At 53.0% G+C, this 57,671-nt stretch carries 47 protein-coding genes (2 of these 47 only partly in view); 27 read left to right on the top strand and 20 right to left on the bottom strand.

The features are described from left to right. Positions 1–867 carry the 5' portion of a helix-turn-helix domain-containing protein gene (locus tag JFL75_RS18350; protein WP_215628122.1) on the bottom strand. It extends 2,340 nt beyond the left edge of the window, so the window shows 867 of its 3,207 coding nt (coding positions 1–867); it begins with the start codon at positions 865–867; its stop codon lies off the left edge, out of view. A gap of 159 nt (positions 868–1,026) precedes the next feature. Here JFL75_RS18350 and JFL75_RS18355 point away from each other — a divergent pair, with 159 nt between their 5' ends. From JFL75_RS18355 to uxaC, 3 genes are read left to right on the top strand one after another with little or no spacing between them, the layout of a single operon-like run. Continuing rightward, a complete protein-coding gene (locus tag JFL75_RS18355; RefSeq protein WP_215628123.1) occupies positions 1,027–2,523 on the top strand; it encodes a tagaturonate reductase in 1,497 nt (498 codons plus the stop codon). 2 nt (positions 2,524–2,525) lie between these two features. Continuing rightward, positions 2,526–4,037, top strand: a complete 1,512-nt coding sequence (locus JFL75_RS18360) for a UxaA family hydrolase (RefSeq protein WP_215628124.1) — start codon at positions 2,526–2,528, stop codon at positions 4,035–4,037. Then, positions 4,034–5,443: a glucuronate isomerase gene (uxaC, locus tag JFL75_RS18365; RefSeq protein WP_215628125.1), complete on the top strand. Its 1,410-nt coding sequence runs from the start codon at positions 4,034–4,036 to the stop codon at positions 5,441–5,443. The genes JFL75_RS18360 and uxaC overlap by 4 nt, the downstream gene beginning before the upstream one ends. 123 nt (positions 5,444–5,566) lie before the next feature. Here the strand turns inward: uxaC and JFL75_RS18370 are convergent, their stop codons facing one another. Beyond that, positions 5,567–6,916 carry a glycoside hydrolase family 28 protein gene (locus JFL75_RS18370; RefSeq protein WP_215628126.1) on the bottom strand — a complete coding sequence of 450 codons (1,350 nt, stop codon included), beginning with the start codon at positions 6,914–6,916 and terminating at the stop codon, positions 5,567–5,569. Positions 6,917–6,992: 76 nt separating this feature from the next. Between JFL75_RS18370 and JFL75_RS18375 the strand changes: the two genes are divergently transcribed. Further along, positions 6,993–7,847 carry a sugar phosphate isomerase/epimerase family protein gene (locus tag JFL75_RS18375; RefSeq protein ID WP_215628127.1) on the top strand — a complete coding sequence of 285 codons (855 nt, stop codon included), beginning with the start codon at positions 6,993–6,995 and terminating at the stop codon, positions 7,845–7,847. A 104-nt stretch (positions 7,848–7,951) separates the two neighbouring features. Here the strand turns inward: JFL75_RS18375 and JFL75_RS18380 are convergent, their stop codons facing one another. Further along, the gene (locus tag JFL75_RS18380; protein WP_215628128.1) at positions 7,952–8,770 is read right to left on the bottom strand and encodes a helix-turn-helix transcriptional regulator; all 819 of its coding nucleotides are present in this window, start codon (positions 8,768–8,770) and stop codon (positions 7,952–7,954) included. Positions 8,771–8,884: 114 nt separating this feature from the next. Here JFL75_RS18380 and JFL75_RS18385 point away from each other — a divergent pair, with 114 nt between their 5' ends. From JFL75_RS18385 to araD, 10 genes are all read left to right on the top strand, one after another. Continuing rightward, the gene (locus JFL75_RS18385) at positions 8,885–10,288 is read left to right on the top strand and encodes an MATE family efflux transporter (RefSeq protein WP_215628129.1); all 1,404 of its coding nucleotides are present in this window, start codon (positions 8,885–8,887) and stop codon (positions 10,286–10,288) included. Between the two features lie 145 nt (positions 10,289–10,433). Continuing rightward, on the top strand, positions 10,434–12,215 hold the full coding sequence (locus JFL75_RS18390) for a sensor histidine kinase (RefSeq protein ID WP_215628130.1): 1,782 nt from the start codon (positions 10,434–10,436) through the stop codon (positions 12,213–12,215). Beyond that, on the top strand, positions 12,212–13,792 hold the full coding sequence (locus tag JFL75_RS18395) for a response regulator transcription factor (protein WP_215628131.1): 1,581 nt from the start codon (positions 12,212–12,214) through the stop codon (positions 13,790–13,792). Before JFL75_RS18390 ends, JFL75_RS18395 begins: the two co-directional genes overlap by 4 nt. A gap of 217 nt (positions 13,793–14,009) precedes the next feature. After that, positions 14,010–15,284, top strand: a complete 1,275-nt coding sequence (locus JFL75_RS18400) for a sugar ABC transporter substrate-binding protein (protein WP_215628132.1) — start codon at positions 14,010–14,012, stop codon at positions 15,282–15,284. A 114-nt stretch (positions 15,285–15,398) separates the two neighbouring features. After that, positions 15,399–16,301: a carbohydrate ABC transporter permease gene (locus JFL75_RS18405; protein ID WP_215628133.1), complete on the top strand. Its 903-nt coding sequence runs from the start codon at positions 15,399–15,401 to the stop codon at positions 16,299–16,301. Between the two features lies 1 nt (position 16,302). After that, complete coding sequence (locus JFL75_RS18410; protein WP_215628134.1) at positions 16,303–17,130, top strand: carbohydrate ABC transporter permease; 828 nt, start codon at positions 16,303–16,305, stop codon at positions 17,128–17,130. A 95-nt stretch (positions 17,131–17,225) separates the two neighbouring features. Next, positions 17,226–18,086, top strand: coding sequence for a hypothetical protein (locus JFL75_RS18415; RefSeq protein ID WP_215628135.1), 861 nt, complete (start codon positions 17,226–17,228; stop codon positions 18,084–18,086). Between the two features lie 265 nt (positions 18,087–18,351). Continuing rightward, positions 18,352–19,938, top strand: coding sequence for a xylulokinase (locus JFL75_RS18420; protein WP_223292701.1), 1,587 nt, complete (start codon positions 18,352–18,354; stop codon positions 19,936–19,938). Between the two features lie 68 nt (positions 19,939–20,006). Then, positions 20,007–21,506 carry an L-arabinose isomerase gene (araA, locus tag JFL75_RS18425; RefSeq protein ID WP_215628137.1) on the top strand — a complete coding sequence of 500 codons (1,500 nt, stop codon included), beginning with the start codon at positions 20,007–20,009 and terminating at the stop codon, positions 21,504–21,506. 7 nt (positions 21,507–21,513) lie between these two features. Next, on the top strand, positions 21,514–22,242 hold the full coding sequence (gene araD / locus JFL75_RS18430) for an L-ribulose-5-phosphate 4-epimerase AraD (RefSeq protein ID WP_215628138.1): 729 nt from the start codon (positions 21,514–21,516) through the stop codon (positions 22,240–22,242). Positions 22,243–22,369: 127 nt separating this feature from the next. Here the strand turns inward: araD and JFL75_RS18435 are convergent, their stop codons facing one another. The 4 genes from JFL75_RS18435 to JFL75_RS18450 all read right to left on the bottom strand — a co-directional run bounded on the left by JFL75_RS18435 (position 22,370) and on the right by JFL75_RS18450 (position 27,832). Next, positions 22,370–24,379, bottom strand: coding sequence for an InlB B-repeat-containing protein (locus tag JFL75_RS18435; RefSeq protein ID WP_215628139.1), 2,010 nt, complete (start codon positions 24,377–24,379; stop codon positions 22,370–22,372). Positions 24,380–24,392: 13 nt separating this feature from the next. Further along, positions 24,393–25,301, bottom strand: coding sequence for an SGBP N-terminal domain-containing protein (locus tag JFL75_RS18440; RefSeq protein WP_215628140.1), 909 nt, complete (start codon positions 25,299–25,301; stop codon positions 24,393–24,395). Beyond that, positions 25,298–26,839 (bottom strand): bifunctional UDP-sugar hydrolase/5'-nucleotidase, encoded by a 1,542-nt coding sequence (locus JFL75_RS18445; RefSeq protein ID WP_215628141.1) that lies wholly within the window; start codon positions 26,837–26,839, stop codon positions 25,298–25,300. The genes JFL75_RS18440 and JFL75_RS18445 overlap by 4 nt, the downstream gene beginning before the upstream one ends. 183 nt (positions 26,840–27,022) lie before the next feature. Continuing rightward, positions 27,023–27,832 carry a GntR family transcriptional regulator gene (locus JFL75_RS18450; protein WP_215628142.1) on the bottom strand — a complete coding sequence of 270 codons (810 nt, stop codon included), beginning with the start codon at positions 27,830–27,832 and terminating at the stop codon, positions 27,023–27,025. Positions 27,833–28,003: 171 nt separating this feature from the next. Between JFL75_RS18450 and deoC the strand changes: the two genes are divergently transcribed. Both deoC and JFL75_RS18460 read left to right on the top strand, forming a co-directional pair. Continuing rightward, positions 28,004–28,738, top strand: a complete 735-nt coding sequence (gene deoC, locus JFL75_RS18455) for a deoxyribose-phosphate aldolase (RefSeq protein WP_215628143.1) — start codon at positions 28,004–28,006, stop codon at positions 28,736–28,738. A 324-nt stretch (positions 28,739–29,062) separates the two neighbouring features. Beyond that, positions 29,063–29,386, top strand: coding sequence for a helix-turn-helix domain-containing protein (locus tag JFL75_RS18460; RefSeq protein ID WP_215628144.1), 324 nt, complete (start codon positions 29,063–29,065; stop codon positions 29,384–29,386). A gap of 82 nt (positions 29,387–29,468) precedes the next feature. On the opposite strand, the gene JFL75_RS18465 is transcribed toward JFL75_RS18460, so the two are convergent. The 4 genes from JFL75_RS18465 to JFL75_RS18480 all read right to left on the bottom strand — a co-directional run bounded on the left by JFL75_RS18465 (position 29,469) and on the right by JFL75_RS18480 (position 33,944). After that, a complete protein-coding gene (locus JFL75_RS18465; protein WP_215628145.1) occupies positions 29,469–30,755 on the bottom strand; it encodes a glycosyltransferase in 1,287 nt (428 codons plus the stop codon). Then, positions 30,752–31,963, bottom strand: coding sequence for a radical SAM protein (locus JFL75_RS18470; RefSeq protein WP_223292702.1), 1,212 nt, complete (start codon positions 31,961–31,963; stop codon positions 30,752–30,754). Before JFL75_RS18470 ends, JFL75_RS18465 begins: the two co-directional genes overlap by 4 nt. A gap of 709 nt (positions 31,964–32,672) precedes the next feature. After that, positions 32,673–32,852, bottom strand: a complete 180-nt coding sequence (locus JFL75_RS18475; protein ID WP_215628146.1) for a hypothetical protein — start codon at positions 32,850–32,852, stop codon at positions 32,673–32,675. A gap of 33 nt (positions 32,853–32,885) precedes the next feature. Beyond that, on the bottom strand, positions 32,886–33,944 hold the full coding sequence (locus tag JFL75_RS18480) for a DUF7064 domain-containing protein (protein ID WP_215628147.1): 1,059 nt from the start codon (positions 33,942–33,944) through the stop codon (positions 32,886–32,888). A gap of 243 nt (positions 33,945–34,187) precedes the next feature. Between JFL75_RS18480 and JFL75_RS18485 the strand changes: the two genes are divergently transcribed. From JFL75_RS18485 to JFL75_RS18495, 3 genes are all read left to right on the top strand, one after another. Then, positions 34,188–35,462, top strand: coding sequence for an ABC transporter substrate-binding protein (locus tag JFL75_RS18485; protein WP_223292703.1), 1,275 nt, complete (start codon positions 34,188–34,190; stop codon positions 35,460–35,462). A 69-nt stretch (positions 35,463–35,531) separates the two neighbouring features. Further along, a complete protein-coding gene (locus tag JFL75_RS18490) occupies positions 35,532–36,452 on the top strand; it encodes a carbohydrate ABC transporter permease (protein ID WP_215628148.1) in 921 nt (306 codons plus the stop codon). 17 nt (positions 36,453–36,469) lie between these two features. Next, positions 36,470–37,300 (top strand): carbohydrate ABC transporter permease, encoded by an 831-nt coding sequence (locus JFL75_RS18495; RefSeq protein WP_215628149.1) that lies wholly within the window; start codon positions 36,470–36,472, stop codon positions 37,298–37,300. On the opposite strand, the gene JFL75_RS18500 is transcribed toward JFL75_RS18495, so the two are convergent. Continuing rightward, entirely contained in the window at positions 37,290–38,597 is a 1,308-nt protein-coding gene (locus JFL75_RS18500) for an ABC transporter substrate-binding protein (RefSeq protein WP_223292704.1), read from the bottom strand. The genes JFL75_RS18495 and JFL75_RS18500 overlap by 11 nt on opposite strands. 111 nt (positions 38,598–38,708) lie before the next feature. Here JFL75_RS18500 and JFL75_RS18505 point away from each other — a divergent pair, with 111 nt between their 5' ends. The 4 genes from JFL75_RS18505 to JFL75_RS18520 are packed head-to-tail and all read left to right on the top strand — an operon-like array spanning position 38,709 to position 45,819. Continuing rightward, positions 38,709–40,457: a sensor histidine kinase gene (locus JFL75_RS18505; protein WP_215628150.1), complete on the top strand. Its 1,749-nt coding sequence runs from the start codon at positions 38,709–38,711 to the stop codon at positions 40,455–40,457. Further along, a complete protein-coding gene (locus JFL75_RS18510) occupies positions 40,458–42,095 on the top strand; it encodes a response regulator transcription factor (RefSeq protein WP_215628151.1) in 1,638 nt (545 codons plus the stop codon). Positions 42,096–42,123: 28 nt separating this feature from the next. Beyond that, complete coding sequence (locus tag JFL75_RS18515; protein ID WP_215628152.1) at positions 42,124–43,956, top strand: heparinase II/III family protein; 1,833 nt, start codon at positions 42,124–42,126, stop codon at positions 43,954–43,956. Positions 43,957–43,968: 12 nt separating this feature from the next. Then, positions 43,969–45,819: a DUF2264 domain-containing protein gene (locus tag JFL75_RS18520; protein WP_215628153.1), complete on the top strand. Its 1,851-nt coding sequence runs from the start codon at positions 43,969–43,971 to the stop codon at positions 45,817–45,819. A 14-nt stretch (positions 45,820–45,833) separates the two neighbouring features. On the opposite strand, the gene JFL75_RS18525 is transcribed toward JFL75_RS18520, so the two are convergent. The 8 genes from JFL75_RS18525 to JFL75_RS18560 form a co-directional block, all read right to left on the bottom strand. Continuing rightward, positions 45,834–46,469 (bottom strand): lactate utilization protein, encoded by a 636-nt coding sequence (locus JFL75_RS18525; protein ID WP_215628154.1) that lies wholly within the window; start codon positions 46,467–46,469, stop codon positions 45,834–45,836. Positions 46,470–46,478: 9 nt separating this feature from the next. After that, positions 46,479–47,648, bottom strand: coding sequence for a glycoside hydrolase family 88 protein (locus JFL75_RS18530; RefSeq protein WP_215628155.1), 1,170 nt, complete (start codon positions 47,646–47,648; stop codon positions 46,479–46,481). 19 nt (positions 47,649–47,667) lie between these two features. Continuing rightward, on the bottom strand, positions 47,668–48,435 hold the full coding sequence (gene kduD, locus JFL75_RS18535) for a 2-dehydro-3-deoxy-D-gluconate 5-dehydrogenase KduD (protein ID WP_215628156.1): 768 nt from the start codon (positions 48,433–48,435) through the stop codon (positions 47,668–47,670). A gap of 41 nt (positions 48,436–48,476) precedes the next feature. Beyond that, the gene (kduI, locus tag JFL75_RS18540; RefSeq protein ID WP_215628157.1) at positions 48,477–49,310 is read right to left on the bottom strand and encodes a 5-dehydro-4-deoxy-D-glucuronate isomerase; all 834 of its coding nucleotides are present in this window, start codon (positions 49,308–49,310) and stop codon (positions 48,477–48,479) included. A 55-nt stretch (positions 49,311–49,365) separates the two neighbouring features. Beyond that, a complete protein-coding gene (locus JFL75_RS18545; protein WP_215628158.1) occupies positions 49,366–50,079 on the bottom strand; it encodes a GntR family transcriptional regulator in 714 nt (237 codons plus the stop codon). 205 nt (positions 50,080–50,284) lie between these two features. Continuing rightward, the gene (locus JFL75_RS18550) at positions 50,285–51,541 is read right to left on the bottom strand and encodes a Glu/Leu/Phe/Val family dehydrogenase (RefSeq protein ID WP_215628159.1); all 1,257 of its coding nucleotides are present in this window, start codon (positions 51,539–51,541) and stop codon (positions 50,285–50,287) included. A gap of 151 nt (positions 51,542–51,692) precedes the next feature. Next, positions 51,693–53,096: a phospholipase D-like domain-containing protein gene (locus JFL75_RS18555; protein ID WP_215628160.1), complete on the bottom strand. Its 1,404-nt coding sequence runs from the start codon at positions 53,094–53,096 to the stop codon at positions 51,693–51,695. A gap of 199 nt (positions 53,097–53,295) precedes the next feature. Then, complete coding sequence (locus tag JFL75_RS18560; protein ID WP_215628161.1) at positions 53,296–54,450, bottom strand: aldo/keto reductase; 1,155 nt, start codon at positions 54,448–54,450, stop codon at positions 53,296–53,298. Positions 54,451–54,627: 177 nt separating this feature from the next. Here JFL75_RS18560 and JFL75_RS18565 point away from each other — a divergent pair, with 177 nt between their 5' ends. The 4 genes from JFL75_RS18565 to JFL75_RS18580 form a co-directional block, all read left to right on the top strand. Continuing rightward, the gene (locus JFL75_RS18565) at positions 54,628–54,954 is read left to right on the top strand and encodes a DUF4491 family protein (RefSeq protein ID WP_215628162.1); all 327 of its coding nucleotides are present in this window, start codon (positions 54,628–54,630) and stop codon (positions 54,952–54,954) included. A 134-nt stretch (positions 54,955–55,088) separates the two neighbouring features. Continuing rightward, on the top strand, positions 55,089–55,601 hold the full coding sequence (locus JFL75_RS18570; protein ID WP_215628163.1) for a DUF2007 domain-containing protein: 513 nt from the start codon (positions 55,089–55,091) through the stop codon (positions 55,599–55,601). A 90-nt stretch (positions 55,602–55,691) separates the two neighbouring features. Further along, positions 55,692–55,997: a phasin family protein gene (locus JFL75_RS18575; RefSeq protein WP_215628164.1), complete on the top strand. Its 306-nt coding sequence runs from the start codon at positions 55,692–55,694 to the stop codon at positions 55,995–55,997. Between the two features lie 9 nt (positions 55,998–56,006). Continuing rightward, positions 56,007–57,671: the 5' portion of an ABC1 kinase family protein gene (locus JFL75_RS18580; RefSeq protein ID WP_215628165.1), read on the top strand. Its footprint extends 21 nt past the window's final position; only the first 1,665 of its 1,686 coding nucleotides appear in the window; it begins with the start codon at positions 56,007–56,009; its stop codon lies beyond the right edge, outside the window.

Genomic DNA, 57,671 nt, shown 5'->3' on the forward strand with positions numbered 1-57,671 from the left:
CCGGATAATTACTTCCATGGGGAGGACCACATCGCCGTGTTTGCTTTTTTCAGTCCCCTTTGCCAAAAGCTGGTGCAGCATCGCAAAAGACTCGCTGCTTAGTTCGTTGTAGGGCATATGAACCGTGGAGAGCCGGCTTTGGGGAATTCTGCTTTCGGCGGAATTGTTGAAACCCCCGGCCAGGTAATCATCGGGAACCCGGAACCCTTTTTTCTGAAAATACTGGATTGCCGCTAAAACCATTAAATCGCTGGCGCCTGCCAGGGCGTCAAAGTCCCTGCCCGGAACGAGTCCCCGGGTTTCGAAGAGCTGGGCCGCCGCGGCGTCCCCGGAATTCCAGTCAAAGGGATCGGTGATAAGCGCGCTGTTTTCTTCTACGGAAATTTTGTTATCCCCCAGAGCGTCGCAGTACCCCCTGAGGCGGTCGGCCGTGGACTGGTGGTAGAGGGGACCCCGCAGAAAAGCGATCCGTTTTACACCGTGTTTTCTTATCAGATGGTTAACCAGGCCCTTAATGCCATTGTAGGCATCAAAGTATACGCAGGGATGGCCTTCCGCCTTCCATGAAATAGTAACCAGCGGCAGCGGTTCGAATCCCTTATGGAAACGCTGGAATTCCTCTTCGGGGACCGTATAGCCGATGGTTGAACTCCAGCTGATAATCCCATCCAGGTTTTCCGGATTAACCAAAGAATAAACCGAATTACGCAGATAGTCTGAATCCAGGGGCGAATTGAGTCTGCCCCCGGGGAAGATGAAAAAATTGATATCCTCCGCGGCGGCCTGTCTGGCAAAGGTTTCCCACACATTCAGGGCGGTTCCCTTATGGATGGAAGCCAAAAGAAGACCAATGCGTTTTTTTGCCATAATACTTTATTATCCCACGGCTCGGGCAATTTTGCAAACAACGTTTTATTGCAAAACCTGCCAGGAAAAATCCAATTTGTTTAAAAAAGATCTGTGGTACACTATGAAGGGATAATATCTGGTACGGATGTTTTCCGCGTTTACCATGAGGAGCATTGTATGAAACTGATAACCGATGAGTTCAAGCCGGTTTCACGGCCCGAGAAAATTCTGCAGTACGGGGAGGGGAATTTCCTCAGGGCCTTCGTTGACTGGATGGTGGATATAGCCAATGAAAAAACCGGCTTCAACGGCAGCGCCGTTCTGGTTCAGCCCATAGATAAAGGCTTGGCGGAAATGATTAACGGCCAGAAGGGCATGTATACCACCATTTTGCGGGGAGTGCAGGAGGGAAAAACCGTTGAGGAAATCCGGCGGATTACTTCGGTGAGCCGCTGCATCAATCCCTACAGTCAGTTTGATGATTATGCTGCCTGCGCCGCGAACCCGGATCTTCGGTTCATCATCTCAAATACCACCGAAGCGGGAATCAGCTACAGTCCCGGTGAAACTCTGGACGCAAAACCCCAGGGGGCTTTTCCCGCCAAGGTCTGCGCATTCCTGCACAAACGATGGCAGAATTTCAAAGGTGACAGTTCCAAGGGCCTCGTCTTTATTCCCTGTGAATTAATCGATAAAAACGGTGATAAGTTAAAGGAAATCGTTCTGCGGTACGCGGATGAATGGAATCTGGAAAAGGATTTTATCAGCTGGGTGAACAATGCCTGTGATTTCTGCAACAGCCTGGTGGACCGGATCGTCACCGGATACCCCAGGGATGAAGCCGATACCCTGACGGAGAAAATCGGCTACAGGGATGATCTCCTGGATACGGCGGAAATATTCCACCTCTGGGTTATTGAATGCAGAAAGGATTATTCAAAAGAACTGCCCCTGGAGGAAGCGGGCCTCAACGTCATCTGGACAGACGATATGAGTTTCTACCGCACCAGAAAAGTCCGGATCCTCAACGGCGCCCATACTATGACGGTTCCCGGCGCCTTTCTGTACGGTCTGGATACGGTGGAAGAATGTATCAAGGACGACCTCATCATCAGTTTTATGAAAAAGGGAATTTTCGGGGAAATCATTCCTTCCATGGATGGGGACAAAGAACAGCTCGAACAGTACGCCAGGGATGTGCTGGAACGGTTCGCCAATCCTTACATAAAACACATGCTGCTTTCTATCACATTGAATTCAATTTCAAAATACAAAACCAGGGTCCTGCCGTCCCTGCTGGGTTATATCCGTAAAAATGGAAGCCTGCCCAAAGCGTTAACCTTTTCCATGGCAGCGCTGATCGCGTTTTACCAGGGGAAAAATCTTTCCAACGGTGAACTCACCGGAACGCGGGGCAATGAAACATACCCCATAAAGGACGATCTTCCGATTTTACAGAAGTTTGAAAAGCTATTCCAGGATTTTGACCGGTCTCCGGAAAACATGGAAGATAAATGTTCGGCCCTGGTAAAAGCGGTGCTTTCGGCGGAAGCGTGGTGGGGCGAAGACCTTACCAAGCATGCGGAACTTCCCGGGGGCGTGGCGGAATATTTTGTGATGATCCAGACCTCGGGAATCAAAGCCGCCATTGAAGATGTTCTCCTGGAGTCCTGAACATGGAAGCACAGAAGAAGATTATCAAAATCAATCCCGATGATTCCGTGGCGGTGGCGCTGGAGAAACTGAGCAAAGGCGATACGGTCCTTGTTGGCGGCGCCGAAATCACCCTGCGGGACGATATTCCGCCGGGCCACAAAGCTGCCCTGCGGGATATAACGGAAAACGAAAAAATCATAAAGTACGGGTATGCCATCGGCGCCGCCTCAAAGCCAATTCCCATGGGCAGCCACGTGCATACCCATAATGTTAAAACCCTGCTGAACGAGAATCCGGTTTATCATTACGATCCTTCGCAGGTGAAACATCCTGCTCCCGAGCCCGGCGGCCCGGTCCCGGAAATACAGGCTTTTAAGCGGAGTGACGGGCAAATCGGTATCCGCAATGAACTATGGATCGTTCCGACCGTGGGCTGCGTAAACAGAAGCGCGGAAAAACTGGCCCGCTGGGCCAACGAGGAATTCGGAGGGAAAAAAGGCAGTATTGACGGTGTGTACGCCTGGACCCATCCCTACGGCTGTTCCCAGATGGGGGACGACCACGAGACGACCAGGGTTATCCTGGCCGACCTGGTCCGCCATCCGAACGCCGGGGCAGTCCTGGTAATGGGACTGGGCTGCGAAAACAATTCCGTGGATGACCTCAAAAAATTTTTTTCCGATACGGACCAGCACAGAATCAGGTACCTGGTAACCCAGGAATCGGGGGATGAGATCGCGGAGGGGAAAAGACTCCTCACCGAGCTGGCCGAATTTGCGGCCCCATTTAAACGGGAAGCCGTAAAGGTATCGGAGCTGATTATCGGCATGAAGTGCGGCGGTTCGGACGGTTTTTCCGGAATCACCGCCAACGCCCTGGTGGGCCGGGTCTGCGATACAATCACCTCATTGGGCGGTTCCGCTGTTCTGACGGAAGTTCCGGAAATGTTCGGGGCGGAACAGATGCTCATGGACCGGGCCGAGAACGAAGCGGTCTACCGTAAAATCGTAGATCTCATTAACGGGTTTAAACAGTATTACATCTCCCACAACCAGGTGGTGTACGAAAACCCGTCCCCGGGAAACAAGGACGGCGGAATCACTACCCTGGAGGATAAATCCTGCGGCTGTGTCCAGAAGAGCGGAACAGCGATTGTCCATGATGTGTACAAATACGGCGGGCGGGTAACGTCCCGGGGGCTTCTTCTGCTGGAGGGCCCGGGGAACGATATCGTTTCCTGTACCGTCATGACCGCCGCGGGAGTACATCTTATTTTATTCACCACCGGCAGGGGCACCCCCCTGGGCGCGCCCGTTCCAACTCTGAAAATTTCCAGCAATACCGCGCTGGCGGAGCATAAACCCAACTGGATAGATTTCGACGCGGGCAGAATGCTGTACGAAGACCCCGCAATTGTCCTTCAGGATTTGCTGAAGCTTATGTACAGTATCGCGTCGGGAACAGCCAGAACCCGGAACGAAGAAAATGATTACCGGGAAATCGCCATATTAAAAGACGGAGTTACCTTATGAAACCATTTATGGATGAGGATTTTATCCTCGGCACTTCCTGCGCCAGGGAGTTGTTCCACGGTACGGCGAAGCATGAACCCATCTACGACTTCCACTGCCATCTCATCCCGTCTCAAATTGCGGAGAATAAAAAGTTTTCCAACATTACCGAGATTTGGCTCGGCGGCGACCATTACAAATGGCGGATGATGCGGACCATGGGGATCGATGAAACATACATCACCGGCAATGCCGATCCCTACGAAAAATTCCTTGCCTGGACCAGGACCGTGGAAAACCTGATCGGCAATCCTCTGTACCACTGGACCCATCTGGAGCTCCAGCGGTATTTTGATATCCATGAACCCCTGACGATTCAATCCGCCCGGGATATCTGGGACAGGGCCAACAAAAAACTCCAGTCCGGTGAGCTTTCGGTGAAGGGTATTTTCGAGAAATTCAACGTGTACGCCGTGGGTACCACCGATGATCCCGCCGATACCCTGGAATACCACCGGGCCATCGCGGCGGGGACCGCTCCCATCGGTACCATCGGTACCAGAGTTATACCGTCGTTCAGGCCCGACAAAGCGCTGAATATCGATCTTCCTTCCTTTAAAGAGTATACTGGCCAGCTTTCCGCGGCATCGGGAATCACCATCAATTCCTTTGATTCGGTAAAACAGGCTATTGAAAACCGGCTCATGTATTTTATCGAACACGGCTGCCGGGCATCGGACCACGCGCTGGAGTATCCGCCCTTCCAAGCCGTATCGGATACGGAAGTGGATACAATCGTAAAGAAAGCCCTGAAGGGCGAAGCAATTTCTCCAAAAGAAAGCGACGCGTATAAAACCAGTATGATGGTTTTCCTGGCCGGTCTGTATACGAAACACGATATTGTCATGCAGCTCCACATGGCGTCAATCAGGAACAACAACGCCAGGATGTTCAAAATCCTCGGACCCGATACGGGCTACGACGCTTCCCATGACCATCAGATGAGCCGCGGACTCTCGCTGCTTCTCAACGAAATGGACGTCCGGAACAATCTGCCGAAAACTATTTTGTATACCCTTAACCCGAAGGATTATTATCCCATGGCCACCCTCATGGGCTGCTTCCAGGGGCAGGGTGTGTCCGGGAAAATCCAGCTGGGTTCCGCCTGGTGGTTCTGCGACCACCGGGACGGTATGGAAGAGCAGATGCGTATCCTGGGAAATGTGGGAATGCTTTCCGCCTTTGTCGGTATGCTCACGGATTCCCGGAGTTTCCTGTCCTATCCCCGGCATGAGTATTTCAGGCGTATCCTCTGCAATATGATCGGCGGCTGGGTTGAGAACGGCGAGTTCCCCAACGACATGGAAAAACTTTCCGGGATAGTCCGGAACATTTCCTTCGGAAACGCCAGGGAATATTTTAAGTAAGAATGAGGCAACGCTGTGCCGTAAAGGCACGGCGTTTTTTTAAAGAACCGCTCAATTTAAAATTCATTATTCGTGCAGATCAGCGCCCATGTACAGCTGCTATTTATTCTGGTTTATTGTTTCCTACACATACAAAAACGGCTCCGCCGGACCTTCTACCGTTGTATTAATAAAGTTCAAATTCTTCGCGTTGATAATCCTGAAACTCTTTTCCCGGACCGGCGGGATGCCGAGCGCCATATCCGAATCATCGGGGCTGACCGTGCTTTCTTCATTGGTTGAAAAAATGCAATCCCTGACTGTAATGTTTTCCGCCGGAGATTCCGGGAGGCCGGCGATAAAACCAGCTGAGGCCAGACAGCCGGTAGCTTTGATATTGACCAGTTCCACATTTTTTACCGAGGGGGTTGTATTGTCGACGGGCTGAGCATCGAGGCTGAAATATCCGTCTTCCAATGAGGCGCCGCAGCGGTAATACATGTTAATCACGAAGGGGCAGAGGTTTTCGGTCAGGACCAGGTTTCTGAACCGCAGGTTTTCGATGGCTCCGCCCCGGCTCCTCCTGGTTTTTATCCTGATCCCCCGGTCGGTCCCGCTGAAGGTACAATCCTCCGCCAGCACGTCGAAAATTCCGCCGGCGGTTTCGCTGCCGATGACGATCCCCCCATGGCCGTCCCCGACGGTGCAGTTTTTTACATGCACTTTCCTGGTGGGCCGGTTCACCCTGATTCCGTCCTTTCCGGAGCCGGACTTTAAAACAATGCCGTCATCGCCCACACCGATATCGCAGTTGATAATGGTAACATCAGTACAGGAGTCGATGTCGATACCATCGGTATTCGGTGAATTATGGGGATTGGTGATTTTTATCCCGTCAATGACGATATTGTCGCAGTACACCGGGTGGACCGTCCAGAACGGCGAGTTCGATACATGGAATGTTTCAAGCCGGATTTTTTTGCAGCTAAAAAACTGGATCGCCGGCGGCCGCAGGAATTGGATTTCCCTGCCGCCGCCGCCGCCGGGCTGTTCCGTATACCCGGGATTGAGGGAGGCAATTTTCTTTTCAATGGGATCGACGGGTTCCTTCTGTCCGCTCCGGCGTTTCCGGTCCAGGATTTCCCACCAGACCTGGCCGCCGCAGTCGAAACGGCCGCCGCGGATGGTAATATTTTCCTGGCCGGATGCAAAAACACAGGGATGCATGCCGTAGCATTCTATGCCTTCCCACCGGGTAAGGACGGGCTGGTACAGTTCCGGCTCGGGAATGAACCGGACCAGCGCCTTTTCATCAAGTTCCAACGTGGTGTTTGAAAACAATTCGACGGGACCGGTCATCCAGGTTCCGGGTCCCACGGTGAGGACACCGCCGCCGGCGTCCCGCAGAGCCTCCAGGGCATTTTTAAACGCGGCGGAATTATCGGTTTTACCGTCAGGCACACCGCTATACTGATTAAGATCGATACTCTTCACAACCGGCTCCTTGTCATTTCATAAAAACACATTCCGTAAATTGACTTTACGGATAACCAATTTTATACTGAAGGCTATGGTACAGATTGGCCTGCGGGCCCACGATTTCGGAAAAACCACACCGGAACTTCTGGCAGAGTCCCTGGTATCCTTCAGGCCTGCCTCTATCCAGCTGGCCTTTGCCAAGGCATTGGTTAACCCGCCGCAGGTTCCCGGAGGCTTAAGCCACGGGTACGCCAACTACATCCGGTCTGTTTTCGAAAAACAGAATATCAGGATTGCCGTCCTGGGATGCTATATAAATCCGGTCCATCCCGATGCGGATATCCGGAACAGAATGCTGTTGTCCTTTGAGGAACACCTCCGTTTCGCCAGGGATTTTAACTGTCCCCTGGTGGGAACGGAAACGGGGTCATGCAATCCCGACTGCTCCTGGCATCCCGATACTGAAAAACCGGCGACCTTCGATCTCTTCTGCAGATCCATCGAACGGCTCCTTACTGCCGCGGAAAAATGCGGTTCCATTGTCGGGGTGGAAGCCGTCGCCGGCCAGCACACCATTTCTTCCGTCGAGCTTATGGAAAAGCTGATCGAAAAAATGGCATCCCCGGCACTTAAGGTTATTTACGATCCAGTCAACCTTATCCCGGAAACGGGCCTCGCCGAATCCCAGGAGGCCTTTTTTTCCAAAGCCTTTTCCGCCTTCGGAAAACACATAACCGCAATCCATTCAAAGGATTTCCGGATGGAAAAGGGCCGAAAAACCGGAACCTTTCCCACGGGTACGGGCCAGATGGATTATAAATCGTTCCTTAAAATCCTCCTTCAGCAGAAGCCCGGGATAGACATTCTCCTGGAAAACAGTTCCCCCGCGGCGGCGGCGGAGTCTATGCGGTTTCTCAGGGAGACCGAAGCTCAAGTCCTATTGTAAAAGCAACGGCCGATTCTTCAATGGCTTAAAAAGGGTAGTTTTTGAACTATTCTGTCCATGGGAAACGGAAACAATCTAAAAAGTCCAAGGCTGCCGGAAAAATCCTACAAACGTCCCTTTCCCTTCCGGTACGCAAGGGGCGCCTGGCCCGTAATCTTCCTGAAACAGCGTCCGAACTGGGTAATGCTTCCGAATCCGCATTCTTCCGCAATGTCCGACACCTGCCGGCTGCCTTCGGAAAGCAGCCGGCAGGCCTCCCTGACCCTGAGGGCGTTAAGGTATTCAATAAAAGTATAATGGGTGTACCAGGTAAAGATCCTGCTGATATAGGATTCGGAAAAAAGGAATTCCCTGGACAGGATTTTCAGGGACAGAGGGGTTCTGAAGTTACGGTTTACGTAATCTATTATTCTGGTGATTTCCCGGTTTTTCTCACCCGCAGCCTTTAGGGGACTTGCCGCCGGCGACAGCCGGAAAAGCTCAACCAGTGTATTTGTGAGAATCGCCGAAACCATGGGAACGAAGTGGGCCGGCTGGCCTTCAATTTCCGCGGCCGCGGAAACCAGCGTACCGGTGATCCGGTCCCGGTCGAATTCGGGCACCGAAATAAGCGGCAGGTCCCGGCGGCTCCAATCCTCCAGCACCGGCCGGAGCGCGGCGAAAAGGTTTGTGCCGGTATTATCAAAATAAACATTTATTATGTCGCATTCTTCATTGTATTTATGCAGGGCCCTGTGCAGAATGCCGGGACCTATGCAGATAAAATCCCCGCCCTTCAATGTTACCGTGCGGTTGGCGTAAAAAAATGTCCTGGTCCCGGAAACGATATACATCAATTCCCAGGAAAGATGAAAATGCCTGCTCGGGTTTGTGGACGCCCTGGTCTTCCGTACCAGGGTTATTCCCAGTTCAGAATTGTTCAAACGGAAATCTTTATTACCGGCCATGACATATTATGCACAGAATTTGCGGAAAAAAGCAATTTATGTACAGATTATTTATTAGAAATCGGCGATATATACTTACAGGAAGTCCCAATGCAGGTACAAGCGGCCAAAAAAGATGAAGAACGGCGTGATTTTATCCTCCGCGGCAGTATGTGGAAGGTGCTTATATCCATTTCCCTGCCCCTGGTTTTATACAACGGCATAAACCACCTGTTTGCCTTTCTGGATACGGTGATCGCCTCCAATATAAGTTCCCAGGTGGTATCCACGGTTTCCTTTGTTTCCCAGATCCATTTGATGTTTACCGCCGTAGGAAGCGGTTTATCCATCGGCGGCGGCATTCTTATTGCCCGGTATTTCGGCGCGGGGGATATGGTTAACGTAAAGAAACATATCAGCACGGTTCTTTTTCTGGCGTTGATCATCAGCGGTATCCTGCTCCTTGTTTTTATTCCCCTGGCTGTCCCGTTCCTGCGGCTGCTCCGGATACCCGAAGAGCTCGTGGCCGACGGGGCCTGGTATTTTACCATTCAGCTGAGCAGTCTGGTCTGTATATTTATTAACACCATCTTTTTTTCCACAGAAAAATCAAAGGGCAATACAAAAATAATTTTATACCTCAATATTATGGTCCTTTCGATAAAACTGCTTCTGACACTGTTTTTTGTATATGTCCTGAAAACGGGAATGCTTATGCTGGCGGTGGCTTCCCTCATAGCTCATACCAGCGTGACAATTATTGCGGTCATCAGGCTGACCCGGAAAAGCAATCCCTTCAGTTTTTCCGTGAAGGCCGTGGACCTGTCCCCCAAGGTTATAAAGCCCATTCTTTTCCTGTCCCTTCCGGTATTCACGGAAAAATTCGCCTTTAGTTTTGGAAAGGTGATTGTGAATTCCATGAGCGCCGCCTATGGCAGTATTGCGGTCGGCGCCCTGGGGGTTTCGAATAAAATTTCCGCCCTGTCCACCAGCCCGCCCGATGGTGTGCAGGAGGCGGAGACCTCCATCATCAGCCAGAATCTGGGGAATAACAATGTTCCCCGGGCGATAGCTTTCTTCAAAAAAACGCTGACCTTTAACCTGATTTTCGGCATTGCCCTTTTTATTTTGATGACGGTTTTTAAGGACGCGGTCATCGGCCTTTTTGCCCGGGGCGATCCCGTTTTTGCCGCTGAAATAGAAAAAATCTACCGGTATGAACGGTATGCCGCCGTTTTTCTTGCCGTCAACACCTCCGTGATGGGGTTTCTGTACGGATTCGGATTAACCCAGGTGGCCATGGTTATCAACATTGCCAGGCTGTTCCTTTTTCGTATCCCTCCGCTGTGGATAATCCAGCGGTACACAGCCCTGGACAGCAGCGGCGTCGGTCTGGCAATGTTTATCAGCAATGCATTAACCGGAATTACGGCAATTACCGTGTGTTTTTTTGTTATCAGAAAAATGAAGAAGCAGCAGGCAGCATCCGCGGAATTCGTGATGGGGCAGGTCTAAATCACCCATTAAAACGGACAAAAACCGCTGGAAACCATACTTTTCCTCTCCCGGAGCCCCTTAGAAATAAAGATATTGGTTATATTAATTATTTTGCATATATGCATTTCCGTGGTACAATATACTTCCTTGGAGCTGAAGTGCCATGAAAATCAAGATGCAGCACAAGATGAATCTCTATTTTCTCATTCTGATCATTCTGCCTATTGGTCTGCTTTCCATTATGCTCTTTGACTATTACGTTAAAATTCTCGAAGAAAAAATAAACGGTATGACGAAGCAGGTGCTGGCGCAGACCGCGGGCAGCATAAAAATAATCATGGACAACGCTGTTATGGCTTCCAATATTCTGTGCGTGGATTCCCAGTTCGCCGACAGCCTTTTTAACGCGGTTAACCAGGAAAACCGGTGGGAACAGTATACCAACGCCATGTATGTGCATAACCAGATCAAGGATATACAGAACGCTGTTCTTTTTAACTACAATGAGGCGAAAATTTTCGTTATTGATACGGAAGGAACCGTTTATTCCGATATGTCAATCGCCAATACTCCCGGTGAATATGAAACGATACAGCGCAGTCCATGGTATAGAAAAACCGTCGAAAAAAACGGATTTATCCACTGGACCTCGCTGGATCAATCCGAAAACATCTTTCAGAACAAAGAGGCGGTCGCCATTTCCCAGCTGATCAAGGGGAATAAAACATCACGGAATTTCGGGGTGGTGCTTATCCTGTTTCCGAAAAGCACATTCAACAGAATCCTCTCCAAGGAGGATGAAAACCGGGAAGACAAAACCATAACGGTTCTGATGGACAGCAATTATTCCGTATTAGCGTACCAATCGGAGTCATACGAAAAGGAAACTGTTATGGGGATGAATTATCCTTCCCTGATAAACCATGAAAAAGCCGGCCATATTGTCAGCGGCGGGGCTCTGGGTGAACTATTTGTCAATTACGAGGAAATTCCCGGAACCGGTATGACCTTGGTAAACATAATCAATTACGACGCCATGATGTCGGAAGTGTATGCCCTGCGGAACAATACGTATCTCGTTTCCATTATTATTTTTATTTTAATGATTTTTCTGGCCGTGTATTTATCCTGGAACGTAACATCCCCGGTTAAGAAACTGGAAAAAGCGATGATGCGGATTCAGGGCAGTGATTTTTCCGCCAGGGTTGCTATTGGCGGGTGTCTTGAAATTGAAAGTCTGGGAAAAAGTTTTAACATGATGGCAGGCCAGATGGATACGCTGATTCATCAGGTTGCGGAAGAAACCCGGCTCCGGCAGGAGGCCCGGCTTGAGGCGCTGCAGGCGCAGATAAATCCGCATTTTCTGATTAATACCTTAAACAGTATCCGGTGGATGGCGGCTATCAGCGGCAATGAAAACGTGTCGGACATGATTTCCAATCTGGGATTGATTCTGGAGGGCAGTATCTATAACAGCCAGGAAGAAATTCCCCTGAGAGAAGAACTGCGCTGTTTATATTCATATATTGAACTGCAGAAAATGCGGTTCGGAAATCAGTTTGAACTGGTGACGGAACTGCCTGACGCGCTGCTGGACTGCCGGCTTCCCCGTTTTATCCTCCAGCCAATTGTGGAAAATTCTATCCTCCACGGGATTGCCAGCAGCATGAGCGGTATAATAACAATTACCGGAAAAATTGACGGCCCAGTGGTTTCGCTGGAGGTCCGCGACAATGGCGTGGGCATTCCGCCGGAAAAAATCGCCGGCATTTTAAGCGGCGAACATGAACGGAAGGGAAAATTATCAAACATCGGATTATCCAATGTCCAGCAGCGGATTAAACTCAATTACGGCGAAGCATACGGTCTTGTCATCACATCGGAAAACAGCGGCGGAACATCGGTAATAATTACACTTCCCTTATCCCCGGAGGCAGATCTGTGACTAAGGTACTGATTGTTGATGATGAAATCCTTGTCCATGTCGGTCTCAGTTCCGCCATTGACTGGAACGCCCATGGATTCACCCTTCTCGCAGGAGCCCGTGACGGGCTCGAAGCCTTGGACATCGCCCGCAGGGAACGCCCAGAATTTATTCTTACGGATATTAAAATGCCGCGGATGAACGGGCTGGAACTCATTAAGGCTGTAAAGGACGAGAAACTGCCGAGCCACATTCTGGTGCTGAGCTGTTACGACGATTTTGAGACCGTCAAGGAAGCGATGAAGCTGGGCGCCATAGACTACATTCATAAGCTTTCTATGAAGCCCGATGATTTTCTGGGAGTCGTCAAGGAAATGAAAGAAAAACTTATTTCCGCGGAGCATGAAAAAGAAGACGGTATCAATGAGCATAAACATGGAGAGGAAAAAAATAAACTTACGGAGTGGCTTATCGGCGATAGGACGGAAATTACCGGCATCGAGGCGGACAGCTTTACAGTCGATTGGAACTCCGCCGCTCCGATAAGCATCGTTCTGGATACTGTCCCCGCCGGGGAGTACCACGCCGGCAGTTTGAATTCAACACTTAACTCGCTGCGGATTCTCTGTGAGCAGATTATTAAAACGCAGAACATACAGTGCGAAGTCTTTGGGATCGATACGGATGAATTGCTGATAATTATTTCCTCGGACAAAAACAATACCGAGCGTCTGCCCGCAATACTGAAGCGTGAGATTCTGCGGAATATTAACGTATCGGTTTCGGCAGCGTTGGGGCCGGTGTTCTCGGGAATTGAGAATTTAAAACCGGCGTTTTTGGTGTCCCGGGATATCCGCTGTCTGAGATTTTTTAAAGGTCCCGGCTGTGTCTGCCAGCTAACGGAAAAACTGCACTTTATAAAAAACGCCGATACACCGGGAACAATGTCTCTGCTTCCGTTGATCCATGAACTTGAGAAACTCCAGGAGGACAGTGTCCTGCTGCTCCTGCGTGAAATCTTCAGGGAAGTAAGAACCATTGAATATCTGCACCCCGATAAAGTCAGGAAGCTGGGGCTCGATATTCTGGGTATATTCTCCCTGGTGTCAATAAAATTCGGGTTTGAGAACAGCGGTTTCGGCCAGGAATCTGCGGGGCAGCTTTACCAGGGGGTCCTCGCCGCCGGCTTTATTGACGGGCTCGAATCGATGCTGGCTGAATACGCCCGGAAATTTATCAGCGACGTATCGGGTTTTACCGAAAAAAAATATTCCCATCTGGTCAAACAATCGATCAGCTATATCCATGGCCATATTAATGAAAACATCACCCTGAATAAAGCGGCGAAAGCCGTGAACGCGAATCCTTCATACCTCAGCGCGCTGTTTTCGAGAGAACTGGGAAAAAGTTTTGTTTCCTACGTAACCGAATTAAAAATAGAAGCGGCAAAGGATTTGCTCGCGAGGAACATGCTGGTATATGAAGTTTCCGACAATCTCGGCTTTGAGGACAGCAATTACTTTTCGAAGGTTTTTAAAAAATATACCGGTGTAACCGCGGAGTCTTACCGTTCGCATTTCATAAAGCACAATAAATAATTATATCGCCGTGGGAATTTTTTATGCTGTCTCAGGGTTCCGCTGGGCTCTGTTTTTGAAAGTAAAAATAATCCCCATCATATAAAAATATTCCTTATCAAAAACGGCTAATTGGTTTTCATAAAAAAATAGTCCCGAAACACCACAAAAATCTATCTTTCGGGCTGAAAAATTCAGTGGTATAGTGCGGTACACAAAATTAAGTAAGGAGATGACTATGCAGGGGAAGAAATTATCAGGTTCGATATTGCTGCTTTTTGCGGCGCTGAGTTTTTTCATTGGCTGCAGCAAATCAAATGAGGCTGGAGCCGCCGCGTCCGGAAAAGAAACGGGTGAGATAACGTTAATGATTATCAATTCATTCACGAAAACACCCGAAGATCCCATCTATAAAGCGGCGGAGGATTACTATAACCGGACAGGGGTGAAGGTCACCATCGAGGCTGTCCCTTCAACGAATATCAAGGATAAATTTACCACCGCTGCGCTGGCCGGATCAGGGCCGGACATTGTAACCCTCGACAACGCGGGATGGACCGCGGATCTCGCCGCCATTGGGCTGCTTGCCCCGATTGATAATAAGCTCAGCGAAATCAGATCGGAACTGCTGCCGGATGCCCTGGCTACCAATGTGTACAAGGGCGTTACCTACGGTGTGCCCTGGTACGTAAACAATATGGTGATGTATTACAATAAGGCGATGTTCGCGAAAGCGGGGATCACTGCCCCTCCCGCGAACTGGCAGCAGCTTGAAGACGCGGTCCGGAAACTGAAAGCCATCGGGAAATACGGCCTTAACTTCCCGATAGGCTCTCCCGGCGGATATACGGTCTGCGCGTTCCTGATGCAGAACGGGAATGAAATCATTGATACTTCCGGAAGCGAACCGAAGGTGGTTTTTAATTCCAGATCCGGCGTTGAGGCGTTAACCTTCATCACCGACTTATATACAAAGTACAAAGGTATGCCGGAGTCGGTAAAATCAACCCTGTCCTGGGACCAGGTATTCGCTCCCTTCATACAGGAGGACGCGGGAATCGTATTTTCAGGGGACTGGGCAATTGCCGCGATTAAAGCCGGAAACCCGAACCTTGACTACGGAATCGCGCCCCTGCCGGTTGGCAGAGAAGCGGCGAGTATCCTCGGCGGATACAACCTGGCAATCAATAAAAACAGCAAAAAGCCGGATCTGGCGTGGGATTTTATCAAATGGCTCAGCGAGTCGGAGCAATCGAAACTGCTCGCGGAGTATAACCGTATTTCCGCCAGGAGAGATACGGTCGAGTCCGACTTCGTTAAGGAGAATCCGATATATTCCGTTTTTGTCCAGGAAACGGTAAACAGCAAATCGCGGCCGGTGGTTACCCAGTGGCAGCAGATCCAGACCTATCTCGGCGATGCCTTTGCGTCGGTTATTCTCGGTGAATATTCCCCGCAGCAGGCCCTCGATAAATACGCCAAATTATCCGAAGAGCTCATAGCAAATCAGTAATGAAACCGGCCGCGGGGGTACGCAGAATCTCCTGCGGCGGTTTCTGTCTTTGGTAGCCCATGTTTTATACAGGTGCTTGGTACCGAAATATTCCGATACAAGGGGTGTGGATTCTTGAACGGCATTTTCAGCGACATAAGAAAAAATAAAATCGGTTATCTGCTTATAGCTCCAGCGATTATCTGCATGCTGATGATGTCGGTATACCCCTTGATTTCGGGTATCGTCATGAGTTTCCAGAACAATAATATGATACAGGCCTCATCCGGAAACATCGGTAAATTTATCGGTTTTAGGAATTACGGCAAACTGTTTAAAAATGATGAAATGTTTTTTAAGAGCCTCATCAATACTGGAGTCTGGGTTTTTTTCAATTTTATTTTTCAGATGTTTCTCGGTACAACCGCCGCGCTGCTGCTGAACTCAAAGTTTAAGCTGCGTCCTGTCTACCGTACTTTTGTGCTCATTCCATGGATCGTTCCTTCCGTTGTAGCGGCGTTAAATTGGCGGTGGATGTATGATTCAAAAAACGGAATCATTAATATCCTGCTCCAGCGAATGGGTTTTATTGATGAAGGGATCACCTGGCTGGGAGAAATATCCACCGCCATGCCCGCTGTAATTGTCGAAAGCATCTGGAAAGGCACGCCCTTTGTTATGCTGCTTATTCTTGCCGGGCTCCAGACTATTCCCAAGGATATGGACGAGGCGGCGTACATAGACGGCGCCGGAAGGTTCAGGACTCTTATATCGGTAACCCTGCCATATATTAAGGAATCCATTCTTATCGCCGGTATTTTAACGATCATCCATACGATTAATAATTTTAACGCTATATGGCTTATGACAGCGGGGGGGCCTCTGGGTTCCACGGAAATATTGTTTACCTACGCGTACCGCAAAGCCTTTATGCAGTATGACTTCGGTGTGTCCGCTTCTATTTCAACAATTATATTTTCCATTGTCGCGGTGCTCACGTTTTTTTACATCAGGATCATGAAGTGGGGGAAGGAGTAGCATGAAGGAACCTGCCGCCTTACGGGTTGTTAAGTTCTCGGTGATAACGGTGATTGCGCTGTTCTGCGCGCTTCCCTTTGTGTGGGTCGTTATTACTGCGTTCAAATCACCCCAGGATTTTTTTACCGCCGGGAGAATTCTTCCTTCTTCTTTCTATTTCGGAAATTTTAAAGATGTATGGGTAAACGCGCGGTTCTTTAAATATTTTCTCAACAGCGCTTTTCTTTCTACGGGAACAACCGCGGTATGTGTTGTGCTTTCAATTATGGCCTGTTACGGTTTCTGCCGTTTTAAAATCATCGGTAAGAATTTCATACTCCTGGCGATTCTGTTTACCCAGATGTTTCCCTCTGTTTTATTGGCCCTTCCGTATTACAGGACTCTTCAGTCGGTAAAACTGATCGATACTCTGCTTGGTCTGGGCATTACCTATACATCATTTACACTGCCTTTCTGTATCTGGACCATGATGGGGTACTTCAATAATCTTCCCTGGGAACTCGCGGAGGCCGCCGCGATTGACGGGTGTACCCGCTTCCAGACGGTGTATAAAATTATCATTCCTATCGCGGCTCCGGGCATTGCCGCCACCGGCCTGTATGCTTTCATAAAAGCCTGGGACGAATTTATGTACGCGAATATTTTTATCAACACCACATCAAAACGTACACTGCAGATCGGAATACATTCTCTCATTGGTGAATATACCACCGACTGGGGGATGCTTATGGCGGGCGCGGTTATCAGCTGTATACCGGTAATAATTTTGTTTTCATTTATTCAGAAAAATCTCGTGCAGGGACTGGCCGCGGGTTCGGTGAAAGGTTAGGCGCCATTGCTGTACAGCCCGATGAGAAAAACGTATGGGTATTTCCAAAGCCATACCAATGGAGTTGGCTTACTTCAGTATGAGAGGCAGTGATTATGAATACGGCTACATTAACGGAAATTGTGAAGAATGAAGTCCGGCAGCGGGGGGCAAAGGAAGTGGGGATCGCCTCTATTGACCGCTTCGAAGGCGCGCCGAAGGGCCACCATCCCTGTGATTATATCCCCGGAGCGAAGTCGGTGATTGTGGCGCTGATGCCGATCGCAAGCGGACTTATGGGATGGAACTCTTTTATGGCGGATTCGGAAATGGTTCCGGAGCACGAGATTTACAGTCGCCCCGACGGGAAAGAACAGCCCTGGAGTCCGCGGACTACCCTGCGCAAACATATCGAACGCCGCTGTTCCTATGAGGTGGTCAACATGGATCTGCAGTCCATAAGCATGCATACGGCGATCCTCCTGGAAGACTTCGGCTACCGGTCCGTGTATCTTCCCACCACCTACGGCATGACCCTTTCCTGGCCGGGGAATTTTATTTGGGATTTCCCGAAAATGAAAAGCGCGGGCGGTCCCTTTTCACACAGACACGCCGCGGTCGCCGCGGGGCTGGGACAGCTTGGCCGGAATAATCTTTTCATGACCGAGAAACACGGTCCCCGGGTCCGGCTCGTTTCCATCATAACGGAAGCGGAACTCGAACCGGATCCCCAGATCACAAAACCAATCTGCCTCGGAGAAAAATGCAATATCTGCGTAAAGTCGTGCCCTTCAAAAGCTTTTTCAAGCGAAAATATCCTGAAGTACAATGTCGGCGAGACCCGGATTGAAGTCTGTACAATGAACAAGGAGAACTGCCGCAACTTTTATAAAGACAGTTCCTACGGCGAACAGTGCGGACGGGAATGCATGACCAGCTGCCCCCTCAGCCGGAAACTCAGGAAGCCGGAACTGTAAGCCCGGCGGTAACCCGGTATATGTGCCGTGTCCTTCACAATATAAAACTCCATGGCTGCCGGAGAAACTGCCGGCCGGTTCATACTGGAGATTCAATAAAACATTGACAATGTAAAAATTCAATTGTAAACTCACATAAGTGTGTGTACGTTAACGCATTGTTCAGTGCAGACTAATCAAAGGCATTACGTTCCCCGCCGCGGCGGCTTTTGGTTGGTGTTTTACACCAGAAAAATAAAATAATGCGGCGGGAATGGATTCGTTTATGATAAAGACAATAGATGAAGGCCCTACGTTTCTCGGTATCGAATTAGGTTCTACCCGGATAAAATCGGTCCTCATCGGTGAAGACCACCATCCCCTGGCATCCGGTTCCCACGATTGGGAGAACCGGTTTGAAGATGGGCTGTGGACCTATCATATTGAGGATGTCCACGCGGGAATCCAGGAAAGTTTCGGGGCGGTGCGGAATGACGTTCTGTCCCAATACGGTACACCTCTGGCATCCCCCGACGCCCTGGGGGTTTCCGCCATGATGCACGGCTATCTTGCCTTTGATAAAGAGGGACGGCTCCTGGCCCCCTTCAGGACCTGGCGCAATACTACCACCGAACAGGCCGCCGCGGAACTAACGGACCTGTTTGGTTTCAATATTCCCCATCGGTGGAGTATCGCCCATGTTTACCAGGCCATACTGAACGGAGAATCCCACGTCCGGGATATCGCTTTTATTACCTCCCTGGCTGGGTATGTTCACTGGCGGCTCACGGGAAAAAAAGTCCTCGGCATCGGCGATGCTTCGGGGGTGCTCCCCGTTGACAGCGTGACAAAGAACTACGATACCGTGATGGCGGAAAAATTCAACAAATTAATCGAAGCAAAAAGAATCCCCTGGAAAGTGGAGGATATTCTGCCGGAAGTGCTGAACGCCGGTGAGGAGGCGGGAAGACTTACCCCGGAAGGGGCGGCGCTGCTCGATCCGTCGGGCTCCCTGTCTCCGGGGATTCCCTTCTGCCCGCCGGAGGGAGATGCGGAAACAGGCATGGTGGCGACCAACAGTGTGGCGGAACGGACCGGGAATATTTCGGCCGGTACTTCCATATTCGCCATGGTGGTGCTGGAAAAACCCCTCTCCAGGGTATATCCGGAAATTGACATAGTCACCACTCCCACGGGAAAGCCCGTGGCCATGGCCCACTGCAACAACTGCACCACCGATCTTGACGCGTGGATAAAACTGTTCCAGGAGATTATCGGGCTGTCCGGAGCGCGGATCAGCAAAAGCGATCTCTACGATATCCTGTACGGCCAGGCCCTTAAGGGCGAACCCAGCTGCGGGGGCCTGCTCTCGTACAACTATTACAGCGGCGAACCCATAACCGGCCTTGCCGAAGGCCGCCCTCTTTTTGTGCGCACCCCGGACAGCCGGTTCACCCTTGCCAATACCATGCGGAGCCTCCTTTTTTCGGCCATGGCCACATTAAAGATCGGCATGGACATTTTGACGCAGAAGGAACAGGTAAAACTTGACCGGCTCCTGGGCCACGGCGGTCTTTTTAAAACCAAAACAGTCGGACAGCGCCTCATGGCGGCTGCCCTGAATGTCCCCGTGGCGGTGATGGATTCCGCCGCGGAAGGGGGTGCCTGGGGAATCGCGGTACTGGCGGCATATATGATGCAGAAACAGCCCGGGGAATCCCTGGAGTCGTACCTCACCGATAAAGTATTTTCCGGAAATACCGGAAGCCGGATTGAGCCTGACCCGGCGGATGTTTCCGGATTTGAATCGTACATGAAGCGGTATGCCGCAGGCCTGTCCGTGGAACGGGCCGCGGCTGAGTATATTATATAACAGCTGTGTTCTGCGCTGCGGAACGGATCTGCAACACCGGCGGCTGAGCCGGCGGTAAAGGAGTTTTTATGTTTGATCTTAAGAAATATGAATTCTGGTTCATTGTGGGAAGCCAGGATCTCTACGGAGAGGAAACCTTAAAACAGGTGGAAGCTAACGTCAGAATCATGGCTCAGGATTTTGCCGGGGACCCGCTCCTGCCCGGTACGGTGGTGCTGAAGCCCGTCGCCATAACTCCCCAGGTGATTAAGCGCCTGTTCGCGGAAGCCAACGCCAGTGAAAACTGCGCCGGCATCATTACCTGGATGCACACGTTCTCGCCTTCAAAAATGTGGATCCAGGGACTCGCGCTGAACCACAAACCAATACTCCATCTCCATACCCAGTTCAACCGGGAAATACCCTGGGACAGTATTGATATGGATTTTATGAACCTGAACCAGGCTGCCCACGGCGACCGGGAGCACGGCCACATCTATGCCCGGATGCGGCTTAACCGCAAGATCGTCGCCGGGTTCTGGAAGGACAGCGATGTCCGCCGGAGAATCGGCGTATGGATGCGCGCCGCCGCGGCCCGTCTCGATGGAACCAATTCCGTGGTAGTCCGCCTGGGCGACAACATGCGGGAAGTGGCGGTAACCGAAGGCGACAAGGTTGAGGCCCAGATCAAATTCGGCTGGCAGGTAAATACCTGGGGCATAGGGGATTTGGTTGAACGGTATAAGTCCGTCAGCGACGGCGCCGCGGAAAACCTGGTGAAGGAATTCGCGGACCGGTATGCTTTTTCCCCGGATGTGCAGCAGGGCGGCAAAAGCCGGCAGGCCCTTCTGGAACAGGTTAAAATAGAAATTGCCCTGAAGGCGCTCCTTGAGGCCGAACACGCGGGGGCGTTCACCACCAACTTCCAGGATCTGCACGGTCTTCCCCAGCTGCCGGGTTTTGCCGCGCAGCGGCTTATGGAACAGGGGTACGGTTTCGGCGGAGAAGGGGACTGGAAGCAGTCCATGCTTCTCCACGTGGCAAAGGTAATGGCTTCGGGCCTTCCCGGCGGGGTTTCTTTTATGGAGGATTATACCTATCATTTCGCCCCCGGAGAAGAAGCCGCCCTGGGCGCCCACATGCTGGAGGTGTGTCCCTCCATCGCCGGCGAAAAACCCCGGATTGAAGTTCATCCCCTGGGAATCGGCGGCAAGGCGCCGCCGGCGCGGCTGGTCTTTGACGCGGTTCCGGGTGCCGCGGTGCTGGCTACAATAATTGATATGGGAAACCGCTTCCGTATGATCATTAACGAAGTGGAAGGAATAAAGATCAGCCATGAAATGCCCCGGCTTCCGGTTGCACGGGCCCTCTGGAAACCCTATCCCAGCCTCACCGGTGCCGCGGAATCCTGGATCCTTGCGGGAGGAACCCACCATTCGGTTTATTCCACCGCGCTGACCAGCGAGTATTTCCGGGACTGGGCGGAAATGATGGACATTGAATGCGTGCTCATCGGCAGAGAAACGAACCCGGACCGCCTCCGGGAGGAGCTCCGCTGGGGCGAATCCTACTGGAATTCCCGGATCTGAGGCTGGTATGGATATGTATAAAACCCTGCGGGAAGAAGCCTGGGAAGCCAATATGGAGATCCCCCGCCGGAAACTCGCGATTTATACCTGGGGCAATGTTTCCGCCTTTGATCCGGCATTGGGGGTGTTCGCCATTAAGCCCTCGGGCGTACCCTACGATGCGTTAACCCCGGAATCCATGGTGGTGGTTGACCTTGACGGCGCAGTGGCCGCGGGAAAACTGAATCCTTCCTCGGATACGGAAACCCACCGGGTGCTGTACCGCGAATTTGTCCGTCTCGCCGGCGGGGCGCCGGTTCCCGTAAAGGGTATAACCCACACCCATTCACCCTATGCCGTAGCCTTCGCCCAGGCCCGGCGGCCTGTGCCGGTCTACGGGACTACCCACGCGGACCATGGGGCCGGGGAGATTCCCTGTACGGAGTATATGGATGAAGAATCGGTAAAGAACGACTATGAACTTGAGACCGGGAACCTTATCGCGGAGACCTTCAGAAAACAGGGCGTGAATCCCTTTGATATACAGATGGTCCTGGTTGCCGGCCACGGCCCGTTTACATGGGGGAAAGATGCCGCCCAGTCCGTATACCACGCGGCGGTGCTTGAGGAGGTCTGCAAAATGGCCCATATTACACTGACCCTGAACCCGGAGCAGAAACCCCTGCCTGATTACATAATCAGAAAGCACTGGGAACGGAAACACGGCGACGGCGCGTATTACGGCCAGAAAAACTGACCCGCCGGAGGATTGTCTGTACTACCCGTCCGTACTGTTCATATACTTATCCGGTGTTCAAATTTCTGTTTCAGGTGATAATAAAAAGGGGTTGTCCTGTTTTCAGGAGAGCCCCTCTTATAAAGCACTAAAAATACCGGACCGGAAGTATGGGTAGGATGCTATTTATTGGAGTATAATAGATAAGACCGCTATCTATAGTTACTGCATATATAGAACCTCCATTAAGTATAGAAGAAGTCCAGTAGTTGCCTGAAGTAAAACTGGTTATTCCTCTTTTTTGGAGGTTTTCAGATATCCAGTAAAGTTCGACGAAGCTTGGGAGAAACCAGTCGCTGTATCCCCCCAGACTATAACTCCTTGCGGTGTGAGCGGCGGTTCCAGTAAAGTTGGCAATAATGAGTTCCGTATTAGATTTTCCGTATCCAGGTTCTATACCTGTTCCGGCTATATACTCTGCTCCCCATTGTACATTATCAATGGGGTTAACCGCACATTCCATATACCGCCAGCCGCCGTCATAGTTTTCCTTATCATAGAATACCCAGCCTCCGGCCGGCCCTTTGCCGCCGACGGTTGTACATGAAACCCATTTCGCGTACAACGTGACTGGACTGTCCGCGGTATATGTGCCGGACAGGGCATAGTCAGTTCCGGAACCATTCGGCTGGGTATTCCATCCGGCAAATCTGTATACGGAACCCTCCTGCCGCAGATCGGAAGAAGTTCCCAGCGTCAGATTAACCCCATGGGTCTTTGTCTGGGCAGCCGGAACCGTACCGTGGGTCGCCCCGTTTTTATTGTATGTCACCGTATAGGTAATAAGGCCAAATGCGGCGGATACGGCAACGTCCCCCGCGGGCATGGTGAAGGTGTAGGGGCCGCTTCCGGTAACCGGAATACTGGTAATCCCCTGCTTCACGGAAAGGCTTTCGCTCTGCAGTACGTAATTGGTTATGGCCGTGACCGCCAGGGTCACGGTATCTCCCTGCAGCGCCATGGTCCGATCAGGCTGCACCGCGTTGTTCAAACTATCGGTATACCCGGAAATTGAATACACCCTGATGGTATCCAGGGCTATGTCTTCCTTCCCGGCCGCAGGCACCGCCCTGGCCGTACCTTCTTTCCATACCATACGGGGATTTGATCCCGCATCTATCAGGGTTTTGAAATATACCGTTCCCTGTGATGAAGGAATATGCATGCGCCAATTAACCGGATTCGCGGCGGGATTGGCAATTTCGGCTTCGGCGATTTTATATGTATCCCCGCAGGATGCATCGCTGTAGGCAATGACCGTCACCTTCGAGAGGCCCGGCGGCAGGGTGTCCCCGGAACCGGGCTTGACCGATATTGTCCCGGCCAGAGGTACCAGCGCCGAGAAATCATTCTCAGTAAAACTGTACGCCGTTCCGTCCGTGGTAAGCCCGGCGTAAATATGCACCACCTCGGTTACCCCGGCGGTCAGCCGGGCAGCGGTGTTTTCCAGAACAATAGTCATGAGATAGTACCCGGGAGTAAGCGCCTGGGTTCCCGATGATTTTGACTGTCCCGCGTTGTAAACAGAAAGCAAATCAATCTGTGTATCCGTTCCGGAATAGCCGTCCAGCGGGGACAGGGTAAGGGAGGCCGCGGTGGTCTTATCCTTCGGAAACGAGACGCCATAGGCGAAGGTGCCGGTGTCGCCGCTCCCCGGCAGTATGGTATCAATGGTTATCGGCACGGATATGGTATTGTCCGCGATGACCGTGATTGTTTTGCTGCCCGAGCCGGAGGCTGTTTCCCCGGCATATGCCGTGGCGGTTACGGTCCATACTCCCGGCGTAAGCTCTATGGTGCGGGAATTCGCTCCGCCGTTAAGCTGGACAGGATCAGGAACCGAGACCCCCGCCGTATCACTGCTGAAACCAAGGATGTATTTTGTAAATCCGCCGGAGGGAAGCAGTGTGCGTACACCGGAGTCCGTTTCACCATATATGCCATGAACAGTAACCGTTATCCGGCCTTGGCCGGCTTCAGGCAGAATCTCCCCGGTATTTTTACTGAGGGGGTGAGTACATCCTCCGGCAAATACGACGGCAATTATTGCAGATGCGGTAATCAGGGTTTTATAAAAAAATCGTTTTACTTTTATCATTGTACCGCGCTCCTTATTCCGCCACCGTAAAGGGTATGGTATTCGAATACGGAATACTGCCCATCGTAACCATAACGGTTATGGTGTGCCGGCGAATCGCGTATTCCGCCGAATTTACCGTGACCGTATTGCCGGTCCCGTTTTTTTCTTCGCCGTTGATAAACCACCTGCAGGATGTATACGTATTACTGACGGATACAGTCAATGTTTTCGGCAGGCTGCTTTTTCCGCTTCTGGACAATACAATCCCGTTCTCCGGAATTCCGGAGAAAATAATATCCTCGTCCTTCGGGCCGGTAATGGTAATTGACGCCTGACTCCGGATAGTAACGGTTACAGTGTATTGCTGTTCTCCGCCGTCTTCGGCAGTAACCGTATATACCACGGGACTTGAAAAATCCTGGGACGCTTCAGGCCCGGGGCTCACCGACGCGCCGTCGGACACGGTTATTTCCGGTGTCAGGGACGTGATAACCGTGTTAAAAGGTACCGCCGCACTGACCGTCTTTCCCGCATGGTCTATCGTGACAGCGGCTTCAATATTTTTAAACCTGAATGCCAGTATCCGCGCTCCGATTAATGCTTCCCGTACAACTACGGTAAAATCCGCGGTTTTCCCGTTTACCCCCACGGTAACAATCTGCTCCCCGCAGGATGTATTATCGAAACCCGATATATGTTCCGATTTGATTTCCAGCGTCCGATCATTTCCGTCGGAATACCTGCCTTTTACGTGCAGCCCGGTGAGGTCGATATCTTCGCCCAATAGGTATTCTGTTTTCGCGGGGAGCGAATGTATTTCAATTCCATGCAGTACGGGATCGCTTTTCAGTTCACTGTAATTGAACATATCACATCCCGAAAAGATGGAAACCAGTATACCGGTTAATACCAGCAGTCTTATTCCGCCATTCGTTCTCATATGGTTCCCCTGTTTTTTTCTTTGGTAAGGAAAAATGAATAGCCTATGGAAGGCGATATCCGTATGCGCCGTCCGATATGTACCGTTTGCCCGTTAAATGTATAGCTGTTTTCAAGCAGCTCCGCGGAGACCCGTAAACCCCCGGTAATCTGTCCCGGCCCAAGGGGATACCCGTATTCCGCGAGAATAACGGCTCCCAGATTCATCGGCGGTTTAAGGAAGTGGTCTTTGCTGTCCAGTATATCATCGGTATAGTTCTGACCGGAGGGAATCAGCAGCCACTCAATTCCGCCGCCGGCCGACAGAACGCCTTTTCCCGGATAAAAGCGGTATTTCACCAGCGCGGACAGCCGCATCTGGGTAAAGACCAGTTCCGCATCGCCGTTTGAATACAATCCGTTCCCTGATGTCCCGAAGCGGAATCCCGTATAGGCCAGTGCCGCGTCAGCCTGGATCCGGATACGGTTCGTTATTCTGAAAGCGGCAAATAATGCGCCGCCGCCTCCGGCAGACAATTTATGGGAAGAAATTTCTGCGCCCCCGATACCAAACCCCAGGTCAAAAAGACCGTAGATACCGATTTCAGCAAAGGGATCCTCCGCGGCTTCTGTTTCGCCGATGCTTTCCCTGAAATTCGCCTCAGCCATGGTGATGTAGGGTTTCATGAGTTCCCGCATAACCTGCGCATCCGGGGGATACCCGTCAATGCGTACGGGCTGCCAGTCAAAACCGGCCAGTTTCCCTTCAGCGATGATCAGTGTTCCCTGGCCCGCGTATCTGCCCCATTCATCCGCGGATACAATAAACGTGTTCCCCGCCTTTTGGGATGCCGAAGGGAAGGGCTGGAAACTGCCGTCAATAATAATATCAATACCGCGGACAGCCTCTGCCAGATCCCGGGACGTGATACCCCGGTTACCGGTGGGTATGTTTCCGGTATTGGTAATTGCTATGATAATATCCACCCGGGAGGCAAGAATTTCCACCATTTCCAGGGAAGCGTCAATTTCATCTATAAATATATAGTTGTCCGTATCATACGAAACGGGGGCAATGATTCCGAAGAGGCCTACCTTGATTCCGCCAAACTGCTTAATGATATATGGGGAATTTCCCAAAAAACTGCCGTCCATCGTTTTGATATTCGCGCACAGGAATGGAAAATTTGCCGCCGGTGACTGGACCGCCGCCGGCGGCAAAGCGGCGGATCCATGGTAATCAAATATGGCCGCGTCATATCCCATCATATTGTACGCGGTAATATCAGCTCCCGGGACGGATCTATCCGGGTAAACCGTTCCGGCATCCACCAGAAGCACATTGCGGCTGGTTTCCCGTACTGATTTGATAAACGTGGCCCGTTCCGCAAGACCTTTGGCTTCCGCATCCGGCAGGACTGAACTGCGCCGGTCGTTGGTATGCAGCAGCACCAGTTCCAGATTTTTTTTCGTATCCCGGCGAGGCCCTGCCCAAACAGGAGAGATCAATAAAAAAAACACCGCAGCCATCGGAATAATCCATGTAATACGGTTCTTCATAAAAACCACCATAAGAATTAGTCTTGCGGCAAAGGTGAAACAACATGATGAGAAAGAAGTAGAATAGTATAACCTGAATTCTTTACTTTGTCTTCTTTATACTAAATGATATATCTCATGGTAATGTATTTTCATGATATTATGGAAAATAGTTCTGATTTTGTAATATGCCCGGTTGTTTCTTCACAAAAATATCCGGCGCTCGAATTCCACGGGGTTTCGGTTGGCCGGGCTGTTTTGGTACAGATCGATACGGAAGACACATTTATCCGCCCGGGTGACCGAAGTGGTATATTCAAAAACATAGCCGTTTTCCAGATGCCCGGTCCGCTCGATGCTGTAACCGGGCATTTTTTTTCCGCACCGCAAATGGGCGGCAGCTTCGGTATCGATGAGAACCGCCGCTAAGGTTTCGGCGGCATGGTAAATTTTAAGGTCGTACTGGTTTGTGAGCACCGTGTACAGAGACGCTTCGGTAAAATCCGTCCGCTCAATTCCCCGGCACAAAAAGTAGGGTATATAGGTGGTTTCCAGCAGAATAGGATTGCCGTCGGCGCACCGCACCCGCCGCAGTTTAAATACTTCGGAGTCCGCGTCAGCCATCCGCAGTTTTTCGGTTATCTGCCGGCTGGACCGTATCGCTTCTGCTTCCAGCACGATAGAACCCGGCGTGTGGCCCATATCACGCATGTTTTTTGAGAAACTGTACAGATGGTTAATGCTGCGGCGCATTTTTTCTTCAGCCACAAAAGAACCTTTGCCCCGGTAGCGAACGATGAGACCGTCCTCCATGAGGCTGTCCATGGCCTGCCGGACGGTGGTCCTGCTTATTCCCAGCGCGCCGCATATATCGGTTTCGGGTATCAGCCTGTCCCCCGGCTTAAGCGCCCCCGACTGTATCTGGTGTTTAAAATAATCCGAAAGCTGGATGTACAGCGGTGTATCGGTCATCAGATTAAAAGTGAAGGTTTTTTTGAATTCATCCCGGTGCATATACAGCTCCTTAAAAAGATTTTCCTCTTAATATACCATACAAATAACAGCATTGTATCAATTGTATGAAACATACCATACGGATTGACACTATTTCGGCAGCGGTCTAAAATGTATCATACAAATGGTACATATAGCCATTGGTGAATAACCGCTATACAGGGGGATGTTATGAAACCCGGAAAAAAAGCCAGTGAGATGACCGCCGCGGAACTGGCCGCGTATATTGACCAGTCTGTTTTAAAGCCGGAATTTACCCGGGAGGAAATCCGCCGGTATATACAGGAAGGTATCGGTTACGGATGCAAGACGGTTTGTATCAACCCCGCCTCCCTTGAAATTGCCAGGGAGATGTGCGCCGGGACCAATACGGGTATATGCGTGGTCTGCGATTTTCCCTTCGGACAGTCGAGTACTGTATCCAAGGCTGCCCAGGCTGAAGTTATACTCAAAGGCGGCATGGTGGACGACCTGGATATCGTGGCGAATTACGGCTGGATACGGAGCGGCCTGTGGCCGGAGGTTGAAGCCGATATCAGGGCTGTGGCGGATGTCTGCCATAGCTATAACGCTATTGTGAAGGTGATATTCGAAACCGACGCCCTTACCGCGGACCAGGTCGCCAAGGCCACGGATATTGCCTGCGCCGCCGGGGCCGACTTCGTAAAAACTTCCACGGGATTTTATACCGGCGGGGAGAGCCGGGGAGCAACCCCGGAGATAATCGCGGTCATGATGGACGCCGCCCGGGGCCGCTGCAAGGTTAAAGGATCAGGCGGCATCCGTGACCGGGACCATTTCCTCAAACTCATTGATATGGGGATCGACCGCATGGGAATCGGTTACCGCTCAACCCCGGTGGTGCTGGGCGCGGATAACCGGCAGCAGGCAGGGGTTCTCCGGTAAAACCGGGGAGCCAGAGAGTGTACCGGGAAGACCCTTCGCCGGAGATTGACTTCCAGTGGAATTTCACTGTAAAACCCCTGTTATTTCCGGCATAAAAGCAATGCTAAAAGCTAATAAAATAATTCATTGAAAGAAAAATTTTTTCCTGAAGCCTGACCTTGGCCGAGCCTCTGATTTTTTTTTCGGAAAAACAGTAGAATTATCTCTCATAATAGAGATTTTACATATATTTATTTGCATAAATATATTAACTATGATATAATTCAGTACTACAATTAATAATAATAAAAATAAAGATATACCATTATTTATATAAACATGAGTTTGGAACGCCTTGTCATAGATAACATCAAACAAATCCGGAAGGCCAAGGGTATATCGCAGGAAAAGCTGGCGGAAGCCTGCAATACTGCGACCAGTTACATTGGCCTGATGGAGATCTATCGGAATGTTCCAAAGTTGTCGACAATTGAACGCATTGCCGGTGCTTTGGACGTTGATCCCCTGGTCTTTTTTAAGAAGACCTACCGGCTGCCGGAAGAACAGGAAATTATGCTCAGCGATTTGAAGTGCGATATTTTATCCTGTTTTGAAAAAGACCTCGACGCGGTGCTGCGGAAATATTTGAATTCGATAGAAATCGAATAACCGATCCGCCGGCTCGATATTGATTCTCCGTGATGGGATACTGAATCCTTTCGGATGCAGTATCCCGTATTCTAAAAGACGGTTACCCTACCTGTTCTTCTCCGATAGTTTTATCCGCGTATTTGCGGGAAAGAGTTTCCTGATGTACCCGGACAATATGGCTGCAGAGAGCCTGGACACCGTGCTCGCCTCTTATTTTTTCCTGCAGGTCCGCGGCGTTTTTCCGGTATGCGGAATTTTCTATAAGGTCGTTTACCTTTGTTTCCAGCTGCGCTCTCGTTATCCGGGACACGTTGCCGTACCTGGGGCCAATACCGAGATCGTGCACCCGTTTGCCCCAGTAATGCTGGTCCACAAAGAGAGGCATCACCATCTGGGGTTTGCCCGCCCGGCTTGCGCTGTGGGTCGTTCCGCATCCTCCGTGATGGATTATCACGTCAAAGAGCGGGAATATTCTGCAGTGGGGAATAAGGCCGTCCAGCAGATACATATCCTGGTTTTTCGCGTTTTCCGCCAGGGTCGCACCGGTCTGCCACCAGCCGGACCCGACCACGAATTTGTATCCCCGTTTTGAGCAGATATCCAGCAGCCATTCGCAGAGAAGATCCTTCTTTTTCGTCTTGCAGCTCCCCAGGGTAAAGAAGAGCGTGGGTTTGCTGTCCTTGTTTACGAAATCGGCAAGCTTGTCGAATTCCTCCTGCTCAAAGGGCAGCATATCGTTGAAGCAGTACCCGCCGATATCCCAGGTGTATTTCCACGCGGGGTCGGTATTGCCCAGGGAAGGGCTGTACATCAGGTAGTTGTGCGCGTGGCCGGGAGCGTGGTCGCCCAGGTCTTTTACCTGGGACATGCCCCGCTTTTTCCGGTTTTTGTTGATGATGTTTTTCGTCAGCACATTAATCCCGAGGTTAAGCATGTTCCACAGTGCCTTTGGGGTTACCACCGGATTCGGGTACGGCCAGGGCATAACCGGCGGCGGTATTTTTTTCCCCGGGATAAAGGGGGCGTAGGCCGTCCGGATGAGGGGTTTCCCGCAGTATTCGGCGATACTGGGGGCGGAAAATTCGGTATTTGTCGCCACCAGGATGTCATGCTTTTCCAGAATAGGAATAAATTCCTCAAACTGCTGTTCGGTTACCCGCTGCATCCACGCCAGCAGGTCCCGGTTGTTGGTGGTTGTTTCCAGGAGGGTGCTGATATCATCGTAATTCTGCAGGGTATAGTTTAAATTAAAGGCCTGGGCGAATTTCTCGAAGACCCTGGGCAGGCTTATGGTAATTTCATGCCCCTGCTTAACCAGCGCATCCGCCAAGGCAAGATACGGATAGATGTCACCCTGGGAACCCCGGGTTATTAAAAAGATTTTCATATCAATCCGATCTGCGCCAGTTTTTCACTGTCCAGCTGGTATTTGGACTCCAGATCCCGGAGGACATTTTCGTTAATTGCCACAGGCCTGTTGAGCTTCTTTGTTTCCCGGTTGGCTTTGAAGAGCATCCGCACCATCTTGGCGGGGTTGAAAACAATGGAAGACATGATCCAGCAGCCGTGGGTACACCAGCAGTTTGCGGTATATCCGTGGCCCACATCGGCTATTTCCTTCTTCATGGCGTCACCGTTCATGATAGCCTGGATGTCGCAGCCGTAGTCCTTAACGTTTCCGATGGGGTCCCGCAGTTCGCAGGAACGGAAGCGGCCGTCGTAATCAATGACCAGGGTTGTCTCGCCGGCGGTGCAGTCCATTCCCCAGGGAGTGGGTTTGTCGATATTGCTGGCCCGGATGTTGTACAGGGAGCGCATGAGCCCAAGATAGAAAAAGCGGGCGATCTTTTTGCCCATGCGGCTGTCCACGCCTTCGGCGATACGGTCGCCGTACGCCGCGTAGTAGGGGACGATTTTATCCTGGATTTCCCGGAGGCTTTTCTCGGTGAGTATCTTGACTCCGTCCTCCCGGGTCATTCCCCGGGCGGCCTCCACGGTATGGGTGGAAATATTGAACCGTCCGTAGGCCCACAGCATAAAGTCCATGAGTTCTTCAACATTGTATTTTGTGATGACCGTGGCAACGTTTTTGAGTATCTGGCCGTCATCACCGAAATTGTCGTCGATTTTCTGAAGGGTTTCCGCCGCGTGGTAAAAACTCGGGACTCCCCGCTGGGTATCGTGGGTACTGCCGAAGCCGTCAATGGAAATGCTGATCGTCAGGTTGGCGTCGGGGCAGCTTTTGCGGAGACGTTTGAGCCATTCCACAATCAGATCGCCCTTTATTCCGTTGGAAGGAAAGTTGATATCCTTGACTTTGTTGTTTTTATAGAACAGTTCGATTATTTCCGGCAGATCCTCCCGGAGGGTCGGTTCTCCGCCGGACAGCCAGAGCCGGTTGAATTCTCCGGCGGTTTCGGAAATTTTCTTGATTTCATCGAAGGTAAGTTCCGGTTCCTTTTTATCCATTTCACCGGCGTAGAAACACATCGCGCATTTCGCGTTGCATTTTCCGGTGACAAAAAGAAAAACCGATTCGAGTTTCCGTTTTGAACTCATTGTGTTGAATGAGCTTCCTTTGCGTTTTGACGGCATACCTTATCCTTAATTATTATTTTTTCATATTTCCCGAATATGGCCATATGCAAACTGACCGGGAATATACGGATTCCGCCCCGTTCCTGTACGGAAAGTACCGGCAAAAACGGCGAAATGCCGCTCCTTTGCTTTTACCGGCCCGAAGCGTAAAGAACAGTATAGTTTATTGCCCCTGTCTTGAAAAGGTACGGCGGCAGGGTATCTGCATTATGGGGAATCCGGCACAGAAGCATGGTTGGCAACTGGGTCCGGGGGGCCTGTCTGGGGGCAAGGGCATAGGGCTCCTCGTCGGCCTGCGGCCTCGAAAGTCGCGCCTATGCCCTTGCCCCCAGACACCCCGCGATACCGGGATTACACCATGCTTCTGTGCCGCTGATCGGGAGATAATGCAGATGACATTCTCTGGGAGGGGGCTGGGTATGTGAGGCCGCTTCGGGAGGAGTGAGGCAACTACAACTGGAGGCGGCAGCAACCCTATCAAGAACTACCATAACCGGGTTGTTCCACCCTTACCCAACCACCCTCACGGAGGACGCACAGACCGGTTTAGCCGGAAAGCACCCGGCCGTACTGGTAACGCCGGGTCTTTCGTATAAAACGGCTTTCGAGGCCGCAGGCCGACGAGGAGCCATTCCCATTTCTACACGACAGGACCCGTGGCACCGGTAAACACGGGTGCTTTCCGGCTTGCGAGAGTCTGTGTTTCCTACAGGCTCTCGCTGAAATTCATCAGACCGTTGAGGGCGAATTTGAGCTCCCGTTTTGCCCGCTCCTTGGCCGGAGAAAAATCATCCTCCGGAAAGTCCAGGAGATTGTAAAAAAGGGTTCTCACTTCATCGAGCTTTTCATTCACTTCATACATCTTATCGTCTTTACTGTCTGCCATTGTATCTCCGGGTGTTTCCGCGCTGTTCCGGGGTTACCGGTTCCAGCGTTTTTCGTCCTTGTTGAATCCGAATTCGATAATGCCCCGGGCTTTAACCCCGTTGATATCGAAGCTGCCGATACCTTCGTGGAACTGGTATACCCGGTTCTCAAAGGCAAACTGGAATTCCATTTCCTTCTCCGCCTTGACGGTCATGACCGTGCCGTCCGCCAAGGTTACCTTCGTCTCGAATGCCAGGGGAACATCGTTGGTTTTTTCGTAATCATCCATGGAAGAATAAAAATCCGTGCAGACCCGTTTTTCCCCTTTGATGAGGTACCCGGTCTGCAGCTCCCGCAGGATAGGGTAGCGGACGGCGTTGAAGTTGAGGTCGTCACCGTTTTCCATGAGGGCTATGATCCAGACGTGCCGGTCCATAAAAGCCCAGTCCCGGGTACCGAAGGAATGGTCCCGCACCGTGGGCATATCCGTCAGGGTTTTCGTTTGTCCGCTGATCGACAGTTCCGCGGTCAGTTTCCCCGACTGTTCGTAATGGACCTGGTGCGCCGCTGCCAGGTTGTTTTGGAATCCTTTTTCGAATTTTTCCCTGGCCAGAGCCCGGGCGACCGGGAGGGAATCGAAGTGCCGGGAGAATTCGAAGATCGGCGCCGTGGCGGTGAACCGGCCTTTGAATTTGACCCGGTCGGTCTGATCCGTGGGAATCCCGTTGCGGCGTTCGTCCAGCCGCACCCGGTTCAGGTCACTGTCGAATTCAAACTCCCAGATTTTCGCCGGCTCCACACAGGTGATGGTCAGACCCGTGGGTTCATGGTTGTCGTATTCCTGCTTGGGATTGACCCAGGCATTGCCGTCCTTGTCCTTGTAGGCTACCCACAGTTCGGTCCGTCCGCCGCCCCGGTAAGCGTTCCTGAAGAGGAGGCTTTCCCCTTCAATATTATGGGCTGAAAAATAAAAGCTGTTGTTCTGGCTGCTGTCGGCATCCGCCGGCAGGGTATATGTTTCGGCATAGACCTCATCAAAGGGATGCTGCGCCTTCCGTTTATCAATAGCCTTTTTGATTATTGCCGTCTTAATCCGTGTTTTTAATCCCATTGTATTACCTCTTTGCTGAATTACCGTGTCTTTCATTGTATTCGGAGCGAGAATCTTGTCAATCTTCCGGCGCTTTGTAAAATAGTATGGTTTTAAAAAATAGTATGGTCCGTTTCCGGCGGGATAATAAAAAATACTAATCATTTCGAAGATTGTGAATTGTCCCCGGTTCCAGGGGATTTTACACTGTTCATAGAATTCCCGGTGATCCGGGAAAACCAAAAAAAGAAAAGGAGCATGGGTATGAAAATGAAAAATACCGCCCTTGCGGTGCTGATGATTCTTATAACAGCCGTTGTCTTTGCCGGCGGCGGCAATGATTCCGGGGGAACCTCCGGCGGAACCGTCACCATCCAGGTGGCGAACTGGGACACCGCCAATATGCCCTACGTGCCGGTGCTGATCCAGGCGTTTGAAACCGCCAATCCCGGCGTCAAAGTTGAAATTGTGGATATCCCTTCGGCGGATTACAACCAGAAGCTGACGGTGATGCTCAACGGCGGCAGCGATGTTGACGCTTTCTGGATCAAGGAAGCGGACATGGCCAAGAGTTTCAACAACCGGGGCCAGCTCATGGATCTGACCGCCAACATCCGCCGGGACGGTATCAATCTCAATGATTTTAACGGGCTGGCGGAAAATTTCGTTTTTGACGAGAAAACCGTGGCGCTCCCGGCGCGGACCGATTACTACATCATGTACTACAACAAGGATATCTTCGACGCAGCCGGGGTGGCGTATCCTTCCAACAACATGACCTGGCCCGAATGGGAACAGCTTGCCGCCCGGGTGACCTCCGGCAGCGGCAACACCAAGAAATACGGCGGGTTCCTCCATACCTGGCAGGCCTGCGTGCAAAACTGGGCTGTCCAGGACGGTAAGCATACCATCATGGAAACCGATTACAGCTTTTTTAAGCCCTATTATGAAATGGCCATCCGCATGCAGGACGCGGGGACGATCTGGGATTTCGGTACCCTCAAGACCGCGGGGATCCACTATTCCAGCGCCTTCCTCCAGGGCAATGTGGCCATGATGCCCATGGGGACCTGGTTCTTCAGCACCATCATCGACAGGATCAACAAGGGCGAAAGCAAGGTCCGGTGGGGCATCTCGGTGCTGCCCCATCCCGCGGGGGTTGAAGCCGGCTGGACCGTGGGTTCCACCACGCCCATGGCGGTGAACAACGCCTCAAAGAAAAAAGACGCTGCCTGGGAATTCGTAAAATTCGTCACCGGTCCCGAGGGCGCGAAGATTTACGCCGCCGGTGGATCACTGCCTGCCCGCTCCAACAGCCAGACCCTGGCGGATATCGCCAACGCACCGGGGATGCCCGAAGGTTCCCTGGACGCGCTCCAGGTCAAACATATCAGCCTGGACCGGCCCGTGGCGGATCTGGTGGCGGATGTCAACAATATGCTTGGAGAAGAACACAGCCTGATTATGCTTAAGCAGGTCTCCATCGATCAGGGTCTGCAGAACATGGCCCGGCGTTCAAAACAGATCCAGAATAAATAGTTCAAAACCCTCTCGGCGGGCCGGCTTTGGCCCGCCGGTTTCCGGTCTCCCGGACCGAAAGGAGTTCCCATGGCAAAACATGCGTATTCCGGAACCGCTGTGACCGGAAAAAAAGGACTGTCCCTGACGGTGAGAAACACCATGATGGGAATGTCCTTCATCCTTCCGAATTTTATTGGTTTTTTTATTTTCATCCTTATCCCGGTGGTGTTTTCCCTTATCCTGAGTTTCATGGACTGGGACGGTTTCAATGCCATGACGTTTGCCGGGCTCAGGAATTTTGTCGCCATCTTCCGGGATGAGGTGTTCCGCCAGTCCCTGGGGAGGACCTTTGTTTATACAATTTCCTGTGTGGTGTTTACCCTCTTCGCGTCCCTGGGTCTGGCGGTGCTGCTCAACAAGGACATCAAGGCCAAGGGCTTTTTCCGGAGTTCCATCTTTTTTCCCTATGTGGCCAGTATCGTTTCCATCGCCGTGGTTTGGCGTCTTCTTTTTATGAAGGATATGGGACCGATCAACGCCTTCCTGCGTTTTGTCGGTATATCGAATCCGCCGGGCTGGTTCGGTTCCACCACCTGGGCCCTGCCGGGGGTCATCATCGTGGCGATCTGGAAATACATGGGGTATTACATGATCGTGTATCTGGCAGCTCTCCAGGACATACCCCGGGAACTCCACGAAGCGGCCAGTATCGACGGCGCTTCGAGCCTTCAGTATTTCTGGCGGATCACCCTGCCCATGCTGGCGCCTTCAACCTTTTTTGTGGTTCTCATGCTGACGATAAACAGCTTTAAATCCTTTGACCTGATCTTCGCCCTTACCGAAGGCGGGCCGGGGACTTCCACCACGCTGCTGAGCAACTATATCTACAATAAAGCTTTTATTTCCTTCAACTACGGACAGACCAGCGCCGCCGCGATGATCCTGTTCATCATTGTGGGAAGCATCACCCTCTTCCAGCTCAGGCTGGAAAAGAAACTTTCCCGGTAGGCCAAGGGAGGGACCCTATGATAGCGAAGAAACAAACCCTGCGGCAGATCCCGGTCTACCTGCTTCTGGCGGTGGTCACCTTTGTCACGCTCCTGCCCCTGGCCTGGATGCTCTCGGCATCCCTCAAACTTGACTCCGAGGTATTTACCGTACCCATCCAGTGGATTCCCCGGAACCCCCTGTGGAGCAACTACGTCAGGATCTGGGAGAAGATCGATTTCCTGCAGTTCACCTTCAACTCATTTAAGCTTTCGATAATTATCACCATCATCCAGGTAATCACCTCAAGCTTCGCCGCCTACGGGTTCACGAAATGCCATTTTCCCGGCAGGGACGCGCTGTTCTTTGTGTATATCGCCACCATCGCCATCCCCTGGCAGGTGTACATGCTGCCCCAGTACGTGGAAATGCGGATGATGCATCTGACCAATTCCCATCTGGGATATATTCTCATGCAGAGTTTTATCGCCTTCGGGGTTTTTCTGATCCGGCAGTTTTACCAGTCCATACCGGATGAACTGCTCGACGCCGCGCGGATCGACGGACTCAACGAATACGGGATTTACTTCCGGGTGGTGCTGCCCCTGTCGAAGCCGGTGCTGGCTACATTGTCGATCTTTAGTTTCGTCACCATCTGGAACGATTTTATGGGACCCATGATCTACTTCGATTCGGTGCGGAACAAGACCATACCCCTGGGGATCAGAATGTTCCTGGGACAGTACTCCACCGAATACGGGCTGATCATGGCAGCTTCGGTGGTATCTTTGATTCCGGTGTTCGCGGTGTTCTTGTCGTTCCAGCGGTTTTTTGTCCAGGGTATCGCCACCAGCGGGCTCAAGGGCTGATGGACTGGCGGTCCTGGATATCCCGGGAACGGGCGCCCATCGTGGCGAGCCCCTCCTCCAGGGAGATTTCATTCAGCATGATCCGGCGGTGGATTTCGTCCAGGGCCTGGTTGACTTCCATGACCTTGGCCTGGATAGGCCGGTCAAGGCTGATACGCCGTACCGTGAGCGCTTCCAGGAGACCCTCGGGCATACCCTCCAGGGCGGCGATTTCCTCCAGGAGGCTGCTGCCGGAATGGGCGGGGATGCCTCCGGTGGCGGCGTACAGGGCCGCCCCTTCGGGACCCGCGGCGAACCTGAGAAATTCCCATGCGGCGTCCTGCTTCGCCGAGACACTGCTGATCGCCATAGGAGTAACGGAACCCACGGTATACCCCGGGGGAATACCCGGGCCGTGGGGCAGGGCGGCCACACCCCAGCGGATAGAACTTTCCCCGGATTTTATCTTCTCCACCACGGTCATCATGAGCCAGGTCCCCATGGGCATCATCCCGACCCGGCCGGCGAGGAAGGCGCTGGAATAATGAATGTTTCCCGTCAGCAGGCTGGCGTAATCCATCACGCTTTCATCCCGGTTCTGCATGCGCAGAACCATTTCGTAATAGGGTTTGAAAAATGCGTAGTCCCGGTCCAGGATGGTATGGATCCCATCCGCCAGGGCCCAGTTCTGGACGCAGGCCTGCCAGGTGTGGAAATGGGCGCCGTAGTATTTTTCCGCGCCCGAGCCGCGGGTCAGGATTCCGGCCGCGGTTTCGAATTCGTCCCAGGTCATGGTATTGGACGGGTAGGGCAGCCCCGCGGCGTCAAACATGTCTTTGTTATAAAACAGGACGTAATAATCCATCCGGGCCGGCAGGGCCATGACGCTTCCGTCAAAGGTAAAATGGTCAGCCAGGCCGTTGTAGTCCGCCAGGTCTATTCCGTCCCGCCGGATGTAGCCGTTGAGTTCCAGCAGCCGTCCCCGCTGGGCGTAGCTGTGGCCGGCGTCACCGTCCTTGATCCAGAAAACATCCAGGTCGGTCCGTCCGTTGAGCATGATCCCCAGCTTGTTGGTATAGTCCGCCGAGGGAATGTCGATGAGATCGATTTTAATCCCCGGATTTTTCGTTTCGAAACTCCGGGCTATGAGTTCTATGGCGGGATTCGCCGCCACATCCCAGGCGGAAACCCGGAGGGTCACCGGCTGGTCCCGGACTGTCTGGCTGTCTCCGCCGGTATCGGAAGCGCCCAGGGCAAATCCCCGGGTACACAGGAAAACAAGCAAAACCGGAACGGTTATTTTTCTGCGGTCCATCATTACCTGAATAGTGTAAACCCGTCGATCTCCGAAGTAAATAACTATTTCCTGTTTTTATTTTTCCGGAACGGGAACGGTGCGGGCCCGGGGCAAATATGGTATACTGTGGCTATGAGATTCCGAAGCATACGTTTTAAAATCATTGCTTCCGTGGTAGCGTACATTGCGGTCATCGGTGTGCTGGGAAATCTCTGGCTCTACACCCATCTCAACCGGATCGTTACCCAGAAGGCGGAACACCTGGACCGGCTTTACACCGACGCGGTCCGGGGCCAGCTGGAGCGGGGATTCTCGGAGGTGTTTAACCTCTCGGTGATATGCGCCCACGATACGGTGGTTGCCCGAATTGTTTCCCGGGAGGACCATCACAGCCTTGAGGCAGTCCGTGAGAGCCTCCACGCCCAGGACCTGCTCAATTCCTATCTCCGGTCGTGTCCGGTGAACGGGTACGTGGATAAGCTGATTCTCTTTAATGAAGGGGATCTGCTGATACAAGCCTACGGCCGCCAGAACGGTGAAGTGACGGACCGGGAAAAGATTGCCGCGCTGCCGCTTTTTGCGGAACTCCTCAGCAGCGGCGAACCCTGGATTGTCGGGTTCGGCGGATCCATTACCGCCAGCAAACTCAGCGACAGTTTTATGATCCTTTTCAGGGTTGATAATATTTACGATCCCGGTTCCTGCGGATACCTCTACCTTGAAATGGGTCTGGACATGGTCTCCGATGAGATCCTCCGGTACGCGGACCCCGGCAGCATGTTCGTCGTGCTGCCGGAAACCGGAGCGGTTTTGTCATCCCGGGGCAGGCTGACTGTCCCTGACGGGGATGAATACCGCTGGACGGCCTACGATGACGGCCAGCGGATCCGCCGGGGAAACCGGACCTACCGGCTCGACCGCACACCCCTGGAGAGTGTGCCCCTGGGGTTGTATTCCCTGACCGATGTGACAAGCCTTGCCCGGGAAGATATGCAGATCCTGTATTCCGTGCTTATCGTGGTTTTGGCCTCCCTCCTTGCCGCCGGCGGCATCGCGGTGACCCTTTCCATGCATCTTACCCGGCCCATCCAGGTGCTGATCAGCCGGATCAAAAAAATATCCGCCAATGATTTTTCCTATGATCCCGGCATTGAAAAAAGCCACGATGAAATCGGCAGTATCGGGCGGGTAGTCAACGAGATGTCCCAAAACATCAGCCGGCTCCTGCGGGAAACCGAGGAGATGTATGAACAGCGGAAGAATGCCGAGATCGCCCTGCTCCAGACCCAGGTAAATCCCCACTTCCTCTATAACACCCTCAACTCCATCCAATGGATGGCGGAAATCCAGAAGAACCCCGGGATTGCCGATATGACCCGGAGCCTTACGAATCTTCTCCGGAACATCGCCGGCATTACCGGTGACAAGATCACCCTGGAAGAGGAACTGCGCCTCCTGGATGATTACGGAGCGATCCAGTCGGTTCGTTTTATGGGCATCTTCGAGATGGTGAATACCATTCCACGGGAATTCCTTTCCTGCCGCATCGTCAAACTGACCCTCCAGCCTTTGGTGGAAAACGCCATTATCCACGGTATTGAACCGTCGGGTTCCTTTGGGACCATTGTCCTCAGCGCCCGGGAGGAAGGGCCGTACCTTTGTATCACCGTGGAGGATTCCGGCCAGGGGATGACCCCCGAGGAAATAGCGGGGATTCTTTCCGGGGAACACCGGGAGAGCGGTACATCCTTCAACAGAATCGGGGTGGCCAACGTCCATACCAGGCTGCAGCTGGTGTACGGCGGGGACTGCGGGCTTTCTTTTGAAAGTGAAAAAGGATCCTTTACGCGGGTTACCGTCCGGATCCGGAAGGAGCAGTAGATGTACCGGGTCCTGCTTGCGGATGATGAACCCATCATTGTTTCCGGAGTAAAGTACCTCATCGACTGGGAGCGGTACGACTGCCAGATTATCGGCAGCGGCGGCAACGGCCGGGAAACCCTGGATCTGATCCGTACCCGCCGGCCGGATATTGTAGTCTGCGATATCGATATGCCCGTGCTTTCCGGTCTCGAAGTCCTGAAGACCGCCAGCGAGGAATTTCCCCGGACGGTCTTTATCATGCTGACCAATTACCATGATTTTGAACTAGCCCGGGAATCTCTGCGCTGCCGGGCGGTGGAATACCTTTTGAAAAACCAGCTCAGCCCGGAAACCCTGGAAAAAGCCCTGGCCGTTGCCAAGGCGGAATGGGAAAACCGGAATAAGCTTGACCAGGTAAATCTGGTGAATGATTACCTTGAGACGAACCGTCAGGAAGTTGTCGGCAATACTTTGATTAAACTGTTTGAATCCTCCCGGGCTGTTCCCGTGCGGGACGCGGCGGCGCTGCTGGACGGACAGGGGATGCTCTCGGGATACGCCGCTGCGTATATACCCCTTGATTTTTCGGCGCTTCCCGGAGGCGGGAGGCTTTCCGGGGAGGAAACAAAGCGGCTTTTTATCTGGCAGAAGGAAATCATCCTCAAGATGGCCCGTTCATTTTTTCAGAACACCGTTGTCCTCGAGCCGGATCTTCTGTGCCAAAGCCTGTATCTGTTCTGCTGGGATCTTGCCCCCGGGGAGTGGGAAAAAAAACTTGAACTGTTCCGGGAAAAAGTGTGCAAGACCTCCGCCCAGATTACCCGCCTCGGGATAACGGTCCTGGGAACCGGATGCTTCAGGGACGGTTCGGAATTAGAACAATGCGGCGCGGCGGTTGCCGCCCTGCGGGAATGGTATTATCTCATGGGTTCCGAAGGAACCTCTGGCCCCCGGGAAAACACTGTTTCCGGACGGGAAAAAACCGAAGGGAAACCCCTGGGCCTGACCGGCGCCGCGGCCCAGCTCGCCGGCGCGGTGCGGTCCCGGGACAGCGAAGAATGCCGGGCCGTCATGGATAAGGTGGTCCGGCGGATCACTGAACTTCCCCATGAAAAAATCCAGGCCCTGTGGCTGTGCAGCGAACTCTATGATACTGTCCGCCCCCTGCTCCCGGGGGATGGATGGGAGGACTGTTTTTCGGACCCCCAGGAAGCCTACCGCCAGATTGACCGGCTCGCAACCCGGGCAGAGGTTGTCCGGTGGCTCGAAAGGATGAAGGATGCCCTCAGTTCGGTGATTCTCAATATGTCCGGGGGCCACACCGATATTATCGAAAAGGCAAAACAGTATGTGGAAGCCAACACGGACCGTCACATCATGCTCCAGGACGCGGCGGAACACGTAGGTATTTCCGCGGGTTACCTTTCAACCCTTTTCAGAAAACAGTACAACCAGCACTTCGTTGATTACATCAACCAGACCAAAATGAACCGTGCCTGTTCTCTGATCCGCCAGGGAAAATACCGGATCTATGAAATATCCTATATGCTTGGGTATGAAAACGCCTATTACTTTACCAGGGTCTTCCGGCGCCACCTGGGGATGACTCCGTCGGAGTACCAGAAAAGCCTGGGCGCCGAACCCCCGGCGGAATAGGCGTTATGAATTTTTCGGGAGGCGGCGTATGATACCCGACGCGGCGGTATTGCTCAAAGGACTCCGGGCCGGTACGGACCGGGGCTGCTCCGGCTCAAAATTGTTCCGGGAACTCGCCGGGGACAATGCTAAAGATGGTATCCTCAATAATCCGTCTCTGGCGGAATCCCTGGGTCTTCTTACGGATGCCCAGGACCGCCTCGCCGGTTCGGCCATCCCTGACCTCCCCTTCAGCCTCTTCTCGCTGTACCGCCGGAACGGCAGCCGCCTTGCCTATGAGGACCGGTATTTTGAACGGCGCAGGCGCCTTCTCGTATCCGGGCTTTCCGTCTGGCTCTGGGAGCGGCCCGGGGACGTAACAGCCCTGGAGGATATCCTCTGGGCCATCTGCGATGAGTATACCTGGAGCCTGCCGGCCCACCTCGATGATGCCCTTCCCGGGTTCGGGTCCGGCACAATTCTCCGGGACGGAATCGCCGTTGGCGGAACCCGGGATGACTCTTTGGTCCTCGATCTCTTTGCCTGCGAGACGGGTTTCGCTCTGGCGGAATGCTGCGCCATGACGGAGCATCTCCTGGACCGGGAGCTCATCCTCCGGGTCCGGGACACGGTGCGGCGGCGGATAATCGAAAGCTATATCACCCACGGGGGCTTCCAGAAATGGGAGTTAATGGATAACAACTGGTGCGCGGTGTGCGCCGGCAGCATTGCCGGAACGGCGCTGTATCTTGTGGAGGATGATGCCCTCCTGGGCGGGATTCTTTTCAAACTGATGCCTGCCCTGGATCGTTTTTTGGGCAGCTTTTCTCCGGACGGCGCCTGCCTGGAGGGGTTATCCTACTGGACCTACGGCGTGGAGTTTTATACCGCCGCCGCGGATCTGCTCTTCCGCCGTACCGCCGGCTCGGTGGACCTCATGGATGATCCCCGGCTCCCCGCCATTGCCCGGTTCCAGCAGTACTGCTATTTTCCCGGGGGCGCCACGGTCGCCTTTTCCGACGGCGGCGGCCGGGATGTTTACCGGACCGGCCTGGGCTGTTTTCTGGCCCGCCGTTTCAGCGGTGTTACCCTGCCGCCGGAGCAATACGGCATGGGGATCCTCGGCGACCACTGCCACCGTTTCGCCCCGGCTCTGCGGGACCTTCTGTGGACCGGCGGAACCCCGGAGAAAACCGGCGGTTCCTGGTGTACCGTATTCCCTGAAGCCCAGTGGATGCTCTGCAGCGGTGCTGGGGACACGGGATTTGCCGCCAAAGGCGGCTTCAACGATGAACCCCACAACCACAACGACACGGGCAGCTTCATCTTTTACCGGAAAGGCTCTATGCTTCTCTGCGACCTCGGAGCCGGGGAATACACAAAGGAATACTTTGGCCCGGAACGGTACGGTTTTTTATGCACCGCCTCCCGGGGGCATAATCTGCCCATCATCGGCGGGCAGGGCCAGAAAGCGGGCGGGGAATTCCGCTGCGGTGATTTCGAATATGACGGCGAGGGTGGACTCTCCATGGACCTTGCCCCGGCGTACGGGATTCCCGCGTTTCGCCGGCTCGGACGGCGGTTCCGGTTTGACCCTTCGGCCGGATCGGTTTTGCTCAGGGATACCTTTGTGTTTGACGGTCCTTCCCTGGCGGTGACGGAGCGTTTCATCACCCTGGTCCCTCCGGCGGTCCTGGGGAGTACGGTCCGGATCGAATCCAACGGCGCGGAATGTACGCTTTCCTCCGGAGACGGGACCGAACCGTCGGTCGCCGCCGAGGTTTACCGGGACCACAGCGGAAACCCGGTGACGGTGTATTTCACTGACTTTTCTTTCAATTCCCCGGACAGGGAATTTTCCTGTTCATTTACAATCGAATAACGTGGAGGCACTATGGACCCCTTTGATTTTCCGATTCGGCAAAACCCCCTGAAAACCAGGGACGATCTCCGGCAGAGCCTCGTTGATCTTCTGGAACCCCTGAACCGACACGTTTCCGGCGGCGGGTACGACCTGGGCCGCACCGCCGCCCATTACTCCCCCCGGGTGGCGCTCATGGAGGGCTGGAGCCGGACCCTCTGGGGAATCGCGCCGTTTATCGCCGGCGGCGGGGACTATCCCAATATCGATGAAGTCATGGCGATTCTCACCAAAGGCCTCGATGAAAATGATCCCGGCTGGTGGGGTGTTCCCCCGGACAGAGACCAGCGCCTGGTGGAAATGGCCGCCATCGCTTTGAGCCTTATGATCGCCCAGGAGACCTTCTGGGATTCCCTCAAACCGGACCAGCGGAAAACCCTGGCGCGGTGGCTTGGCCTCATCCAGGAGCGGGAGCTTCCCGCCAACAATTGGCATTTCTTCCGGGTCCTGGTCTGCACCGCCCTGCGGCGTCTCGGGCTCCCGGTAAACGAAAAGGCGGAGCGGGAATCCTTTGATCTTATTGAATCCTGCTACCGGGGCGACGGCTGGTATATCGATGGCAGCAACGGGGAATACGACTGGTACAATCCTTTCGCGTTTCATTTTTACGGGCTGATCTACGCGACAATCAACGGCGGCCGTGACCCGCAGCGGGCGGAGCGGTATACTGAACGGGCCCGGCTTTTCGCTCCCCGGTTTATTACGTGGTTCCGGGACGACGGTTCGGTGGTTCCCTACGGCCGGAGCCTCATATACCGGTTCGCGGCGGTTTCCTTTTTTTCCGCCTGCGCCTTCGCCGGCCTTGAGGTTTTTCCCTGGGGGGTGATGAAGGGACTGGTCCTGCGCCACTTCCGGTGGTGGTTTTCCCGGCCCATCCTCGACGCCGGAGGCATTCTTTCAGTGGGGTACGCCTACCCGAACCTGATCATGGCTGACCAGTACAATTCCCCGGGGTCACCCTACTGGGCGCTCAAGTCCTACCTCGTCCTGGCCCTTCCCGACGGTCATCCCTTCTGGGCCGCCGAGGAGCAGCCCCTGCCGGCGGATCTGCCCGAAGTTTCGGCGGACCCGGTTCCGGGTTTCCTGGTATCCCGCTCGGATGAGGACGTGCAGCTTCTGGTTCCGGGCCGGTACCCGGTCTACGAAGTGGTTCAGGCCGCGGCGAAATACGGCAAGTTCGCCTATTCCGCCCGGTTCGGATTCTGCGTTTCCCACGGATCCTACGACCTGGAAAAAACCGGCTGTGATTCTACGCTGCTTTTTTCCGAAGGGGACAATTACTGGCGGGAGCGGCGGGCTGTCCGGGACCAGACAAGCGGTCCCAACTGGACCCGGTCCCTCTGGAGCCCCTGGCCGGATGTGACCGTTGCCACAACCCTGGTTGCCCTGGGAGCCTGGCACGTCCGTATCCATAAAATTGAAAGTTCCCGGACACTGGACGCGGTGGAAGGGGGCTTCTCCGTGCCGCTGTACTGCGGCCGGGAACCGGCGGTTCCCCCGGAGACCCGGGCGGATACATCCCGGGAAGCCCTGGTGTCCTTTGCCTGGGGCGCCTCAAGAATTGCCGCCCTTGAGGCCGGATCAAACCGCACCGGAACCCTGGTGGAGCCGAGCCCGAACCTCAATCTGCTGGAGCCTTCCGGGATTATCCCCGTATTGAAAGGGAAGGTGAAGCCGGGAATCACCATCTGGGTTACCGCGGTCAGGGCAGGCGATCCCGGCCCGGCAGCTTCGGAAAAACCGCCCCGGGTCGTTATTGAGGATGAAAAAACCGCCGTGGTGTTCCGGAGCGGCGGAACCCAGGCGGCGGTTCTGGAGGTGTAATCAGAACGGCGGGTTCAGAATCCGACATCCTCGTTGACAATGATAATGCTGTACTTGCCGGGGAATTTTTGGGCGTTCATGGTTATGAGAAGCTGGTTGCACATCCTGTCGGGGATGTTGCAGTCCCCGCAGTAGCCCGTTTCGGCGCAGGGGGTGGCGTGTCCGTTCCGCCTGCAGTTCATCGGGGCAATGCTCCGGGCCCGGGTCACCGCGGCTTCCAGGGTGGGAACGATTTTGTTGACCCCCGCCACCACTATTACGTGCCGCGGGCCGTAGGCTATGGCCGCCACCCGGCTGCCGGAACAGTCGAGGCTCACCAGTTCTCCCGCCTCGGTAATGGCGTTGGTCCCGGTGATAAAGTAATCCGCCAGAAGACTGTCCCGGCAGACTTCAAAGTGGTCGTCGCAGTCGTACCGGTCGTAAAGTTTGTATTCCCCGTTCCGGAGTACTCCCAGGATGTCCATGGCGCTTAATGTTTCGCTGCCGCCGAGACCCACGGAGACACCCTTGGGAAGACAGGTTTCAAAAAGAATCTTCTTTGCCTCCGCCAGGTCTTCCGCGTAATACGCGGCCCAGCCTTTGTCCCGGAGCGCCGACACGACTGTATGCCCGTGTTTTTCTCCGAACCATTTCCGGTACTGATTATCCATGGGACCTCCTCACCAATAGGGTGTCCAGTCTTTCGAAAGCCGGGTCAGGGCTTCCATGAAAAAATAATCCCCCCAGGATACACACTCATCGACCCCGTTGTTCTCGCAGGTGTTGTAGGGTGAATTCTTCGCGTAGGTTCCGTGCAGGAGGAGTCCGTTGCTTTCGGTGTCGTTCCGCACGGCGTAGCCGGCAATGAGCGACCCCACGGTCTGCCGGGCCAGTTTTCGGTACAGCCCGGCTTCTTCATCTTCGAGATACTCCGCCATCTCCAGGAGCCCGCAGGCGGTGATCGCCGCGGCGGAGGAATCCCGGGGTTCCTCCCCTTCGGTGAAGTACAGGTCCCAGTAGGGGACCATGTCCGCCGGGAGCCGGTCAAAGTAGAATTCCGTCATCTTCCGGAATACCTCCAGGTATTCCGGATTTTTCGTGTACCGGTAACTCAGGGCGGTTCCGTAAATTCCCCAGGCCTGGCCCCGGGCCCAGGGTGAATCGTCCTTGTAGCCCTGGTGGGTGGCGCCGTGGTCGGGCTCACCCGTTTCGGGATTAAAGAAGAACGTATGATACGCTGAATTATCGGGGCGGAGGATTACCCTGAGGCATGTTTCGGCGTGGGCCAGGGCGACCTCCCGGTACCGGGCATTGCCGGTCACTTCCGAAGCCCAGTGGAGCAGGGGCAGGTTGAGCAGGCAGTCGATGATGAGCCGGTAATTGTCCCTGGCTCCCAGGGGTCCCCAGGCCTGGATGAACCGGCCTTTCTCGTGGAACCGGGATACGAGTTTGTCCGCCGCCATCACCGCCGTTTCCTTTGCCCGTTCATTCCCTGTCAGCTTCCATGCGGCGACACAGGATAAAGAATAGAGGAAGCCCATGTCGTGGTGGTCTACTTTAATACCCCTGACGATCCGGTCCCGGAAATCCTCGGTCTGGATAAGGGCAGCGTATTTCAGGACCTCCCGCCGGCTGTGTTCCCAGGCGAGCCAGATCTCCCCGGTCCAGAATCCCGTGGTCCATTCGGTGTTTTCAATGGGATAATAAAAATTATTCCTGCTTGCCGGCGGCTGGAACCGGTAGGTGAATTCCGGCAGGTTTGCGTACACCCGGCCGGCGCAGGCATCCAGGGCGGCTGCTATATCACCGCCGGAGGCTTCCGCGATTCCGGGAAACAGATCGGTCTTCATGGGGTTCTCCTTAAAAAAATTACCTGCCGAGCCACCCGCCGTCCACGGCCAGGGTAAACCCGTTGACGTAATCCGACGCCGGCGACGCCAGGAACACCGCCGCTCCGGCGATATCCCCGGGGGTTCCCCAGCGGCCAGCGGGGATGCGTTCCAGGATAGCCTTGCTCCGGTTTTCGTCACCCCGGAGCTGTTCCGTATTGTCCGTGGCCATGTACCCCGGGGCAATGCCGTTGGTGTTGATTCCGTGCTGGGCCCATTCGTTGGCCATGAGCATGGTGATTCCCTTTACCCCGCTTTTTGAGGCGGTGTATGAAGGAACCCGGATTCCTCCCTGGTAGGAAAGCATGGAAGCGATGTTGATGATCTTTCCGCCGCGGCCCTGTTTCAGGAAGCGCCGTGCGGCGGCCTGGCACATGAAGAAAACCGTTTTCAGGTTTATATTCATAACCTGATCCCATTCTTCCTCGGTGAAGTCCACCGAATCGTTGCGGATGATGATCCCCGCGTTGTTCACCAGGATATCCACACCGCCGAAGGCTTCCTCCGCGGAATCGAATATTTTTTCTATGGGATCCATGGACCGGAGGTCCGCTGAGAGGTACTGGAATTTCCGGCCCGCCGCTTCCACCAGTTTTCCGGTTTCCGCCGCTGCGGGCGCGTGGCCCACCCCGAAAATATTTGCCCCCGCTTCGGCGAGGCCCTGGGCAATGCCCTGTCCGAGTCCTCTGCCGCAGCCCGTTACGATGGCCGTTTTTCCGTCAATCCGGAATGAATCAATGATACCCATGGGTTGCTCCTTTCCTATGTGTTTTCCGCAGGACCCGCGGGCTACCGCAGATCCTCCATGGCCACATGGTCCATGTCGTCAAAGGTCTGGTTTTCTCCGGCCATGCCCCAGATAAAGGTATACGCACCGGTACCGACTCCTGAGTGGATGGACCAGGACGGGGAAATGACGCACTGTTCGTTGTTCATGACGATGTGCCGGGTTTCCTGAGGCTGTCCGTGGAGGTGGAACACCACCGACCCGGGTTTCATGTCGAAATAGAAATACACTTCCATCCGGCGTTCGTGGGTGTGGCAGGGCATGGTATTCCATACCGATCCCGGTTCCAGGATGGTCATGCCCATGACGAGCTGGCAGCTCTGGCAGACCGCGGGATGGACGTACTGATAGATGGTCCGGACATTGACATTTTCCGGGTCACCCAGTTTGCGGGGGTTCGCTTTTTCAATGGGAATGAACACCGTGGGGTAGGCCGTGTGCGCCGGGGCGCTGACGAGGTAGAATTTCGCCGGGCCGCTGCCGCCGGAGGAAAACTCCACATCGGCGACACCCTTTCCGATATACATTCCGTCGCCTTTCTTCATGGGGTAATCGGTGCCGCCCGCGGAAACCGTTCCGTTTCCGGCGATGCAGATGATGCCCAGTTCCCGGCGGTCGAGAAACACGTCACTGCCGAAATCCTTGCCGCCTTCCAGGCGCAGTTTTTTCCCCGCCGGACAGGCGCCGCCGAACACCACCCGGTCTGAGTGGGTATAGCAGAGACTGATTTCATTTTCTATAAACGCTTTGTCAAAGAGAAAATGGTTCCGCATGGTTTCCGTGTCGTAATGTTTCGCGTCCCCGGGGTGCTCCCCGTACCGTATGTCGAGTTTCATCTGTTTGCCTCCGTTCGTTAATTCAATCGGTATTTTTTCGGGCTCCCGCCCGGAATTAACTCTGCATAAAATCCGGACCGGTATCCTCGAAGTAATCGGAGAATTCCCGGTATATCCGTTTTCCCAGCCGCTGTATCCCGCCGTTAAGGTGTTTGGTCATAAAGGGTTCCACCCCGTCCTTGTCCTTTTTCTGGATTATTGAGAACAGCTGTTCGTGTTCTTTTTCTATGGCTGAAAATTTGCGGGCTTCCACAATGTCGAGCATCCTGAACCGGGTGTAATGAACCTGGGCGTGCTGGATTTTGCGCCACAGCAGTTCTTTGTCCGTAGCCCGGAACCAGATCCGGTGGAAGGATGAATCTTCGGTGTAAAACTCCGGTGGGGTGAATTCGGTTCCCAGGAGGACGAGCTGTTTGCGGATGCCGTACCGTATTTTTTCGATCGCAAAGGGGTCGTATTGGTCAATGAAATCCCGGATAACCTTGGACTCGATGGCGATACGCATGTAGATTATCTGTCTGATGTGGTTGAGATTGATCCGGGTTACGGTGGTTTCCCGGTAAGGAATGTTCTTGATAAGCTTCGCGTCGGACAGCCTCTGGAACGCGGTACGCACCGGTGTCCTGGATACGGAGAAGCGTTCGCATATTTCGTTTTCCGAAATTACCGTTCCCGGCGGTATGGTCAGGTTGAGAATCTCGTTCTTGAGGGTCCTGAATATGAGGATCGAATTATCGTTCAGTTCCTTCGGTGCCGCTGTATCCGCCATAATTTCCTGTTTGTATACAATTATTTAGAATGTATACAAAAATTAGATTTGTATACATCGTATCACAGGTGCCGGAGGCTGTCAAACTTTTTGGCCTGTTCAATGTTTTGCGGGCGCGGATAAATAAAAAACCCCCGGGAAGCAGTCCGCGGGGGCCGGAAAACCCGGAAAACCGGTTAATTGCGTGATACGATACTGTACGGAATCACGGGAAGATCCCCCGGATGTTTTTGGCGGTGACCAGTTTTTTCAGGGCCAGACAGTAGGCGCTTGCCCGCAGGGTGATCTTTTTTTCCGTGTGCAGATCAAACACCTCGTCGATGGCTTTGCACATAATCCGGTTAAGGGTTTTGTTTACTTCATCCTCGTCCCATACCAGGGACTGGAGATTCTGGACCCATTCAAAGTAGGAAACCACCACCCCTCCGGCGTTGGCCAGAATATCCGGGACCACCACAATTCCTTTTTCCTCAAGTATCTTGTCCGCCGCAACCGTGGTTGGGCCGTTGGCACCTTCCACAATAACCTTGACCTGTATATCCGCGGCGTTTTTTTCGGTAATCTGGTTTTCCATGGCCGCCGGGACCAGAACGTCCGCGCCGCAGGTAATCAGTTCCTGATTGGTGATATGATTTACCCCGGGTTCATTGTAATCCTTGAGCAGCCTGCCCCGTACCGAGAGGTATTCCCGTATGGCGCTGATATTGAGGCCTTCGGAACTGTACAGCCCGCCGGATACATCGCTCACGGCCACGATTTTCGCGCCCAGTTCGGCGATAAGCTTGGCGGAAATACTCCCGACATTTCCCATGCCCTGAATCGCCACCCGGGCCTTGTCCGCGGGGATACCCAGTTTCTTCAGGGATTCCCGGGTGGTTATCATAACCCCCCGTCCGGTAGCTTCCACCCGGCCCAGGGATCCGCCGATTTCAATGGGCTTGCCGGTGACAACCCCGGGGATGGCGTGCCCCTTGAGCATGCTGTAGGTATCCATAATCCAGCCCATAACCTGGCCGTTGGTGTTTACGTCCGGCGCCGGAATATCCTGGTCCGGGCCGATGAGCGGAGCTATCATGGCGGTGTAGCGCCGGGTGAGACGCTGGAGTTCCGCGGAGGACAGCTTGGAAGGGTCGACCTTGACCGCGCCCTTCGCGCCGCCGTAGGGAATACCCACCACCGCGCATTTAAAGGTCATCCAGGCAGCCAGGGCCTTTACTTCGTCAATATTGACATCCTGGTGGTACCGAATGCCTCCCTTGCAGGGCCCCCGGGAGCTGGAATGCTGGACCCGGTATCCTTCGAAAATCTTTACGGTTCCGTCATCCATCATTACCGGAAATGAAACTTTTAATTCCCGTTCGGGATACATTGTTGTGGCGTAATCACTTTCAGCCAGGCCGAGTATAGAAGCTGCGTTCCTGATTGTTTCGAGAACATTATCGTAGGGGTTGTATGTACTCATAAATATCTCCTTGCGGGTATTGTAAGTATCTCCGGGACGGCACTGCGGACTCCCCGATTTTTCATGATAAATCATAAAAACTCCGGTGGCAAACAGTTCTTTTTAAATTTTGGTATTTACCCGGGATCTTTCCGGAGAGAGTTCTCGGGATTCATATCAGAAACTGAAAAAGCCGTGAAACCACCGATGCCGTGCCCATGATAAACTTCTTCATCCGGGATACCGGGACAGGAGCGACAGCGGGATTGGGTTCGTAATTGTTGTCCTGGCCCACCTTGAGGGAAGAACCTCGGTAGCTGTCCATGGCGCCGGAAAGGATGCTGGCGAATTCGGGGCTGTCTATGACGAGCATGGTTTCCGTGTCGATATAAAAACTCCGGTCGTCCAGGTTGTAGGAACCCACGGCGCTGAGCCGTTCATCAAAGATAAAGGATTTCCCGTGGATCGAATGGATGTCCTGGTATTCGTAAATCGAAACGCCGGTGCCGACGAATTTTTTCCGCTGGCTGCTGTAATTTGAAAATGCCGGGAAATTCGGGGACGATGCCATGGAATTGGTCAGGATACTTGTTTGCGCGTCGCTGCATGTTTCCGTCAGGGTTTCCAGGAGTTTACGGTTTGCCGTGGCATAGGGCGTCTGGATATATACCGTATCCGTGGCCTGGACCGCCAGATCGGCGAGCTGATAGCCGACCCAGGCTTCCTTGGGTCCCGCGTTGATGGGGTTGTATACCAGGGTGATTTTCGCGGCGGGAACAGTTTTGCCTTTGTAGTCTTCCAGCGTCCGGGAAAAGAACACGGGATAGCTTTCCTCAAAACGGGCACCCGCAGCCGAGAGTTTCGCGTAGAGCGGTTCATCGCGTTTACCGGCGCTCAGAGGCTTCACGTAGGGGGAATCCCAAAGGCTGTCCATGTAGTCCCGCACCTGATCCGCCGCTCCGGGCCCGGCGCCGGAGGCTTTCCAGACAAAGACATCCCGGTCGTTGGTGATTTTTCCGGTAAATCCCGGCGGGGCAAAATACTTATCGCCGATATTTCTTCCGCCCAGGAGCAGCAGTTCGTCATCCACGATAATAAATTTATCGTGGAGCAGGGCGTGCCATTTCCAGGGCTTGAGCCAGTTTATGGGATTGTACAGGCGGCAGGAAATGTTTTCATGGCTGTCCAGGGTTTTTAGTATGTTTGATATTTCTCCGCTGGTGACGCCGACTTTTCCGTCCAGGAGGATTCTGACTTTTACGCCGCGCTGCGCCGCGCTGAGGATTTCACCGAAAAACGCGTCGGTTGTTTCGCCCTTGTGAACCGTATGGTACGCAATATCCGCCGAACGGCGGGCGCTGCGGAGCATCCGGATGCGGATTCCCAGACCTTCCTGGCAGTCTTCCACCAGGGCAATCCGGTCCGGCCCGGGATCGCCGGTTTCGGATAAAAATTGCTTTTCCAGGGATTTCTTCGATTCTTCCCGCATTGTTTTCGGCCGGGCATAGGACAGGGTAGAAGCTCCCAGAACATAGAGCAAATATGCGATACAGGTGTATTTGACTGCCTTTCTCACCGCAGCCTGCTTTCCGGATTTCCGGTGTACACCTCCGGCCTGCGCCCGGAGGGCAGGTTCCCGCTTCCAAATCCGGCGCTTCCGAAGAACTACATATCAGGACCCCATCGGAAGCGTGTTGTACAATGCAGTACCAGCATCGGGAACGTATATACAATATACTGCCGCCGGGTAAATTCCCGAAGGAAAAACGTACCGCTTACTCAACCCAGCCTTTGAGCGCCTCATGGGACCGTTTGAGCTCGTCAATTACGGCAATATGCTGGGGGCATTTTTTTTCGCAGACACCGCAGGCGGCACACGTATCAACACCCTGGCCCGCTTTGGACATAAACATATAACTGCGTTTCGGCTGGTTGAAGTTATTGAACATGATGCCTTCGTTGTACCGGGAGAATACCCCGGGAATCTGTACGCCCTGGGGGCAGGGCAGGCAGTATTCACAGCCCGTACAGGGAATGGACGCCAGCGCCTCGTACTCGGTTTTTGCCTGTGCCAGGATTTCCTTTTCCGGTTCCGTAAGGCAGCCCGGCACCGCGTCGGGTTTGGAAAAAATTTCAATGTTTTCCTTGAGCTGCTCCAGGGTGGTGACTCCGCTGAGGATACAGCTGACCTCGGGATAGTTTATGAGATGGCGGAACGCCCACTCAACGGCGCTCCGTTTTGTATCCCAGGAATCGTAGAGCTTCCGCACCGGCGGCGGGGGAACAGCGAGGCCGCCTCCGCGGAGGGGTTCCATGATGACCAGGGCGGTTCCTTTTTCGCCCGCGGCCTTGACCGCTGCGGCGGTGGCTTCCTTATCCACATCGAGTAAATTCTGCTGAATCTGGCACATGTCCCAGGGGTAATAGTCAATGATATCCTTAAACCCGGAAAATCCGCCGTGATAGGAGAAACCGATTGCCCTGATCAGGCCTTCGGCGCGGAATTTCTCGTATTCTTCAATTATTCCGCGTTTTTTTATGGCTTCCCAGATGGAACTCTGAACATTATGGATCAGGTACACATCGATATAATCGGTCCGCAGTTTTTTGAGGGTATTTTCCAGGTTCCGCCGTATGTCGCCCTGGGTTTTCATTACCGAGAAGGGCTGTTTTGTGGCAATCCTGACCTTTTCACGGGTCCCGCTGCCGAGGGCTTCCCCGAGGATGGCTTCGCTCATGGTATGGTGGTATGAATACGCCGTATCGAAGTAATTGACGCCGTGGTCCACGGCGTACCGGATCAGCTCAAAGGTTTTTTCAAGATCCACCGACACTTTTCCCTCGCCGTCGATATTACGGGGAAACCGCATGCATCCGACCCCCAAGGCTGATACATCGTAACCAAGCTTTCCATACGGGCGGTAATTCATAGGAGTGTCTCCAGAAATAAGGAATGGATCAATTGTAATCTATTAATGAAAATCAATAAAGTATTCCCATATAAGGGACCCCCCATCAGCAGATCAGAGCATTCAGGTATTTGCAGATTCTGCAGTAATTTAATATAGTTAAAATAACTGTAAAATAATCTTTACCGCGGAGTGTCTATGTATTTTGACGGCCTAATCATCGGTTTGGCATCGTTTCTAATAATCGGGCTGTTTCACCCCCTGGTTATCAAGGGTGAATATCATTTCGGAACGGGAATCTGGCCGGTTTTTCTGGTGTTCGGTATCATTACCGGCGGCTTATCCGTTTTTATCGGCAGCAGCCTTGTCCGGGCCCTTTTGGGGGTCACGGCTTTCTGTTCCTTCTGGACGATCCATGAGCTTTTCGAGCAGAAGGAACGGGTACGGAAGGGATGGTTTCCCGTGAATCCCAAAAGAGCGGAAACCGCGCCGGAAGAACCCGGAGAAACCAGCCGGGCTGAATAAAAACTATCTTCTGTTTCCGCGGACAGCCCATGATCGAAGCCGCTTTTTTGAGGTCGATTTTTGAGGCGAACCGTGCGACAATATCAAGAAACGCGCCGGAATCCGGCTCGTGACTGTCTGTACCGGGGAGCGGAATGATAAAACTTACCATATTTGCCGTTGCTGTGATTCTCATCTTTGCGCTGATAAAAAGGCTTCGCGACAATTCCCCGGACACCGGGGATGCTGCCGGTGACGATACCGGCGAAGATGGTAAGGAATACGGAATGGAAACCCGTTTTTATGAGGAAGTCCGGAGCGGCAAAAATACGGCACCCATTGCCCGGGCATATTCCCGGTTCGATTCCATGTTTATAAAATCCATGCTCCAGTCCGAGTCGATTCCCTTTCATGTGGAATACGAACATATGAGCGGTCTCCGGAGCGGCGTGAAAATCGAAAATTACAACCAGATGGTTGTGTCGGTTCTGGATGAGGATTACGATGACGCCATCCTGGTGATAGAGGAATACATCAGCAATAAAAAAAAGGACCCGAAGCCGTCCCGGACACGGAACGTCTTTGAGGGGGTTCTTTTCGGCTGGTACGTGCCGTCTCCGTCATACAGCGACAGTGTGGAAATCATTCCCCGGAAAACCGGCGGGTAAAATCCTGCATTTATACTATAAAACGCCGCCGGGCTTTACTTTTTTTATTTTTTTTCTATATTACAAGATAGGATAAAAACGGAGGTATTTATGAATCTTATTGAATCCACATTTTATGCGGGAATCGGGCTTGCCCTCAAGGGCAAGGAGAAAATTGAAGCGGCGGCCAACAAGTTTGCCAAAGAGCAGAAGATGAGCGCCGCTGAGGGCAAGAAATTCGTTGACGGTGTTATGGCCTCGTCTGAACAGACAAAAAAAGACCTGGACAAAAAAATCAACGACGCCATTAAGGACGCGGTCGGCAAAATGGGACTGGCGACCAAAAAGGAAGTGGACACCCTTAAGGCAAAGGTCACAAAGCTTGAAACGGAGTTAAAGGCCGCCAAAGCTAAATAAACAGTTTTAATGGGCTTTTTAAAAAAAACCATAAAACATTCTCACCGGATAAGTGAAATTGTCGGTATACTGATTACCTATGGTATGGGGGACATCCTCCATAGCCTGCATGTTGCCGACAGATTTCGCTTTGTCCGGAAGCTTCTCCCCAAACGCGGTTCCCGGCGGATCGACCAGCTGACACGGCCTGAGGAAATCAGGCTTGCCGTGGAAGAGCTGGGTACCACGTTTATAAAATTCGGGCAGATGCTTTCCAACCGGCCGGATATTATTCCCGCGGATATTCTCGTACAGCTGGAAAAACTCCAGGATACGGTTCCGCCTTTTCCGGGGAAGGAAGCGGTAAAAATAATTGAAGAGGATCTGGGAAAACCCCTGAAGGAACTGTTCCTTGAATTTGATCAAAAGCCTATAGCGTCGGCATCCATCGCCCAGGTGCACCGGGGGGTGCTGTACGACGGAACCGAGGTCGCCATCAAAGTTCAGCGGCCGAACATTGCCCAGAACATAATCTCGGATACGGAAATCCTCTACGCTCTGGCGGAACTTGCGGAAAAACACAGCGAACAATACCGCAAATTCAACCCCACCGGAATTGTCCGGGAATTCGAGGCCGGTATAAAATGGGAACTCGATTTTACCCAGGAACGGACAAACCTCGAACGGTTCTGCGGCGACTTCAAGGACGATTCCCGGATCCACGTTCCCAAAGCGTACGCGGAATATTCCTGTACCCGGATCCTTACCATGGAGTTTGTGGAAGGTGTCAAGGTTTCCCGGATAACCGATGACGATCTTCCCGGATACGACCGGAAGCAGATCGCCGAAAACGGCGCGGACCTTATTCTCAAACAGATCTTCGTAAACGGCTTTTTCCACGCCGATCCCCATCCGGGCAATATTATCATCCTCGAAGACGGAACCATCGCGTTTATCGATTTCGGCATGATGGGTTCCCTCATGCCCCGCCAGCGGAGCGAACTTTCGAACCTGATCCTTGCCCTGGTTTTAAAGGATACGGCCCTGATAACCGACGCCGTTCTGACACTGACCAGGCGGCCGAACCATCCGGAAATCCGCGAGATCGAATCCTGTATCCAGGATATGGTGGACCATTATCTCGAACGCCCCCTGGAGGAACTCAATATGGCTGAGGTTCTCCAGTCATTGATTGATGTTATCCAGCGGTTCAATCTCAAAGTCCCCACGGATCTGACCCTCATGGCAAAAGCGCTGATGACCATTGAAGGGGTGGGCATGCAGCTTGATCCCGAATTCAGAATCTACGAATGTCTGCAGCGGTTTTCCTGGAAACTGGTGGAATCGAAATTTACCTGGAAGCGGCTTATGTCAGTGGGAATGCTCAGCCTTACCCAGGCAAAGCATATCCTGGAACACGCCCCCGGGGATATTTCTACTATTATCCGCAAGCTGAAACAGGGCAGGGTCCGGATTGAATTTGAACACCACGGTCTGGAGCCGCTCCAGCGCACCATAGATACCACCGGCAACAGGTTTATCGCGGGGGTTACCATCGGCTCTCTTATAATCGGTTCGTCCATTATGGTTCACGCGGATATTGCCCCGAAGTGGCACGGCATCCCGATCATCGGTGTCGCCGGATTTATTATCAGCGGCATTCTCGCCCTGATTGTCATTATCTCGTCTTTTTTC

Origin of the sequence: Breznakiella homolactica (assembly GCF_016616095.2) — a bacterium.
In the GTDB taxonomy this organism is placed as follows: Bacteria; Spirochaetota; Spirochaetia; order Treponematales; family Breznakiellaceae; genus Breznakiella; species Breznakiella homolactica.

Bases quoted from the DNA above. Each gene is read 5' to 3' on its own strand.
- JFL75_RS18410 (WP_215628134.1), top strand. From the start codon at position 16,303: ATGAAGGAACCTGCCGCCTTACGGGTTGTTAAGTTCTCGGTGATAACG.
- JFL75_RS18470 (WP_223292702.1), bottom strand. From the start codon at position 31,963: ATGCCGTCAAAACGCAAAGGAAGCTCATTCAACACAATGAGTTCAAAA.
- JFL75_RS18385 (WP_215628129.1), top strand. From the start codon at position 8,885: ATGCAGGTACAAGCGGCCAAAAAAGATGAAGAACGGCGTGATTTTATC.
- kduD (WP_215628156.1), bottom strand. From the start codon at position 48,435: ATGGGTATCATTGATTCATTCCGGATTGACGGAAAAACGGCCATCGTA.
- kduI (WP_215628157.1), bottom strand. From the start codon at position 49,310: ATGAAACTCGACATACGGTACGGGGAGCACCCCGGGGACGCGAAACAT.
- araD (WP_215628138.1), top strand. From the start codon at position 21,514: ATGGATATGTATAAAACCCTGCGGGAAGAAGCCTGGGAAGCCAATATG.
- JFL75_RS18550 (WP_215628159.1), bottom strand. From the start codon at position 51,541: ATGAGTACATACAACCCCTACGATAATGTTCTCGAAACAATCAGGAAC.
- JFL75_RS18565 (WP_215628162.1), top strand. From the start codon at position 54,628: ATGTATTTTGACGGCCTAATCATCGGTTTGGCATCGTTTCTAATAATC.
- JFL75_RS18390 (WP_215628130.1), top strand. From the start codon at position 10,434: ATGAAAATCAAGATGCAGCACAAGATGAATCTCTATTTTCTCATTCTG.
- JFL75_RS18545 (WP_215628158.1), bottom strand. From the start codon at position 50,079: ATGGCGGATACAGCGGCACCGAAGGAACTGAACGATAATTCGATCCTC.
- JFL75_RS18485 (WP_223292703.1), top strand. From the start codon at position 34,188: ATGAAAATGAAAAATACCGCCCTTGCGGTGCTGATGATTCTTATAACA.
- JFL75_RS18525 (WP_215628154.1), bottom strand. From the start codon at position 46,469: ATGGATAATCAGTACCGGAAATGGTTCGGAGAAAAACACGGGCATACA.
- JFL75_RS18450 (WP_215628142.1), bottom strand. From the start codon at position 27,832: ATGCACCGGGATGAATTCAAAAAAACCTTCACTTTTAATCTGATGACC.
- JFL75_RS18415 (WP_215628135.1), top strand. From the start codon at position 17,226: ATGAATACGGCTACATTAACGGAAATTGTGAAGAATGAAGTCCGGCAG.
- JFL75_RS18515 (WP_215628152.1), top strand. From the start codon at position 42,124: ATGATACCCGACGCGGCGGTATTGCTCAAAGGACTCCGGGCCGGTACG.
- JFL75_RS18355 (WP_215628123.1), top strand. From the start codon at position 1,027: ATGAAACTGATAACCGATGAGTTCAAGCCGGTTTCACGGCCCGAGAAA.
- JFL75_RS18530 (WP_215628155.1), bottom strand. From the start codon at position 47,648: ATGAAGACCGATCTGTTTCCCGGAATCGCGGAAGCCTCCGGCGGTGAT.
- JFL75_RS18375 (WP_215628127.1), top strand. From the start codon at position 6,993: ATGGTACAGATTGGCCTGCGGGCCCACGATTTCGGAAAAACCACACCG.
- JFL75_RS18560 (WP_215628161.1), bottom strand. From the start codon at position 54,450: ATGAATTACCGCCCGTATGGAAAGCTTGGTTACGATGTATCAGCCTTG.
- JFL75_RS18420 (WP_223292701.1), top strand. From the start codon at position 18,352: ATGATAAAGACAATAGATGAAGGCCCTACGTTTCTCGGTATCGAATTA.
- JFL75_RS18490 (WP_215628148.1), top strand. From the start codon at position 35,532: ATGGCAAAACATGCGTATTCCGGAACCGCTGTGACCGGAAAAAAAGGA.
- JFL75_RS18475 (WP_215628146.1), bottom strand. From the start codon at position 32,852: ATGGCAGACAGTAAAGACGATAAGATGTATGAAGTGAATGAAAAGCTC.
- JFL75_RS18520 (WP_215628153.1), top strand. From the start codon at position 43,969: ATGGACCCCTTTGATTTTCCGATTCGGCAAAACCCCCTGAAAACCAGG.
- JFL75_RS18505 (WP_215628150.1), top strand. From the start codon at position 38,709: ATGAGATTCCGAAGCATACGTTTTAAAATCATTGCTTCCGTGGTAGCG.
- araA (WP_215628137.1), top strand. From the start codon at position 20,007: ATGTTTGATCTTAAGAAATATGAATTCTGGTTCATTGTGGGAAGCCAG.
- JFL75_RS18570 (WP_215628163.1), top strand. From the start codon at position 55,089: ATGATAAAACTTACCATATTTGCCGTTGCTGTGATTCTCATCTTTGCG.
- JFL75_RS18500 (WP_223292704.1), bottom strand. From the start codon at position 38,597: ATGATGGACCGCAGAAAAATAACCGTTCCGGTTTTGCTTGTTTTCCTG.
- JFL75_RS18440 (WP_215628140.1), bottom strand. From the start codon at position 25,301: ATGAGAACGAATGGCGGAATAAGACTGCTGGTATTAACCGGTATACTG.
- deoC (WP_215628143.1), top strand. From the start codon at position 28,004: ATGAAACCCGGAAAAAAAGCCAGTGAGATGACCGCCGCGGAACTGGCC.
- JFL75_RS18360 (WP_215628124.1), top strand. From the start codon at position 2,526: ATGGAAGCACAGAAGAAGATTATCAAAATCAATCCCGATGATTCCGTG.
- JFL75_RS18465 (WP_215628145.1), bottom strand. From the start codon at position 30,755: ATGAAAATCTTTTTAATAACCCGGGGTTCCCAGGGTGACATCTATCCG.
- JFL75_RS18510 (WP_215628151.1), top strand. From the start codon at position 40,458: ATGTACCGGGTCCTGCTTGCGGATGATGAACCCATCATTGTTTCCGGA.
- JFL75_RS18480 (WP_215628147.1), bottom strand. From the start codon at position 33,944: ATGGGATTAAAAACACGGATTAAGACGGCAATAATCAAAAAGGCTATT.
- JFL75_RS18575 (WP_215628164.1), top strand. From the start codon at position 55,692: ATGAATCTTATTGAATCCACATTTTATGCGGGAATCGGGCTTGCCCTC.
- JFL75_RS18435 (WP_215628139.1), bottom strand. From the start codon at position 24,379: ATGATAAAAGTAAAACGATTTTTTTATAAAACCCTGATTACCGCATCT.
- uxaC (WP_215628125.1), top strand. From the start codon at position 4,034: ATGAAACCATTTATGGATGAGGATTTTATCCTCGGCACTTCCTGCGCC.
- JFL75_RS18400 (WP_215628132.1), top strand. From the start codon at position 14,010: ATGCAGGGGAAGAAATTATCAGGTTCGATATTGCTGCTTTTTGCGGCG.
- JFL75_RS18495 (WP_215628149.1), top strand. From the start codon at position 36,470: ATGATAGCGAAGAAACAAACCCTGCGGCAGATCCCGGTCTACCTGCTT.
- JFL75_RS18445 (WP_215628141.1), bottom strand. From the start codon at position 26,839: ATGAAGAACCGTATTACATGGATTATTCCGATGGCTGCGGTGTTTTTT.